Genomic DNA, 57,671 nt, shown 5'->3' with positions numbered 1-57,671 from the left:
AGAACAGTAAATATTCTGTCAGATTCAAGCATATTTTCCTTCATGATTAGTTTTGTGTTATTGAACATATCGGTAATTTTAGCTACGATATCTTTATATTTGTTTCTGTATGATGCACAGAAGGCATAATTGTCCTTGAACTTAATGCGAATATCATCGTCAAGTGATGCATTGAAAGCCTTGTTTGTGGGAAATCTTTTTATGGTGCTGAATTTCCAATCTGACTTAGCAATAGTATCTATATCGCCGCTTTCAAGAAGCTTTCTTAACCTATGAAGAAGTTCTCTGTCACTGTCGGCAGTTTCATTCATTTTGATATGTTTTATAAAAGGGATGCCTTCTATCTCTTTACGGCAGGCATATTCTTCAAAAACCTCATACATTGAAAATGCTTCTTTCAGCTTTGTTTGAGCTACACATATATTATCTTTTATAAAGCTGTCAAAAATCTTATCATCAGTAAAATTTTTATGTACCTCTGCTCTCCAACGCTTAGAAAACGGCAGCGAACGCATGAATTTATAAAGATTGTCGGTGATTTCATTGAGAGTTTTATCCGCAAAAGCGTTTTTCAGCAGTTTGTAGCTTTCATAATCTTCTTCACAAAGCTTTTCATAAGCCTGCGTGATAGCTTCCTGCAAAATAAGATTTTGCACACTGTCATCAAGTATATCAAGTCCTCCCTGAAAATCAAATTCATGTAGATTACTTTTCACAAGGTCAAGACAGAAAGAATTTATTGTAGATATCCTCGCAAGCTGGATAAGATTTTGCTGACTAAGCAACCACTTGTTTTCAGGGTCACGGCGAAGCTGTTCGTCAAAAGCACGGCTGAGTTTTTCTTTCATGCTTGAAGCGGCTTCTTTTGTGAATGTTACTGCAAGAAGTCTGTCGGCAGGTATTTTATTTTTTTCATCAGAAAGAAGTTGTATCATTCGTTCTATAAGCACTGTGGTTTTGCCGCTTCCTGCCGCCGCTGAAACTATAATGCCCTTGCCACGGTCACTAATGGCTCTTTCCTGCTCTTTGGTCCATTTTGTATCAGCCAATTATTTTTTCTCCTTTCTGTCAGTTAGTTCTTCCATAAGTTTTTCTTCATAAACGCTGTCTTTCACGTCTGTAACGTCATCTTGGTTTATCCTGCCGCAGATATCGTGAAAATCACAGTGCTTGCAGGCTTCCGCCACAGGTCTTGCCTGAATGTTTCCCTGGCAAAGCTGTTCACCAAATTGCGCCACTTTGCCTATAGCAAATTCTCTGAGCTTTGTAAAAAAACCGTCTGGAATAGTGCCTGAAATGCCGTTGGTTTTAGAATATTTAAAAGGCGCATAGGCGTAATTCTCTTCTGAGCTGAAAGCTTCAGTGACAACCTTTATATCAACGACTTTTCCTATAGGCTTGAAAGCGTTTAGCCGTGATCTGCTCTCGGCTTCTTCTATGTCAGCGTCGGCTGTCTGCTCGTATGTTTTAGGCTTGTTTCCTAGCGTGTAGTATACGATACCAGCCTGCTTCAATCCACCGTCTATATTCACTGGATTTTTGGTTTCAAGTAAAGCGGTAAGATACACGAACATCTGCAAATTAAGGCCATTGTAGAGCATTGAATATTTAAGGTCAATAGAGCCTGTTTTATAGTCGATTATCCTCACATATTTTTCACCGTTCTCGTCCTCGAAAACGTCAACTCTGTCGATAATTCCCGTAAGGATTATCTTATCTCTGCCGTTTACGTCTATGATTAGTCTGTCTTCTCCTTCGGACTTGTCTATTTTGTATTCCAAAAGCGCAGGTCTGAATTTTGAGTGAAGAAGCTCATTCTGCATAAAACGAATGATATGCAGGATATTGCTTTCCATACGCTCCTGTAAAAATACAAATGACGGAGATTTTCCGAACATTCCACCAAGGCTTTCCTTTATATATTCGGTAACGTTTTTGTGGATATACTCTTTTATCTCATCATCTGAGAGAGTAAGGAAAGCATTGTCAAAGCCTGTGCCGTCATCACCTTTACGCATTATCTTTTCAAGAAGCTGATGAATGATAAGTCCCCTGTTAAGCCCGTCGATGTCTGCCTTTCTGACAGTTTTAAGACCAAGACCATACTTGCAGAAATAATTGAACGGGCATTTATAATATGTATCAAGCTGAGTAGGCGAGACCTTTGCAGGCTGTTCTGACATGAAAAGCTTTTCTGCTGTCTTTTCGTCAAGCTTATAGTCACCGTTTTCATGAAGATTCTTTGTTCGCATAAGTTTCTCGGCATATTCCTGCGATAACCCCAACACAGACCTAATCGCAGAAACTGTAGCGTTTTTATCTCGGGAATGTTCCATATATTTATAGTAAGCTGTCCTGAAAGAAGTGCAGTAAAAATCAAGCCCCACATCCTGAGCTTTGGTATTGATTTTGCCAAACATTCCGTTAAGCTCGGAAACAAGTGCAGAGGGGTGGTGAGCTTCTCCTACAAGGTCAGATTCTGAATAAAGCACATAGAGCTTTTCGTCTGCAAGGGTAAAAGCGTTGTAGCACACAAGCTTCTCTGTCTGAAAAGATTTTCTTGCGCTGTGTGAGATATGAATATCGCTTCCCTCTAATATCATTTTTTCATTTTCTGTGATAAGTCCACCAGAGCTTAAAGTCGCAGGAAATATGCCGTCGTTCACCTCAACAAGAAAGACAGCCTTTACGCCCTCAAGCCTTGAATGGCTCGGGTCGCATATCCTTACGCAGTCAAGTTTCTGCGGAGGACGTGAAACACTCATTTGCGAAAGCATGAGCTTGAAAAGCTCATAAAACTGTCGGAGGGAGATAACTTCGTCATTCATGCAGTCATAGACGGATTTGATAGCCGAAAGAACAGAGTTCCAAAGTTGTTTCAATCCTCTTGCCATTTCAAGCTGAGTTTCGTTATCCGAAGTTCCTGCCTTTTTTACTACAGAAAAGGTCTGCTGAGAAAGCTCAATGCTGCCAAGAAGATCATAAAGCCCACGGCACAGTTCCCCTGCTGTAACGTCTTTAACAAGTTTGCTTTTAAATGCTTCAAAAGGCTCGATTATCTTTCGTCTTGAGCAGTTTATTTTTTCAAGCTGTTTTTCGCTGAGATCACCTGCAACAGTAAAATCACTGAGCCACATATCACCATCAACGCTCCAGCGTATGCAATAGTCTTCCAGATTTGATATCTCGATATTCAGCATTGGAAAAAGCGGCGATTTTATGTATTTCAAAATATTGTCCGTGGAATACTTTCTTGAAAGCAAGCACTTGAAAAGCGAGTTCATATACCTCACCAGAGATGATGAAGAAACACTGTCACTGCAGTCTGAAAAATATGGTATCTCATATCTGTCAAACGTACCCTCAAAAACGGAAGCACAATCTTTAAGGTTTCTTGCAAGCAAAGCTATGTCACTGAATTTATAGCCTTTTCCTCTGACAAGTTCCCATATCTTTCCACTGACAAATTCACTTTCTTCGTAAATATCCGTTGCTGATATAACAGAAACATTTTCGCACTTTCCGATGTATGGCTTTTTGCAGGTGTTGTAAATCTCTTTGCTGATATATTCTAGTTCAGGGGCTTTGAATGAACTGTTGTGACACTCTATGGTGTTGACCTTGTAATTATGATCAGCGGAAATATCTGTTATCTGTTGCAACGTTTTAAGAGTATCAGCAAAAGGGTGATTTGAATATCTTCTAATGCTTTCATTGTCGATACATAGAGAGAACGTTATACTCTTGCATTGTGCGATACAAGCGTCAAGCATTTTAAGTTCATCAAAAGAGAAATCGTTGAAAGCGTCAACAAAAACTGTCATTCCACGGAAATATCCGTTTTCCTTGACCTGATCCACACTTCTTGCCATTGCAGACAGTGTATCCTGCATTCCTGCCTTTTCAAGCTCATCCATGTAAAAATCATAAAGTCTTGAAATATCAAAAAGTTTCATGGCAAGAGAGCCGCTCTGCTTCTCAGCAGCAAGAGCTAGATCCTGTGGTGTTATTCCGCTTTCACGAAACTGGCTCACAAGTTCATTAAGTTCGGCTAAGAAACTGCCCTTTTCAAGACTCTTTTTATAAAAGCGGATATCCTTGGTCTGCTTAAGACGTCTGACAGCCTTATACATAAGAATAGTGCGGACGTTATCATCGGCATTTTCTTTTGCACTACCGCCATAAAGCTTCTCTGTGAACTCAGCGATACGGTTAAAGCCTGCAGTCTGTATGACGTTGAAATCTGCCGCACCAAGGTGTTCATACAGTTTTTTATCATATTCAAAAGAAAACTGATCTGGTATTATGACCATGACCTGCTCGCCGTTTTTTACAGCAGACTTGATCTTATCTATGAAAACTTTGTCACGTCCACTGTGAGAGCCACCGCTTATAACTGTTACCATTGAATGAGCCTCCGTTATGATTGATATTTATATAATAACACGGCAAGGCTCAAAAGTCAATCGTACTTTTGATACAAGTACAAATAAATGTACACTTATCTAAAAAGGCTTTTAATTATCTCGGCTATTTTAAAAGAAAACTTTATATCTTCCCTATTGCCGTCTATAACAGTTATGCCACTGCCATTTTTATCGTTTTTTTCATCTGACATAACATTGCTCAAAACGAACGCTGCCCCAAGGTTTGATGAGGAAAAAGCAGCGGCTTTGATGCCTGCAGAGCTTACTGTAACGACAAATGAAATGATGATAGCTGTAACAAACTTTTTCATTAAAAATGGCCTCCCATAAATATCTGTTGTTCAGATTATGGGAGGTCATAGTTATTTTATTCAGTTTCCGAAAAATTTTCTTGCGATATCTACCGACTCTTTTGCGTCTTTTGCATAATAGTCAGCGCCTATCTGCTCTGCATAGTCAGCCGTTACCACCGCACCGCCTACTATTATCTTGCAGTCAACATTGTTTTCACGAAGAAGCTTAACTGTATTTTCCATGCTCACAAGAGTTGTTGTCATAAGCGCAGAAAGACCGATAAGATGTACGTCATTTTCTATTGCACAATCAACTACTGTCTGATAGTCAACGTCCTTGCCAAGGTCAATAACGTCATAACCATAGTTTTCAAGAAGTACCTTTACAATGTTCTTGCCGATATCGTGGATATCACCCTTTACTGTTGCAAGGATTATCTTGCCCTTAGAAACGCTTTTTTCACCCGTTGACAGAATGTAATTTTTTATTACCTCAAAGCAAGCCTGTGCAGTGCCTGCTGTCTGGATAAGCTGCGGCAGAAAAAGCTTGCCCTTTTCAAATTCTGCACCAGCCTTATCAAGTGCCGGGATAAGCATATCATTGACAATGTTCATGGCTTCTGTTTCCTGCAAAAGCTTTGCAGTAAGGTCAGCTGCTTCTTTCTTCAGACCGTTTTCGATAGCATACGGCAAGTCTATCTCAGCTTTTGCGCCTGTTGCGGCAGGAGCAGTTTTTTTCTCGCCACCGTAGTGAGAAATAAAGTCAACAGAGTTTTTATCAATGTTTGTCAGAAGCTTGTAGGCACGAACAGTTGCCGTCATGGAATCAATATTAGGATTCATTATCGGCAGGTCAAGACCCTTTGTGAGCGCCATCATAAGAAAGTTGTGATTAACTATCTCTCTGCTAGGCAGACCAAAGCTGATATTCGATACACCGAGAACTGTTTTAAGTCCAAGCTCGTTCTTTACTCGTTCCACTGCATTTACTGTCTGCATAACATTTTCCTGCTCCGCAGAAGCGGTAAGAGTAAGACAATCTATATACACATCTTCTTTTCTAATGCCGTATTCAAGCGCCTTGTCAAGTATCTTTTTAGCAAGCTCAAATCTCTTGTCAGCACTCTTTGGTATGCCGTTTTCATCAAGAGTAAGACCTACCACAGCCGCACCATATTTCTTTACAAGAGGAAGAACATTTTCAATGGAGCTGTCCTCAGCGTTTACAGAATTGACGATAGGCTTGCCATTATAAGCCCTCAGAGCCGCTTCAAGCACCTCAGGTATAGTTGAATCCACCTGCAAAGGCACATCGACAACGCCCTGCAAAGCCTTTACAGCCTTGACCATCATACTCTTTTCGTCAATTCCCGGCAGACCAACATTTACATCAAGAATATCCGCACCTGCGTGTATCTGCTCGATAGCCTGACCAAGGATATAGTCAATATCGTTTGCAAGCAGTGCTTCTTTAAAACGCTTCTTGCCAGTAGGATTGATACGCTCACCGATTATTCTTGGCTGGTCTATAACTACAGTATGTGTCGGTGAACAGCAAGCGGCAGGGATATCATTATGCACGCTGACGTGCTTCTTGCCTTTGAGCATTTCAGCCAGCTTTTTGATATACTCAGGGTTAGTTCCGCAGCAACCTCCAAGCACCTTAACTCCCAATGGGATAAGCTTTTCTGCAAACTCCGCAAAATCTTCAGGTGAACAGTTATATTCATTTGTAACAGGGTCAGGAAGTCCTGCATTAGGCTTTACTACAACAGGGAGATTTGTCCACTTGCAAAGCTCCTCCACAACAGGATAAAGCTCCTTTGGTCCTAAAGAGCAGTTCACACCGATTGCGTCAACGCCCAGACCCTCCAAAGTCAAAGCCATGGAGCTTATGGCAACGCCCGTAAATGTACGCATATTTTCCTCAAAAGTCATTGTGCAGACTATAGGAAGATCGCTGTTTTCCTTTGCCGCAAGAACAGCCGCTTTAAGTTCATAGAGATCTGTCATTGTTTCAAAAACGATAAGGTCTGCGTCAGCTCCTGCAAGTATCTGCTCCTTATAAATATCGTAAGCTTCTTCAAAAGTGAGCGTTCCTGTTGGCTCTAGAAGCTGTCCGATAGGTCCGATATCAAGAGCAACAAAGGTATCAGTACCCTCACAGGCTTTTCTTGCATTTTTTATAGCCGCAGGGATAGCCTGCTGGACAGTATATCCGCACTTTTCAAGCTTGTGTCTGTTTGCACCGAAAGTGTTGGCGTAAACAATGTCTGAGCCTGCGTTTATATACTGGCGGTGTATGTCCACCAGCCAATCAGGCTTGTCTATGTTAAGGGCTTCAGGAGTGCCACCCATTTCAAGTCCCTTTGCCTGAAGCATCGTACCCATTGCTCCGTCAAGTATGACAAATTCTTTTGTTTTAAGTAATGTTCTAAAATCCACAATGATCTCCTCTTTTTCTGAATTGACAGACTTCCCTCATATTACAGCAGGCACAACCACGTCTGCCTTTTGATATTTCATTTTTTGACAATCCGATTACCGCCGTAACAGACTTTCTCGGCGTCAGTATATTATTTTCAGTTGCATTAAGCCCGATAAATTTCTGCGCATTGAGTACGTCAAGAAAAACTCTCTGCACGCTGATAGGCAGATCGCCATAACCAGGAGAAAACCTCCATGTCTGATTATATCCGCTGAGCTTTTCTTTCACAGTGTTGTCAACTATATCGCATACCTGCTCCACAGCCGCACTTGCAAGGCAATCCGCTATCATAGCTTTAGCCATATCCTCTGCTTCATAAGCACGAAGCTTTCTATCAACGCCCGAAGAAATAGTCGCTGCAAAAAGCACGCATTTACTGCACCCCTCAAGGTGTCTGCATATATCATTGCCGCCAAGAAACAACGGAGTACCGATGACCTCAACACCGTTCTCTTTATGAGCGACATCAAACACTCTGTACACAAATTTAGGCTCAATGACCTTCAAAAGCTCTTTTTCACATTCATCTATCAACAAAGCCGTGCGTTCGTCTGGCTTGTTATTGCCCATTCCCATATATCTCACGGCTTCTTTGACGTTTATATGTTCAAGTTTCAAATAATCACCTACCGATTATTATTATACCACATTACTATGAATTTTACAACAATAAATAATAAATGTACGTTCACAAAAAAAGTCCCCGCAATCATCAGGGACTTTGTGTTACATATTGTCAGCGTCTTTAAGATACTGTTCAGCATTTTCAAGCATAAGCTCTGTGATATTTTCACCGCCCATTATCCTTGCTATCTCATACTTTCTCTGCTCATGATCGAGAGTTCTAACAGTTGTAACTGTCCTGTCGCCCTGTATATTTTTCTCAATAAGCAAATGATTATCCGCCATAACAGCCATTTGGGCAAGGTGGGTCACACAAAGAACTTGCCTAAGGCGAGATATCTGTTTCAGCTTTATACCTATCTTCTGAGCCGCTCTGCCGCTTACTCCTGTGTCTATCTCGTCAAATATCAGCGTGCCGATACTGTCCTTTTCTGCAATTACGTTTTTCAGTGCAAGCATTATTCTTGAAAGCTCACCGCCTGAAGCGATCTTCGCAATAGGCTTTGGCTCTTCGCCCAGGTTTGCAGAAATAAGAAACTCTATGCTATCCATGCCATTTATGGTGAGCTTGCCTGTTTTCTGCTGAACCACCAGCTTGACCTTTGGCATATTGAGAAATTCAAGCTCCTCTGTTACCTGAGAAACAAACCGTTCTCCTGCTTTCTTTCTATGGTCTGAAAGTGCTTTGGCTTTCTTTGATACCTCCGCAAGAAGTCTTTCCTTTTCTTTATTAAGCTCGTCTAAGCTCTGCTCTGCTCCGCTCAGTTCATCAAGCTCATTCTGTGAATTTTCAAGAGTAGTCAGTACATCATCAAGTTCAGGTCCATATTTCTTCATGATACGCCTGAGTTCATCAGAACGCTGATTAAGGTAATCATAACGTTTCGGGTCGATATCGAGGCTGTCAAGAAGTGAGCCTATCTCCTCGGAAATATCCTCCATTTCAATAGCCGCAGAACTAAGTCTGTCATATATAGGCGATATCTCAGTCATTATATCAGTATATCCCTCAACCGATTTTGAAGCTCTCTGCGTCATCTCCACTGCACCATCTGTGTCATCATCGCCCGAAAGAAGTTGTTTTGCCATATAAAGAGCCTCAGAGATTGCAACAGCATTTTTAGAGATGTTAAGCTCTGCTTCTATCTCTTTATCCTCGCCTTCATGAATGTTGAGCGTATTTATCTCCTCGACAATATCAGCAAGCTCAGCCATGCGAAACTCTTTTTTGCTTTGCTCAGTTTTTATCTTGTTTATCTTCTTTGCAATGCTTTGAAGCTCTCTGAAAGAGCTGTGATAATCTTCTATAAGAGCTTCCGATTCGGCATAGCTGTCAAGTATCTCTATATGACGTTCAGGAGCCATGAGTATCTGATTGTCGTGCTGTCCATGGATAGTTACAAGCGTTTCTCCGATAGCTTTAAGTACGGAAACGTTCACCGCTCTCGAGTTGACTCTTGCAACGCTTCCACCATCTGAACGTATCTCACGGGTAAGGAAAAGCTGTCCGTCTTCTGCACTTATGCCAAGCTCGTCTAGTACCTGCAAAACATTGTCCCCAATGTCAGTAAACAACGCTGAAATAACAGCCTTGTCCGTGCCTGTTCTCACAATATCCTTAGTGACACGCTGACCGAGGATAGCATTTATTCCATTTATAAGTATGGACTTACCTGCTCCCGTTTCGCCTGTGAAAACATTAAGCTTATCAGAAAAATCTATAGTCGCCTTTTCTATCACGGCAAGATTTTCAATATAAAGTTCACTTAACATTTTAGATCATTCCTCTGCTGTTTAAGAAATAATAGAGGATCTCAGTTCCTCTGCCATATGGGACGCATCTTTTTCTGTCCGCATAAGTATGAATATCGTGTCGTCACCTGCAAGCGTTCCCACAACATTGTCAAGCCCTAACTTGTCAAGCTTTGCACACACCGCCTGTGCCATGCCCGTATGACATTTCACCACAACAGTGTTAAGCGCATGATCCACTGACACAACGGCGTCTGAAATTATGCCGAAAATACCATTGTTTTGCTCTGCAATATCTTTTTTGAGTGCAGGCAGGCTGTATTTATAATTGCCGTCTGAACCAATGGTCTTTACAAGGGAAAGCTCTTTTATATCCCTTGAAACTGTTGCCTGAGTGACTTTAAGACCATGCCTTTTAAGCGCTTCACGAAGTTCCTCCTGAGTGCCGATATTTTCGTCTTTGACAATCTGCATTATCAAATTCTGACGCTGATTTTTCATATGCCGTCCTCCGCTGATTCCTTCAACGGCTGCATAAGCTTTTTGTTTATTGACGAGAAAAAGCTGCCGCCGCTTATATCTATGATTTCAACAAAATACTTTGACTTTGATACTATCACAGTGTCCTCTGCCGAAAGTCTGAAAACATTATTACCGTCAACGCTGACGATTGCGTGAGAGCCACTGTTAGTGTGACACTTGACTTTCATAACGCTGTCCTCTGAAAGTATCATAGATCTTGCAAAAAGCGAGTGAGCACATATCTGTGTGAACTCTATACACTTCATTTCAGGTTCGATTATAGGTCCACCTGCTGACATTGAATAGGCTGTTGAGCCTGTGGCTGTAGAAAGTATAACACCGTCTGCACGAAGTGAAGAAATAAGTCTGCCGTTTTTTGACACCTCAAAATCGGCTATCTTACAATCGTCAGCTTTTGTTACTGCAACGTCATTAAGCGCAGTATATGACTTATTTTCACTGCCACATTCGACATTTACGTTTAACATCATTCGGCGGCTGAGGGTATATTCTCCAGAAAAAAGCTTGTCCAGCAATTCAAGCTGTAAATGTTCAAGAGAGGCCATAAAACCGAGTCTGCCACAGTTTATGCCAAGTATAGGCTTCTCAAACTCACAGCCCTTAAGAGAGCATTTGAGTATCGTTCCGTCACCACCGATCGCAATAATCATATCACACTGCTTTACACACTCGTCTTCGCTACAGAAAGTGATATCGAGCTTTCCGAAAACGTGCTTATAGCATCTATCCATAAAAAGTTTTGCACCATTTTTGTGCAGCCTTTCATATGTTGCGGTCGTATACTCAAAGCAATGAGTTTTATCAAGATTTGGATAAAGATAGATTTTCATAATATTACCACTCTTGCGTTTAGTCTTTGAAGCTATCAAAAGCTTCGTTCACAAATTCTTTTATATTGAGCTGACCAAGCTTGTCAGCCGTCATGTCAGCGTTTTTAAGTAGAATAAGATATTCAAGATTGCCGTCGCCGCCCTTAACAGGTGAAATTGTTATCTTTTCAGCCGCAAGCCCCTCTGCTCGAAAACAGCCAAGAAGCTCGGTTATCACTCTCACATGGTCTTTACGATCTTTGACGATACCCTTTTTATTGAGAGCCTGCTTGCCAGCCTCAAACTGAGGTTTTATAAGAAGAACCATTTCGCCGCCATCGCAAAGACAATCGCAAAGGGATTTTATAACAAGTTTTAGAGAAATAAACGAAAGGTCACCACTTATGAACTGCACAGGTCTGTCAAAAAAATCCGCTGTCAGATATCGTGCATTCACGCCCTCACAGTTTTTCACCCTGCTGTCATTGCACAAACTTTCATCAAGCTGTCCGTGACCCACGTCCACCGCATAGACAAATTCTGCGCCATGTTCAAGCATACACTGAGTAAATCCCCCAGTTGAAGCACCGATATCTGCACAAACTTTACCTGTTAAGTCAAGCCCGAAAACATTGCAGGCGTGTTCAAGCTTAAGTCCGCCCCTGCCGACAAACTTCATATCGTCAGGCCTACATTTCACCCCGTCGTTCTCATCAACCAATATAGAAGGCTTGACGCAGACCTTGCCGTTTACCGACACAAATCCATTTTTTATAAGCTGCTTGGCACGTTCTCGGCTTTTTACGCCGCAGTTCGTAACTATATACACATCAAGTCTTTCACTCATCTTTCAAAAAGCCCTCAACTGTATCAGCCATTTTCTCTGCTGAAAAACCAAGCTCGTCAAGTAGCACATCACATTTTCCGTGCTTCACGAAACCGTCAATAGCAAACTGAGCCACATTTGGGCAGATAGAAGCATACTTCTCTGAAATACTTCCACAGTAATAAGCTTCCTCAAAGAACAGCACAGCATCGTAGGCTGACATTATATCAACCACCTCATTGTCTATAGGGAAAATATTCACGAGCTTAATAATATCGCACTTTATATCACGATTTCTGAGTATTTCTATAGCTGTAAAAAGATCATTTGCAAGCCTGCCGTATGTAACAAGCAGAACCTTTGCGCCCTCTATATGACGATAAACGTAAGTTGAAACAGGATCAGATGTATCATACAGTGATTGATCCCTGCCCCTTGGATATCTCACAGCGCAAATGCCACTGTCGTCCTCAACAGCTTTATGCAGGCACAGCCTGAGTTCGTCATAATTAGACGGGGAGTATATCCTCATATTTGGCACAGAGGTAAGAAAAGAAACATCAAAAATTCCCTGATGTGTTTCACCATCATCACCGACTATACCTGCGCGGTCAACGCATATAACTGCATGACAACCTCCTATTGCCATATCATGGATAAGTTGGTCGTATGACCTTTGCAAAAACGATGAGTACACAGCAAAAACAGGTACATAGTTCATAGAAGCAAGCCCAGCACAGAAAGTAACTGCGTGTTCTTCGGCAATGCCTACATCAAAGAAGCGTTCAGGAAAACGCTTCGCAAAATACTGAAGCCCCGTGCCGTATTTCATTGCCGCAGTGACTGCACAAAGACGCTTATTCTTTTCTCCCATTTCACAAAGCTCTTTTCCCATTATAGAAGAAAAGCTGTCAGAAAGTACGACGTCGGGATTGCCCGTTTTTATCTCAAAGGAGCCGACCCCGTGAAACTCTCCCGGGTTAGCTTCTGCAGGAGCATATCCCTTGCCTTTTATAGTATTCACATGAACAAAAACAGGCTTGTTTACTGCCTTTGCAGCCATAAGTCCCTGTTCAAGTTCTTCAAGATTGTGTCCGTCGATAGGTCCAATATAGTGAAAGCCAAGATCTTCAAACATGGTGCTGTGAAGTATCATGTTCTTGACCGCATTTTTGGAGTTACGAACGGCATTTTTCACAGGTTTACCTATAACAGGCGTCTTATCAAGCATTCTCTCTACTCTGCCCTTTGTGCGCTGATAGCTCTCTTTTGTACGCATGGAGGAAAGATATTTTGCCATTCCGCCAACATTTTTTGAGATAGACATTTCATTGTAGTTGAGGATAACGATGATATTTGTATCACTTTTGCCTGCATTGTTAAGTCCCTCGTAAAGCTCGCCACCTGTTGAAGCACCGTCACCGACTACAGCAATAGCATGGTGAGTTTTATCACCACTCAGCTTCATTGCTGTGGCGATCCCAAGCGCAGCAGAAACAGACGTAGAGCTGTGACCGCTTATAAAAGCGTCATGCACTGACTCGTCAGGTCTGCAAAAACCCGAAATACCGTTTTCCTGTCTGAGAGTTTTAAACTCTTTGAGTCTACCCGTAAGTATTTTATGTGTATATGCCTGATGACCAACGTCCCAGACGATTTTATCTTTAGGTGATTCAAAAACTCTGTGGATAGCCATTGTAAGCTCCACAGTACCAAGATTTGACGCAAGATGACCGCCGTTTTTTGAAACCGTATCTATAAGAATTTTCCTTATATCACCGCAAAGCTCCTCACACTGCGCAGTGGAAAGCTTTTTCAGGTCGGCAGGCAAATTCATTTTATAAATATCAGGCTTTTTTATTTCCGACATTATATCTAGATCTCCAATCTTTTTATCAACTTCTTCTTGTAAGCATATCAGATGTAAGCTCTGTGAGGAAAACGCTATCCTCAAAATATTTAAGATGACCCAGTGCTTGAACTGTCAGTTGTTTTGCTATCTGTTCTGACTTGTCAAGTCCAAGAAGGGATACATATGTGTTTTTATGCTGTTCGCTGTCACTGCCGATAGGCTTGCCAAGCTCCTCAAAAGTGCCTGTTACGTCAAGGATATCGTCAACTATCTGAAATGCTCTGCCCATTGCCTGAGCATAATCTGCCGCAAATGGGATAGCCTCAAGCTTATCGCCGAGAATAACGCCCATTACACAAGCGGCTTCAATAAGTGCGCCTGTTTTGCAGGTCTGCAAAATATTCAGTGTATCAACATCTATTTCTTTATTTTCATATTTAAGGTCTATCACCTGACCGCCTATCATGCCGTCAGTGCCTACTGCTCTTGCCAGAACAGAGATAAGCATAACAGCCTTGTCGGCAGATATAACACCGTTCATGGCACTGTTGGCAATCACTTCAAAAGCAAGAGTGTTTAGTGCATCGCCTGCAAGGAGTGCGATATTTTCAGGAAAAGCTTTATGACATGAGGGCTTTCCACGTCTGTAATCATCATCGTCCATACAGGGCAGATCGTCATGTATAAGAGAAAAAGTGTGTATAAGTTCAATAGAACAAGCTATCTCTGCATACTTCTCAGGCTGACGCTCGCCGCACATACGGCAAAATTCAAGCATAAGCACAGGTCTGAGCCTTTTGCCCCCTGCCTGCAAAGAATACTCCATAGCCTCAACTACCTGACCCTGAAGCTCAGGCTTTGAGTGGGTAAGCTCCAGCAGTTTATTATCTATAAGTTCCACATAATAATCAAGTGTGGCTTTGTTCATATCATTCATCGCTATTATCTCCGTTCATAGCCTTTACGGAAAGCTTTGCACTTTCAAGGCTTTTTTTGCATTCGACCGACAGATCTATCCCCTCTTTATAAAGTTCCAAAGCTTTCTCAAGAGGAAGCTTGTCATTTTCAAGCTGACCAACTATATCATTAAGTCTTGTAAGATTTTCTTCAAAAGTCATTTTAAACAGCCTTTCATTTGACAAATGTTATTTTAGCAGATACACTGCCGTCTGACAGCTTTATGTCTACCTCGTCGCCAACGTTCAGCATTGATACACTGTCGACAACGCTTTCGTCTTTCTGAACGATAGCATATCCCCTGCCCAGAATATTGAACGGACTAAGCATATTCAGAGAAGAAACATAGCCGTCAAGCTTAACTGACAGCTTTTCAAACCTGCGTTCCATGATCTGCGACAGCCTTTTTTCAAGGTCGCACACTGCTTTTTCGCTCTGCTCTAATTTCTTTTCAGGAGAATATAATTTCAAAAGCTTATCACAGCTTTCTATCTGTGACACAGCCTTATCAAGTTTAAGCTCCATAGCCTTGTCAAGCTTTTGCCTTAAAAGCCTCACAGCATTAAGTATATCCGCCTTGTCAGGGGTAGCAATCTCAGCCGCCGCTGACGGAGTTGGCACACGCATATCTGCGGCATAGTCTGCAAGAGTGGTGTCAGTTTCGTGACCTACAGCCGATATCACAGGTGTATTGCAGGCGTAAACAGCCAACGCCACAGCCTCGTCATTGAACACCATAAGATCTTCGCTAGAGCCACCGCCACGAGCTAAAATTATGGTATCTGCACCGCTCTTATCAGCCGCCGACAAAGCTTTGCATATAGTTTGTGCCGCTGTCGCACCTTGTACCTGTGCAGGATAAACTTCGATATTGCACACAGGGTAACGCCTTTCAGCTATATGGATTATATCCTGCAAAGCCGCCGCAGTAAGCGACGTAACAACAGCTATCTTCTTTGGAACAAGGGGTATTTTCTTTTTTTTGTTCACATCAAATACGCCCATTTTTTCAAGCTTTTTCTTGGTCTGTTCGAGCTGAACGTGCATAACGCCCACACCAAGAGGTGCTATCTCCGTAGCTATTATCTGATAAACACCGTCACGCTCATAGACCTCTATATTGCCCATAACAAGCACGCTCATGCCGTCCTCAGGCACGAATTTAAGCCTTGAAACACTGCTTGAAAACATAACAGCTTTAAGTGCAGAACTGCTGTCCTTTACCGTAAAATAGGCATGACCTGATTTGTAATGTATATTAAAATTGGATATCTCGCCCTTGACAGCAATGCCTTTCAGCTTAAGGTCAGACCGAAGTTTTGAAGCAAGATATCTGTTTAGCTGAGAAACAGTGATAACTGAACTCATATTTTGATCTTCCCTTTCCTGATTGCAGCATAGACCGCAACGCCCACTGCGTTATCACTTGAAAACTCAGGCTCAGCAAAGCTGCCGTACTTTTCAAGCTTGCTTTTTATAAAGCGATTAGACATCACACCGCCTGCATATATAATAGGTATATCCTTATACTCATGGCGAAGATTAACTGTCATTTTCTCCACCGCAAGGCACACACAATCAATACAGTATGCCGCAACATCAGCCACGGAACAGCTCTCGTCTATAAGCTTCATGCACTGATTTTCTATTCCGGAAAGTGAACAATAAAGCCCATCAACTGATGCTTTTGGCTTTATTTTATGTTCGCTTTCAGACGCAAGCCTTTCAAGCTCTTTACCACATGGAAAAGACAGCCCAAGCCTTACGCCTGTTCTGTCTATGGCTTGTCCGCCTTTAAGATCACGGCTTCCGCCGATCTGAGTTATATTTATCAACTTAGCCTTGTCAGGCTCGCACAAAAGAAGATCTGTAGTGCCACCACTGACGTGAAAAGCCGCAAAAGGCTTATCAGAACTGAGCATATCCAGCTTTCCGCAGGAATAAAGTGCCGCAAGTATATGTCCCACCTGATGCGAAGTCTTTTCAAGGTCAGCTCCACAGGCAAGTGACACAGCTTGTGCAACATTTTCTCCAACAAGAAAGCAAGGCATATACGAACCCTCTGCACACCTTGGTGCATAAGAATACCCAACTGCACTTAAATCATACCTTTTATCAAAAAGCTGTTTCATAAGTTCTGGAAGCTGTTTCGTATGGTGAAACACAGCGTCGGATTGTCTTAGCCCTCGCTCTCCCTGCTTGACAGGAAGAAGTTTTTTGCATGACCTGATGCTCATATCCGCAGTATCAAGCAGTGCACATGAAGTGGTATAATTGCTTGTGTCTATTCCGAGTACAAAACTCACTGCTTTTCCTCTTGTTCCTTTGCAAATGAGCCAAGCACACCGTTTACAAATGAAACGTCAGGCTCGAGGGCATATTTTCCTGCAAGAGCCACAGCCTCGCTTATGGCAACGTTCACAGGAACGTTCTCCTCATATATTGCCTCGTAAATAGCAAGTCTGAGTATTGCAAGATTTATTTTAGGTATTCTTTCAACAGTTCTCTTGTTGCTGAACTTGCTGATTATGCTGTCGATCTCGTCCTGCTTTTCGCAAACATTTTCCACGAGCTTTTTAACTTCATCATTTACGATAATCTCGTTCACTTCCATGGCAGACATGAAAATATCGTCAAGCTCATCGTCCTGTCTAAACATTTTCTCAAATATCAGCAAAAATGCTGATTCTCTTATTTCACGCCTTTTAATTGGCACAAAAACACTTCCTTCATCTTATATTTGTCTGAATCCTATTCCTTTTCCGAAAGGTCAACTCCGCATATGGTCACATTTACCTTTGCAACTGTAAGTCCAAGCATATTCTGAACTGCACTTTTTACTTTATCCTGTATCTCCTCGGCAACGGAAACCGCCTTAGCTCCACGGCAAAGTATTATACCTATAGACACTGACAGCACATCGTCAACAAGACCTATCCTGATATTGCCGAAATTTTCCTGTCTAAACCAGAGCTGACGTGGAGTCTTCATAACAGGAGCGATACCATAAACGCCCTCTATTTCATTAACAGAGTTTGTAACGATCTGCGCTATAACGTCCTGACTTATGTGCAGGCTTTTTTCTACTTTCTTTGAAACATCATTCATATTTATCCAAGCCTCCCTTTTTAGATATAAAAAAGAAATCCTTCAATCTATACTTATAACCATTATATCATAAAAATCAATAGGTTACAAGTATTTTGAAGGACTTTTTTTATTTGCTGACAAATTTTATTCTACATCATAAATTCTGATGTTTTCATTTGCAACTGAAACTTCGCTAAGGAGGATATCTTTTATCTGTGCCGCTTCGCTTGCAACAAGCCCGTCGCTGTCGGTCTTTACAACGATATTTGCGTTGTCACCGTCAAGATAAACAACACAGTCCTCAAAGCCTGCTGCTTTCACAAGTGTCTCTACCTTGCTCTCCGACTCCATGAGCCCTGTCATGGCTGAAGCTTCTTCTTCAGCGACTTTCTTTTCTTCCTCTGTGGAATCGCCGCCGTTCATTATATTTTTTAATGTTTCTACCGCCTCGTCCCTTGAATTCATTCTGTCTATTCTTGCCTGTGCAAAATAATCTGAAGTGCTGTCATTGCTTACGAGCTGTGCGTCGCCGTAATTCACGCTTTGACTTTTCACAACGTCCGTCGCCTTTATCTTGCCGTCTGAGGTCGATACTGCATAATTTATGTATACTGCAAGACCGAGTATCAGCGTCATTCCTGCAAGGATTATCTGCTTTTTGCCTATTATCATGGTCGTTTTTTTCATCTTTATTACCTCTTTCTGTTATTTTCTGCCCTCAACGCAGATCTTACTGCTTGATATGCCTAGTACTGTCGAAACCGCTTTAAGCACACGTTCGTTTACTTTTATATCTCCACCTCCTTCGCAAACAATGACAACGCCGCATATCTGCGGTTTTATTATTTTTCTGACCAAAGCCTCCTTTTTGCCGTCATTATCAGTTATTACTATCTCGTTTTCATACCTGTCGCTTGTTCTGTCACCATTATTGTCTGTGCTTTTGGTAAGATTTTCGGCATAAACATATTCGGTAGTTCCCTCAACTGTCACCATTACCTCGCACTCGCCAACTCCCCTGACTTGAGAAAGAACATCTTTAAGCTCTTTTTCTATCTGCTTTTTGTAGCTGTCTGTATCATCAGTGGCAACGCTTTCCGTGGGAATGCTCTTGCTCTCTGCCGTATTTTTAGCAGGAAACATCTCAGAAACAAATATAAGTAATATCCCTGCAAGACCTACGGCTATCACTATCTTCGTTTTCATAGGAAGCTTTTTAAGAGCCTTTATTTTCCCCTCAACTTTACTTTTCAGCAACGTTTATTCCTCCTGCACGATAACTTGAGTATCAGGCAGATCTTCTGCAATAAGCTTTTCAACAAGCCCTCTATCGCTTATTTTAGTCAGATATACCCTTACCGCTGTTATCTCTATTTCATTATATTCATTTATATCTGTGGTTATGTCCACTCTGACGTTTTCTATGCCATTCTTATTCAGCTTATCCAAAAAATATTCTTCAAGCCTGCTTTCGGATTCGGACAGATAATAAAGTTTCGTCGCTGTTGAAACGCTGTCAAACTCAGGCAGATCTGCAAGCTCTGTATAGTCGCTTAGGGTGACTTTGAAGCCATGTCCCATTACAGGCGTTATGACCGCAAGTAAAAGTATCACAGCAAGCACTGATCTAAGTTGTTTTTTCAAAGTTCCCTCAGGTGTGGCAATATCCGTCATAGAAGTTATCACGCCTATAATGCAGGCAATAAATATCACTGCTTTAACTGTATTCATTTTAAGCTCCTATGTTCATGGCTGTCATTATTACAACTGATGTGGAAATAACGAACATTATAGAATAAGCCGCAAGGATGCTCACACCAATTGATAAAACCGAGTTTATGCTTTTAAGAAGTCCACCACTGTTGCTTATGCCAAAAATATCGTTTATGGTAGCGCCTATCCACACTGCAAGTTTTACTGCAAGAAGCGTAAGCAAAGGTTTCGCAACTATCACAGACATTATTATAACCCCTATCACGCCGACGCTTGTTCTTATTACGCCTATACTTCCCTTTACCGCTGAATAAGCTTCAGAGACCGAGCCACCTATGACAGGTATAAAGCTTGAAGCCGCAAACTTAACGGCTCTTGCGGAGAGATTATCAGCCGCCGCTCCTGCAAAGCTTTGAATAGATAACAGCCCTGTAAAAAGAGTCATCACAATGCCAAGCAACCATATGACCAGCTTTTTCACCGACTCTGCAAGACTTCCAAGGTCAAGAGATGGGTTTATTGCAGAAACAAGGGTCACTGCAAGCACTGCCGACAAAAACGGCACAAGTATCGTATCTGCCAATATACCTGCGCTTTCACATATTATCAGCATAACGCTGTAATAGCCTGCTCCTGCCGCCGCACTACCGCCTGCTGTCGCCACGCTTGAAAATATGGGTATGTAGGACATCATGAATCTGTTCATTTGTTCCATGGAAGTCTTTACAGAATAAAGACTGTCAGTGACAGTATCGCTTATAACAAGCACTGTGGTAAGAACACATATGAGCGTGAATACCTTGTCCACTGTACCCTCGGCTGACATTGACCTTACCAACACGCAGAGCATAGTGGCGGCTGTTATTTTCCCGAGCATTATAAGAGGGCTTCGCAAAGCAGCGGTAAAGCTTTCAAATATATGCTTTATCACATCAAAAGCATTTATATTTGCGGCAGAGGACGGATCTTCCAAAGTGATGTTATTATCTTCAAGTACAGTTTTTACATCTTCATCACCCTCAAAAGAAAGTCCCTCGTTTATTTCGCTTATGAGCCTGTCATAATATTCATTGTTCTGTTCCTCACTGTCTGCATATACTTCCTGTGGTGTAAACATGACCGCAAGTACTATGATGACAGTGGCAATTATTTTTTTCATATGTTAATCCTATATAAGCAATGCTTTTACTATTTCTACAAATGCTTTGAAAAGCGGCAGCGATACCGAAAGCATTGCAAGCTTTCCTGCCAAAGTGACCTGTGACGCAAGTGCGTTTTCTCCGCAGTCCTTACAATAATCAGATGCAAGCTGTACAATATAGCATATGCCAAGTGACTTGAACAGTATGGTAAGATACATATTGTCGATTCCTGACAGAGTGAAAAGGTCCTCAAAAACTGAGATAAGGTCTTTCACAAATGCTACCGAATGAAAAAGCACCAGTGCCGCCGCTGCAAGCACAGCCGCATATTTTATCTCACGGCTGTCTTTCTCAATGGCTTTGCACACTATGGTTGAGAAAATACAAAAGCACACTATTGTAAATATTTTCATTAATACAATCCAAACACTTCTTTTATCGTTTCAAATAGATTTCCGATCTGCCTTACTATCATAAGCAGAACGACAATAAGCCCTGCAAGAGTTGTCATCATTGCCTGCTCGTCACGCTCCGCTCGTTTCAGCAAGAGATTTAACACGGCAACGATAATTCCTATGGCAGCGATTTTGAAAATAAGATCTATGTCCATAAAATTTTGTTCCCTTCATTATGGTTATCCTTTGCTATGGCTATATTAGCATAATAGCGATAAAAGCCCCGCTGAGAACGCCCAAAGCCCTGCATAGCCGCACCTGTGAGGTGAAATTCTCTGAAAGTCTGCTTATCTGCTCGTCAAGTGCGGCAAGGCTCATGGAAATGTATGCAAGCTGACCATTTGTGTCTGTTGTGCCGAGTTTTTCAAAAAAATCTATGGCGGTCTGCCTGATTTCATTGTCAAAAAGCTTTGACTTATATATATCCTCGGTTATTCTTCTGCGGACATCAGGCGAAGAGGTATCTTGCGACAAAAATGTAAAGTCAGAATAATCCTTCTGCAAGCTAAGCTTTAAGATAATTTCCCCGAAAGTCATTCCACCCTCAACCATTGCCCTTGTTTCAAATATCAACCGTCTGAGAAGCTTGAGATATTTCATTTGCCGTATCTTGTCCAACGCCATTGCACAGCCCATTTGTGTGCAGGCGGATATGATCAGCACACAGCCTATTAGCTTTATCATTTCATGCTCCTGTTTTTGTAAATGATACCAGCCTGCCACACATTGTTCCTGTGCCTAATACCGCAAGTGCGTCGAAAGCCTTGTCTTTTATGAGTTTTGAGATATAACGCCGCTTTTTAAGCTCATCAAGGCTTGAAGCATGGCATGAAGCAATAAGCTTCACTCCTGAGTTGAGCGCATACTGCAAAGCTTCGTTGTCCTCAGAAGAACCTATCTCGTCGCATATGAGTATTTGCGGTGACATGACCTTGACAGCCGTCATTATGCCCTCATATTTGTTGTAGGAATTGAACACGTCCGTCATTGCACCTATAAGATTTTGCGGCTCACCTGCCACTGTTGCGGCAAACTCGTTTCGCTCGTCTATAAGCGCAACACGCCAGCGTTCGCCAAGCTTTCTTGCAAGATCACGAAGCACTGTAGTTTTTCCTCCCGAGGGCGGTGAAGCTATAAGCAGGCTCATTGGTTTGTCAGAAAAGCATTTTGCATATATCTCGTCTGAACTGCCTATCATTTCACGAGCTATCCTTATATTAAGAGAAGATATATTTTTTACCGACTCCACGGCATAACTCCTTGCAGGATCAAGGACGGCAGTTCCGCAGAAGCCTACTCTGCACCCTCCTGAAACCGTTATGTACCCTCTTGCTATCTCACGGTGAAAGCTGTGAAGAGAGTTCTGAAATGCTCGCTGATAGATAGTTTCAATATCATCTGTGGTAACTTGAACGCTATCCCCGATATTGTTCATTAGTCTGCCGTTATCATTAACGAAATACTCTTTCGAGAATATGGTAACAGACAGCCGTCTACCTCTGCGAAGCCTTATTTCCTGTATCCTGTCACGCTCTATTTCTGGCATTGACATAATTGCTCCCCTTATGCGAGGGGTGAGCAGTTCGTAAACGTATTTTATCTTGCTGACTTCTCTTATCATTTTTTCACGCTCCTTTTGACTTGTCCTATGAAATAACTATGCTGTGAGCCTGCATTTTAGTACAAGATATTTGTATTCTCCTACATACGCAGATATCCATTATTGTATTTAATTATCACGCAAAATGCTTGAAATACTGTTGTATTTGTGATATAATGTTAATGCAATATGCACAAATATTGTGAAGATAAAAGAAACATACAAAACAAAGGAGAAAATTATGAACAACAGCTTAACTGAAGAACAAGTAAAAGTACTGAATATGTCACAAAGCGTGATAAATGAGGTAAGAAAGGTCATTATCGGCAAGGACGAGATAATCATAAAAGTCCTGCTGTCCATACTTGCAGGCGGTCATATCCTTATTGAGGATATTCCAGGAGTAGGAAAGACCACTCTTGCCGTGGCTCTTTCAAAGGCGCTTTCACTTGACTATAAAAGACTACAATTCACCCCTGATGTTTTGCCAACAGACGTTACAGGTTTTACCATACTAAATAAAGAAACACACAAGTTTGAATATAAGCAGGGTGCAGCACTCACAAATCTTTTTCTTGCAGACGAGATAAACAGAACCTCAAGTAAGACGCAGTCTGCGCTTCTTGAAGTAATGGAGGAGGGCAAGGTAACTGTGGACGGTATCACACATAAAATGCCTGACCCTTATATCGTTATCGCAACGCAAAACCCGGTTGGCTCTATAGGCACGCAAATGCTCCCTGAGTCGCAAATGGACAGATTTATCGTAAGGCTCACAATGGGTTATCCTAATATTGAAAGCGAAGTCGCAATGCTAAAATCCAAGCAAAATCTCGTGCCTGTGGATAATGTAAGGCCTGTGGTGTCTGCGGAGGATATCCTTCAGGCAAGGAAAGTTGTGGAAAATATTTATGTTTCAGATCAGGTTTTCCAGTATATCGTTATGCTTGCAAATGCAACTAGAAACAATGAATATATAAAGTTAGGTCTTTCACCTAGAGGAACTATCGCACTACTCAGAATGACAAAGGCGACGGCGCTTCTTAAGGGCAGAGATTATGTTATCCCCGATGACGTTATATACAGCTTCAAGGACGTTGTTCTTCACAGACTTGTGTTCAGCTCAAAGGCAAAGATAAACGGCTTCACAGGAGAACAGATACTCAAAGGAGTTATTTCCTCAGTTCAGGTTCCTAGAGTTAGCAAGTAACGGAGGAGCAAATGCTGGTTTTATATATAATATTATTTATTGCCTCTATCTTTTTCTATATATTATATGTGGGTAGCTTCTCTTTTTATCTCTTTGCATTTTTACTTGTTATGCCTATTATCTTATTCGTTATGCTCAAAAAAATGTCAAAGAAAATAAGCGTTGGTTTTGTGAACACTCAGAAAACCGCAGGCAGATCGTCAAAGATACCTGTTGTGTTGAGATTGCAAAACCGCTCAAAGTTGCCTGTTGCCAATATGATTATAGAGATAGAATATTACAACACTCTTGACGGCGACAAAAATACAATGAAGATAAACACTCCCCTTTATCCTGATGATGTTCAGTATCTTACTTTGCACGTTTCTGCAAAGCATTATGGCACAGTGAGAATGAACATAAAACGCTGTCGCATTGTGGATATGCTGAAGCTTTTCAAGATAAGAGTAAGTACCGACGCTGCTTCCAGACTTTTTGGCGAAAGTACGTTCACTATAGTTCCTGACTATATACCCATCGAAAACAACATTGCCAATTATGCTGAAATGGGTCTTGAAACCGATGATTATTCCAAGACATCAAAGGGCGATGATCCCTCAGAGATTTTTGATATACACGAATATCATGATGGTGACAAAATAAATAGGATACATTGGAAGCTTACTGCAAAGCAGGATAAGACCATGGTCAAGGATTATTCCCTGCCTATATCAAACTCTATCGTGCTTATGGCGGATCTCCACCTTGATACAAATACAGACGATTATATGCTCGTATATGATACTCTTGTAGAGGCTATAGCGTCTATATCCTATTATCTCATAGAAAATGACACACCTCATAAGGTAGTGTGGTATGATAAAAAGAAAGATTTGAGTGAAGTAGTAAATGTTACAGACGAAGAAAGTGCAAGACTGCTTATAAGTCTGCTGTTGCAGGCTTCTGTTTATGATGAGCCTGACTTGTCTATGATAAATTACATCAATGAGCCTGAGAGATATAAATGCGGTCACTTGATGTATTTTTCTCCCGCATATAACAGCAATCTCAGCGGCGTTATGAACGATAACGATCTGGCGTTCCGCTATTCCTATATGCTTATCACAAACAAAAAGAAAGACGACGTTATAAACGATGAGTTTGCAGAGGTCGTGAACGTTACTGCAAAACACGTTGCCGAAAGCATACAGGAAATATGTCTATAAAGGTGACAACATGAAAAAGAAAAGAATAAAAAGCAAAAACAAAGATATAGGATTTATCAGCAGCAATGGTATCTGCATTGACGGAGATATCCTTATGAATTGCGAGCGTGAGCATAATTCAGGCTCATTTCTATGGTTTCAGATACTTCTGACCTTTGTGGCGACCATATGCACAGCATTTATGGCAGTATCATTCCTTGATATGGAAATATACAAGACCACGATCATATATTACTCCGCCATGCTTTCACTTGTGTTTGGTCTGATGAAATCGTCACACAAGATAATTAAGTTTTCTGCACTTGGTGTGATGATACTTCATGTAATTTACCTTGTGAGCAGGATAACTACAATAAAATACGGCTTGTTCGTTGTTATAGACAGATATCTTTCAAGGGCAAATCAACCTAACTCAACTCTTGGCGTTCAGCTTAGTGGAATTTCTACTATCGACTACCCATATCTTGCGTCAAATTTTTTCGTATTTTTTATAACTCTTGTTTGCCTTGGTGCGGCAGCATCCTGCCTTTATAGGATAGATTTTCCACTGCTGTTCATCATTACATTTCCTGTTTTCGAGCTTGGAATGTATTGGGGCTGGGAGCCGTCAATGTGGACTGTTATTGGTCTGTTTGTATGCTGGGTGACAGTGCTTGCACTGCACATAATAAACCACACAACTAACAAGGCAGGAAGAAAAAACACCTTTGCGGTGCATGAGCGAAAACGCACGTTTTATTTTACATCTGAAAAGCAAAAAGCTTGTTTCTATAACGTATTCATGAAATTCACGGCTATTTTAAGTTCGTTGGTACTTGTAGTTATAATGCTTTTCTCAGCAATAACAGGCTTTACACGTCCTGAGTCATTTGCAAAATACAGACATGATATTTCTACAGCAGTGTCAAATTTCTCTCTCACTGACCTGAGGAATGCTTTTTCAGATTATGACGGCGGATTTGATCTGTTTGGTATAAAAACAGTTGGTGGCACAAACGGAGGCGTTCTTGGCAAGACAGCAGGCATTAGCTTCAACGGCTCAACAGCACTAAAAGTGGTCACTCCAAAATTCTCTAATACACTATATCTCCGTGGATATGTAGCAGGCGTTTATAACGACAATAGCTGGACTCCTGTTGACGTGAATGGCAATGAAGACACCTTCTCTGATGATTTTGAGCAAGGCAAGATATGGGTGCAGGATCTGGATTATGACCTTATCCAACGCAAATACGCGGATCTGACCCCTGCTCAGATTTCTGTATCTGTTCTCGGCGCAAGCAAGAAATTTGTGTATGCGCCATACGCTTCTTTATATTCAAGTGATGGAAATACAGACGATAAAAAAATGCGTCCTACCACTGAGTCATATGTCAAATTAAGTTCAACAAAGTATTCTCTTTACTATTTTGACCCCTCTCTTATAGAAGAAAGACTTGAAGCTCTCCCTGAGGCTATAGCCACAGAAGTGCCTGCATTGTCTGTTAATAAGGACAGAGGTGTTGACGCTTACTCAGAGTTTGTTCACCAGAAATATATGGACGTTTCAAAGTCTGATGAGCTTGATAAGGCATATAAAGAGATACTTAGTGAATATCTTGGCGTGGATATTTACCACAAGGGTGATTGGACTTATGAAGAAATAAGCACTGCAATAAGAAACTATTTCTCTGATAACTTCACTTATACCCTTGAACCGGGTGTTACTCCAAAAGGTGAAGATTTCATAGATTATTTTTTAGGTACACAAAAGGAGGGCTATTGTTCATATTTCGCAACGGCGGGTGCAGAGCTTTTAAGAATGTTTGGCTATCCGTCAAGATATGTAGAAGGATATGTGGTGCTTAATTCACAGCTCGGTGAACCTAAAGATGATTCAACATACGAGGTAAGTGTAAAGGACAAATGTGCGCACGCATGGGCTGAGGTATTTATAGACAATGCAGGTTGGTATCCTGCAGAATTCACACCAGGTTATGATAATGATAATCCTAATCTTACGCAACAAGAGAAAGACCCTAAGGAAGTTACAACAACTAAAAGCACAGAAAGCAAGCCTACGACTACCACACAAAATGGCGGTCAGGGTGGCACAACTTCAGTGGTTACTAAAAAGCCTGCAAACAGTTCAAAAGCTTCAACAACAAAGAAAACAAATTCTGCAAGCAACGGACATGGTGCCGGAGTGATGTCAGGCGCTGGGAAAACTTCTGTTTCATCAAGAATAACAGAAAACAACAGCGACCATGGCTCATTTGTAGGAATTTTCATCACTCTGGGCGGACTTCTGCTTATAGGCTTCGGCGTTGTAGTCCATAGAGATGTTAAGGTAAAGAAAATGCGTTCGGAACTAAGTAATGGGGACAATAGATCACGCACTGTGGCGGTATATCGCTATATGCTCAAATATTTAAAGCTTATAGGCATTACCGACAGCAGAAATATTACAGACTTACAGCTTTGTGACAGGTTAACAGAAAAATGCCATGAAATGCAAATCAATGATTTCTCTCATATGATAAAATATATCGGAGAACTTGCAGTCAAAGCGGAAATGAGCAACTCAGTAATATCTGATGGGGAACTCGAAACTGCACTTTCTTATTTTGAAATCGTAAAGGACAAGATCGTCCTGCCAAAGCTTTCGGGTGCTAAGCTTCTTAATGCAAAATTTGTTTACTGTCTATATTAGAGGGAGAAAGCCACGCTCGGTGTGGCTTTTTTAACCCCAATGATATTACCAAAAAGCTGATCTGTGATTTTTTTATATGAAATATATGTTTAATGCAAATATGGATATGATATTATCAGTAGGATAACTTTTTGAATATTTTAGAAAGGAATGATCGGGTTGCGAAAAATAAAAAATACAATAATATTTATGGTTACAGTTGCTATACTTACAATGTTCTGCTCTTGCTGTAAACGCTCTGAGATAAAACTGGGATCCGGCAACGAAGGTGGTATATATTATAAATTTGCTGACACTCTCAGTGATATTGATGAAAACATCACAAATATAAGAACGGCTGGTTCTCAGGCTAACATGAGGCTTTTAAAGGACGGCTTTATCAACATGGGAATAGTCCAGAGCGATGTCCTGTCTGAAGCAGTGAATGGCACAGGAGATTTTAATGGTAACAAAATAAACAACGCCCGTGCAGTTGCGGCTCTTTACATGGAGTCTTTTCAGATAATCGTTCCGGCTGACTCAGATATTCAAACTCCTGCTGATCTGAAAGGCAAAAAGGTCTCTGTGGGCGAAGAAGATTCTGGCGTAGCAAAAAATGCTGAATACATTTTAAACTCTGTAAGTCTTGACTATAACATGATAGATGTGCGCAACATGAACTATCAGAAGTCTGCTGAGGCACTTAAAAACGGCTCTATCGATGCATTTTTCGTGGTACTTGGTGCTCCATGTGATATTATAACACAGCTTTCTGAGGAAATGGATATAAGAATATTGCCTCTTGATGACAGAACGATATCATATATGACGAATCTTTATGACGGATATTATGAAACTGTAATAAAGGCAGGAACTTATAAAGGCATTGACGAGGACGTCAAGACTGTCGGCGTAAAGGCTGTTCTTGTGGCAAGCCAAAAGATGGACAGCGACACTGTAGCAGATATCACGAAAATGCTTTTTGAGGAAAATGACCAGATAAAGAAGAGGATCTCATTTGCGAATAATGACACAAAATTTGCGACAGATAATATCCCGTGTGCTTTTCATAAAGGGGCAGTGGAATATTATAACAGCATTGGAACTGCTATAACAGAGGAGGATCAAATTTGAAAACAATAAATGTGGATATGTATCAAACTCTTGCGGTAGCAGTAGGAGTTTTGTATTTAGGTGGATTTCTCAAAAAGAAAGTCAGATTTCTTGAAACCTTCTGTATTCCCTCTCCTGTCATCGGCGGAGTTATTTTTGCTATCATATCATGTATTCTTCACGTCGCAGGAATAGTCGAATTTCAGTTTGATGAAACGCTAAAAACGGTTTGCATGGTCATGTTCTTCACTTCTGTTGGCTTTCAGGCAAACATTAAAGTTTTGAAAGCAGGAGGTAAAAGTCTTATTGTATTTTTATTATGCCTGATAGTGCTGATATTTGCGCAGAATGCGGTTGCAGTGGGACTTTCAAAGCTATTGGGAGTAAGCTCGCTGGTAGGTATGTGTACAGGATCTATCCCTATGGTAGGCGGTCACGGAACGTCAGGTGCTTTTGGCACAGTGCTTGAGGACCTTGGTCAGCAAGGAGCAACAAGCCTCTGCACAGCAGCGGCTACTTTTGGATTGATTATAGGCTCTGTAATGGGCGGACCTATCGGCAGAAAGCTTATACTCAAACACGATCTGCTGAAAACTGTTATTCCTGAGGACGACTCTATACTTGTCGAGGACGAACAAAAACATCACCGTTCTGTAAGCATGTATGCACCTGCAGCTTATCAGCTTGCGATAGCAATGGGAATAGGCACGTTTGTATCATGGGTGCTTTCATATTCAGGCATGACTTTTCCTGTGTATATCGGATCAATGATCGTTGCAGCATTTATGAGAAACATCGGTGAATACAGCGGTAAAATACACATACACATGGGTGAAATAAATGATATTGGTGGTATTTGTCTTTCGCTTTTTCTCGGAATAGCCATGATAACATTGAAACTCTGGCAGCTTGCCGAGCTTGCATTGCCTATGATAATCATGCTTGTTGCACAGGTGCTTCTTATGGCGATGTTCTCTTACTTTATCGTATATAATGTAATGGGCAGAAACTATGATGCGGCAGTGCTTGCGGCAGGAACTTGCGGCTTCGGAATGGGTGCAACGCCAAACGCTATGGCTAATATGCAGGCTTTAACAGCAAAATTTGCCCCTTCAATAAAGGCTTATATGCTTGTTCCTATTGTTGGAAGTATGTTTGCCGATTTTATAAATAGCCTTGTTATAACAGGATTTATCAACTTTATTAATTAACGGAGGAAAAGAATATGAACAAAAAGAACAAACATCTTGACTGTTATACAGATAACCTTGCTTTTCCAGAAGTTCACGTTGAAGATGTAAAAACTGAGAGTGATGAAAACGAAAATAATAGCGAATCAGGTGTAATATTCGACAACTTAGCAATACCTGAGATAAAAATAAAGTCCAAGAAAAGGAAAAGATAACAAAAAACGATTTTCTGGTTATTTTCAGAAAATCGTTTTTTTTATTTCATATTGGAGATATATTCTCTTATCTCTTTTTCCACACGGATAACGTCCTCGTGAAGCTCCTGAGCTGACATTCTGAAAGCACCGCTGCCCATGATTATGACCTGCTCCATGCCGTCAGATGTGGCGACCCTTACCTTATGTTCTCGGCTGAGCTTGTGGGCAGTGCGTTCGATATAAGTGTCAGCCGTTTCGGCTTCTTTGGTGTAAACTATACTGATATTGTGGTAATTTTCCACTACACGCTCCTGCTCTTTGACCTTGTATGCGTCAAATACGAGTATCAACTCACATTGCTTGTATCCCTGATAGTTGCAAAGCCTGTTCACAAGCATACTTCGTGCAAGGTCAAGGCTCTCGTTGGCAGCCTTTTTCAGCTCGTCCCAAGAGAAAATTATGTTATAGCCGTCAACCAGCAAATATTCCACGCCTGAGTATATCTGCTTCGGCTTTGACGCTGACTTTACAGACTTTTCAGGTCTGCGCATCGCATAGTGCTTATCACGTTCTATCTTTCCGTAAGTGCGCTCAAATATCTCCATAAGCTCTTTGTCGCTTGCTGCACGTCTTACAAAATCTTCGGCACGAGAGTATGTCTGTGGCTGAGAAACCTGCCTGCGATTGTCCTCTGGAGGTATGTGAAGCTTATCAGGAACTTCGTTCCATTTGACATTGTAACCTGCGCCATGAGAGCAAAATACAGAATCTGCCGTATTTTCGAGATCTTTGTCAGGATCGTAGCCATATTCTTCAAGCACAACTTCTGTATTATGACATTCACGGTAACCGTCAGAAGTGCATATCAGCTTTCCAACGCCCTTGGTGTAGCTTATGACCTGCGACTGATATCCACGCATTTCAGCCACTGGTGCACTTCCCTTTATAACGGAAAATTCACCCGATACCTCCGGCTGTGAGAAAACTCCGCCCATGTTCTGTATATCTGTTATAGCACGTCCCACATTCTGCTGTGGAACTTCAAGTGTGAAGCTGTAATAAGGCTCAAGAAGAACGGACTTTGCGTTTCTAAGTCCCTGTCTGACGGCACGATATGTTGCTTGACGGAAGTCGCCGCCCTCTGTGTGTTTAAGGTGCGCTCTTCCCGAAACGAGCGTTATTTTCATATCTGTAATAGGAGAGCCTGTGAGAACGCCAAGATACTTTTTCTCCTGCAAATGGGTAAGAATAAGTCTTTGCCAGTTTTTATCCAGCGTATCTTCACTGCATTCCGTTGCAAAACGCAGACCCTTGCCACGCTCCAGCGGCTCAAGTTTCAAATGCACCTCAGCATAATGCCTGAGCGGCTCATAGTGACCATAGCCGTAGACCGTTTTCTCAATAGTTTCTTTGTATGCAATGCTTCCCTCGCCAAAATCAATGTCGATATCAAAGCGCCGCTTGAAGAGGCTTTTCAGTATTTCAAGCTGCACCTCACCCATTATGCTGACATGTATTTCGCCAAGCTGTTCATTCCAATCGACGTGAAGCTGTGGATCTTCATTTTCAAGCACACGGAAATATGAAAGCAGAGTGTGCATATCCAAATCACACACAGGCTCGACACGATAGGTAAGAACAGGCTCCAACAGTGGTTTTGCAGAATCCTGCTCAAAACCAAATCCCTGCCCAGCATAAGTTTTAGTCAACCCTTCAACAGCGCAAACAACACCAGTTTCAGCGTTATCCGCATTACGATATTTTGCCCCTGAATATATTCTTATCCTGCTGACCTTTTCCGAGAAGCTTTCACCGTCAGCCGATGAATAATCTACTTGATCTCTAACCTTAAGACAGCCACCTGTTATCTTCATAAAAGTCAGGCGTGAGCCACCGTCCTCTGAAATTTTATACACTTTTGCACCAAAAGTACCGCTGTCATATACACACGGTGCAAGCTCTGCAAGGGCGTTCATAAATTTTTCTATGCCCTGTGATTTTAAAGCTGAGCCGAAAAAGCATGGAAATACTTTTCTATGAGCCACGGCATCTGACAGTATCTTGTCAGACATTGATCCCGTTTCAAGAAACTCATTCATAATATTTTCATCAAAAAGGGCGCAATCCTCAGTGACTTCTGACTTCATACGGCAGAAATCCACAAATCCACTGCCAAGACGACCCTCTAGGCTGTTCATAACAAAAGTTTTATCAGCACCGTCCAAGTCCATTTTGTTCACAAAAACAAAGGTTGGGACGTTATAACGCTTTAACAGCCTCCAAAGAGTTTGGGTATGGCTCTGCACACCGTCAGTTCCGCTTATAACAAGCACAGCAAGATCAAGCACCTGTAATGCACGCTCAGTTTCCGCTGAGAAATCGACATGACCAGGTGTGTCAAGCAAGGTGAAAGATGTGTTTTTATATTCAAATTCCGCGGGTTTTGAGAAAACAGTTATACCTCTGTTTTTTTCAATCATATCCGTGTCAAGAAAAGCGTCGCCGTGGTCTACACGTCCGATCTTTCTTATTTTGCCCGACAAATAAAGCATTGCTTCCGAAAGCGTTGTCTTGCCTGAGTCGACGTGGGCGATTATGCCTATTACTGTTTTTTTCATATTTTCTTCCTATTTGCTAAATTTCAATGTACTCCATTTCATTCTTCATTTGCACAAATCCAAACTTTTCATATAAAGGTCTGCCCATTTCTGTCGCTTCCAGAGAAATAGAAGTAATACCTCTTTTCTTTGCATCTTCTACCAGTAATGCCAGCGTCCTTATGGCGATACCATTTCTGCGATATAAAGGCTTCGTATACATATTCATAATATATGCTTTCTTACCACTTGGATTGTGATAGGTAGGCATCACCTGGTAATAACTAACCCCACCTGCACCAACAAATTTATCGTCATCAAAAACCAAATAACCTGTGTGAGAGTCATCATGAAAGGCCTGTCTATAATACTCGTAAGATTCTCTTTCTACTTCAGCCATATCAATATCTGACGTTAGATTATTAGCTGCCCGCAAAACTTCTATTCTTGTTTTAGTTAGCAGAACTATATCTTCTATCGTTGCTTTTTTATATATAATATTCAAACTAATCATCCTCTCAATTAAACAAAAACGCAGGTACATATTTCCGCGAAGGTTTAATATTAAGCATAAAATCAATATTTTTTTCGACAGTAGGCAGACAGTCTCCACATGGCTCGGTTATTCAACGAAAAACATACTCAACCCTTATTGTACGAGGAAATGGTGGAAAGCACTTTTACCCTTAAAATCTAGGGTTTCGAGTCTGTGATAACCTTGAATTATCCTATAATTTGTATAGGCAAACAGGGTAAAGCTCTGTTCCTTAAACTTCATTTTTAATGTCATCCCTACAAACTGGAATTTGTCTATTTTGAAAAATCACCTATTTTGCCAAGTGATTTTCCAATACTATGATACATTCCCGAATAAATTACAGGTTCTAATTTCGTAAGATCCACATCAAGTGTATCTCTACATTCCATCTGTTCTTCTATTTGAATATTCCTTATTCTGCAGAAAAAGGTTGTTGATTCTCCAATTTCAATTGATTGAACTACTTCACATTCATATATCCACCTACTCGCCTCCAAAACAGGAACATCCACAATCTCTCCCCTACCAACATCATATGAAATTTCATCCTTCTTCCCATCCTTTGCATGATGTGTGCCAAAATAATCCATAAGTTCGATCATGTCTGTGCTAACAAGATTAACGCTTAAAACACCAGTTCTAATTACATTCTGTTTGGTCCTTTTAGTACCAAACATACTGATAATTAATAAATAGTCATTCTCTTTCTCATTGGTTGTGCTAACCCATGTAATTGGAGCAAAGTTATGCGTTCCATCCTCATTGTTTGTACCAATAATAAAAGCAGGCTGAACACACATTGAAAAGTGTGTTCCTATTGATTTTCGCTTTATAACTTTCAATTAATCCTACCTCCTCAAATTCCGATTTATCTTTCTAATCAACTACACGCCAACTTCTTTAAAATATTAACATAATATTTAAACTCATTCAAGGAACTCAAATAAACACACAAGTGGAACACCTCAAATTAAGTTTAGAAAAAGCTGATTAATGCGAGGCATTCGTTTCGCCGTTTTGAGCAACGCTCGAAAACACGTCACTGAGAGGACTGTGAAAAAACGGCAGAAACTATTTATTCAGCGTTTCCTTTGTTTATTTGAAATTGCAATATAACTGCATAAAGAAATCAGGAAACTTATACAGTACAAAACAACCGCTCCAAAACTAAACAATACTTCTCCCAAATAAGTTAGTCCAGGCATAAATCCATATCCAGGAAGATTATTATAGTAAATCATCAGTCCTATGGATATAAGCAGCGGAATTAGTTCTGCCGAAAACAATATCCGCCAAAGTTTTTTTGTTTTCTTGCGAATGGTTATAACAAATAATATTATTTGAAATATAAAAATTACTATATATGTAATCAGTAGGAACAGTGCCATTACTATTTTCCTCCGTAAATTCCGATTTGTCAATTTCATTAAATATGAATTTTATCTTTTTCCAGTGGATACAGATATGTAATCGGATTCTGTGCCGACTGATTCAACTTCAATCTGGCTATCGACTTTCCAATGTAGAACGATTCATTCTCATCCAACGGAAATCCCTGCTCATATCTTTCATCCACAAAAAAAATAATCTATTTTCAGATTTTGGTGTAAGAACAATATCCTGTCTTGGAAGTCTGTCCTTTGCCTCTTTACATACAAACCACTCTGATGGCTTATATACTGCAACAATCAAAGAGTTGTAAACACCGAAAACATACTCAACCCCTATTGTACGAGGAAATGGTGGAACGCACCTTTTCCATTAAAATCTAGCGGTTCGGGCCTGTGATAACCTTGAATTGCTCTATAATTTGTATAGGCAAACAGGGTAAAGCTCTGTTCCTTAAACTTCATTTTTCATGTCATCCCCACAAACTGGAATTTAACTAATGGATGCCATTTTATCAGTCGGCCATGATCTCCTAAGAGCCACATAGGAGATTAAAAAGTTTGCAAGCCAGCCAACTGGTATCGCAAGCCAGACAAAGGCAATGCCGAAACGTGGTGCACAGATCAGGGCAACGGACAGACGAATCGCAAGATTCACTATGTTTGCAACGAGGAACGGTCGCATAATTCCGAGACCGCGAAGAACTCCATCGGTTGCCATCTTGATACCCATGAAGATGAAAAAGTAACCAAGCCACCTCATATAATCACCAGACACCTGATAGGCCAATGCCGTTCCGTCTTTTCCTAAGAACAGTGAGGAGATCTGCGTATGCAGCGCTTCAATGGTCACTAACGCAATGACCGCAAAGCACAGATCCAGCACCAGTGCAACATGGTAGCCTTTTTTGATACGATCAATTTTCTTTGCACCAAGATTCTGGGAAACATACGGCGAAACCGCATTGCCGATGGATACAAAGATCAATGAAAAAACATTTTCCACCCTCATCGTTGCCGCATACCCGGCGAGTGCCTGTGTACCGAAAGGATTTACTACTGCCTGCACGATCATCATACCGATAGACACTGTGGACTGCTGCAAAACCGATGGTACCGCAATGCGAAGCATGGAATACAGCTCCTGCCGGTCGAACCTGCTAAAGGAGCTCTTGTATTGCCGCATCCGAGACAGAAAGATCAAAAACGAAAACACGGCAGAAATTCCCTGTGCAATCAGGGTTGCAATAGCCGCACCGAACACACCGAGACCTAGCCCGGCTACCATCCAAAGATCCATTAAAATATTCAGTATGGACGAAAAAATCAGCAGTCCTAGCGGAATTTTGGATTCGCCGATTGAGGTGAACATGGTAGAAAGAATGTTATACATAAACAGAAACGGAAAGCCCACAAAATAGACCCGCAGATACAGTACTGCATCATCCAGTATGTCGGCAGGGGTTTGCAGTCCACTTATCATCGAGTTGGCGAAGAAAAAGCCAAAAACACCAAGGACTATACTTAAAAACAAAAAGCTAATCAAGGAGGTTGACACGATTGTTTTCATTTTGCCATACTCCCTGGCTCCGAAATAACGGCTCACAAGCACACCGGCTCCGACACCGGCTCCCAGTGCCACACAAATGAACACATTGGTCAATGCTGCACATGCACCGACAGCTGCAAGTGCGGAAGAACCAACAAACTGGCCGACAATAACAGAGTCGGCCATATTGTATATTTGCTGAAAAAAACTTCCAAGAATCATTGGCATTGCAAAAACCGTCAACGCTTTGAGGGGCGTATCGGTTATCAAATACTCATCTTTCGACATTATCATATTCCTCCATGGTATCTTGTATCGTGATATCCCATTCACTTACCTTCTCAAATTCCGATTTGTCAATTTCGTTAAATATGAATTTTATCTTTCTCCAGTGGATACAGATATGTAATCGGATTCTGTGCCGACTGATTCAACTTCAATCCGGCTATCGACTTTCCAATGTAGAACGATTCATTCTCATCCAACGGAAATCCCTGCTCATATCTTTCATCCACAAAAAAAATAATCTATTTTCAGTTTTTGGTGCAAGAACAATATCCTGTCCTGAAAGTTTTACTACCATATAAAATTACACTACTCTCAAACCGGAGTTCAACGGAAAACTGTATGCACTAAGTTTTACTACCCTATAAAATTACACTACTCTCAAACGAATGAAGTCGGGTCGGCGCTCCTTATCTTGTTTTACTACCCTATAAAATTACACTACTCTCAAACCCAATCTGCAAGGCACAACCAAAACACAAGTTTTACTACCCTATAAAATTACACTACTCTCAAACGTGGCACAGCCATTATATACTCGCCCTCAAGTTTTACTACCCTATAAAATTACACTACTCTCAAACTTGATGTTCAATTTCGCACCGTTGCCAATTGTTTTACTACCCTATAAAATTACACTACTCTCAAACACAGCGTTTTGCAGGTTATTCAGCATATCAGTTTTACTACCCTATAAAATTACACTACTCTCAAACTCAGGGCTATCACTAGCAAAAACCGCAGAAGTTTTACTACCCTATAAAATTACACTACTCTCAAACCTCAAATTTAAGATAATGACACTACTCATCAGTGCATTTTATATTAGGCAGTAATTATATTATAGCATACAAATATAAAAAGTCAACAAAATTCAGATAATGCACATATCCTTGTCTATTATCAAAGTTTTTGAATATTCAAGGTGCGTATGTTCATTATTTTCAATACAGATCACTTTAAATTTTCTTAGCAGTATGTCTTTGTATAAAAGCTCAGTTTGCCGGTCCGTCAGATAACTTCGAAGATTAACAAAGAAAAATACACGCTCTCCTTTAAATTTGTTTACAGCAGTCATATATTCTATGATCTTTTCTGAAAGTTCCATTTTTTTATCATAAAAACGTACACCAAAAGCTTTAAGTATACCGCTTATGTCCTGTGGAACATCAATTTCTATTTCATTATCAGCCGACTCAGTTATCATGTAAATATACAAAGCTATATCAGCCATAAGCTTTTGAGTATGCTGATAGAAACGTTCATTTACCGATACATTTTTTATCTCAGCATACAGCTTATTTACAAGATCGCGCTGATTTATTTCAAAAGGTATTATCTGAGTTATAAGCTCTGCACGCTTTCTTAATTCAAGCGGCTCATTATTTTCCGACAAAATCAGTCTGCCACTTTCGCCTGAACACTGATCATATATATCGGATATTACATCACTGAATATCTGCTGATTTTCAATTACTAAATTCAAAACCGTGCTTTCTTCTAGCTCACAGTATAAATTGAAAGCTGGATATGCAATAGTCATAAAATCACCAATCTTTCATCACTGTCTACTATATCGCTTTTGAAGCTGCCTGTTATAAACTCCATTTTCTCAAATTGCTTTTCAGTAACATTTAGCATCTGCACAAGTCCATCAGGCGGTTTATTGCTTTTGATATTGCTCATGACAGTGTTAGCCGCTGTCTGATTAATCACCATTTTACAATAAACAGACTCCTGCATCATGATAAAGCCATTTTTAATGAGAAATTTTCTGAAACGTGCATAGTTTCTTCTGTTCTCAGTGGTAATAACAGGCAGGTCAAAGAATATAAACATTCTCATAAATCTATAGCTCATCATTCACCTCTCTAACTATTTTAATGAATAAAAACTGATTTTCGAAACGTCATTATCGTTGAGTGCGTCAAAAACACTTCTGCAATAAAAACGCATTGCATTTGACAAATACTGCTCGCTTTCATTTATCATCACGGTTGTACTGAGCAAAGACACTATAGTATGTTTTTCCTCTTTACCAAATACAGTAGGTGTATTTTTATATACCCATCGGTCTATAATTATACGGAAAGGTTCCATGAGGTCACATGAAAGATTGAACTGATTGAACATATTACTGTGAAACAGCCCTAACTGAGTTATATAACCATGAGCTGTCACCTCTCTGTTTATACAAAAAAGTATTAAACTATATCCATAATTCAGAGCGGCATTAATTATGCAATCACGGCTACGTGTAAAATCTTTACCAAATAAAGCATTAAAGTATACCTTTGCTGCGTGACCCTCTCTGTTGGTGACATCACCAACTTCAAGTTCTTCAATATATCCATGCAACATCTCAGCTTCGTTTGATTTTCCAAGTTCTTCGAGAAACTCGGCTTGCTTGCGTATTTTTTCAGCAACTATCTCAGTCCACGCACAAGCTTTGATATCATCGCTCCACTGTATCTGCCGTTTGATCTTTGCAGACGTATCATGACTGCCATAATAAGAAACAAGTTCACATGAGGGATTTCTTTTTTCATCACAAAATATAACCTTTATCTTTTTTTCGGACATAGCCACAATAAGACAGCCTGTAATTGATACTGCACTATTCTCGATAATGAGAACGGAGATCTCATCAAGATTTATTCTCTTGACATCATCTTCCGTTCTCACCACAAGATAGCCAGTCCTCATATCAAGCTTTGATCTTTTGGAAATGACAACTGTTCTCCAACTCATAAGTCAAGCAAATTCGGTGACTTATGCTCGATAAGTCCCGTCGGTGACTGGTCGACTAAAAAAATATTTGAATAATCTTTAACTTTATACAAACAAGTATTCAATGTTTTCACTCCAGAATTTTTTCGACCTCCAACTTCCTCCAAATTTACGCCCGCTTTTCGACCAGTTTTAAACAATCTAACCATTTCAGATAAAATTAAAACTTGGTTTTCTACTGATTTCTTAATAAAATTATCCCTATTATCTGACAATTTTATACCTAAATTTTCATACATAATATTAAATGGTTTTATATTACATTTTGACACTAATACGTCATACAACTCAATATTGTCCTCGATTGAAATACCTGAAAATGCATTAATCATACATACTTTATCTTGTTTTCTTTTTTCTATAAACTTCGTTATTTTTTTGACATAGGCCATATGTTGTGAAGAAAGAATCAATGATTCATTTGAAACAAATTTGATACTGCTATTTTGCTTGGCAGCAATCATTACACGGTATCCATCTAGTTCTAAAACCGCATTTATTTTTACAACATTATAGCGATTATTTAAAGGAAAAGCAACATCATTAGGTACAATTTTCACGTTTAACTCCTTGGATAATTTATCAGCTGCATATTCTTTTGCCTCTGATATATTCTTAAGAAATTTATTAGCCGAAAGCAACTCAACAGCCAATAAAATTACACCAAAATCTTTAATGGAAACTAATGAAAAAATGAAATTGTAGCATTATCATACCCACCATATTTCTCTATAGAAAGATTATGTTTTATGCTTACCATACCCTTACCCTTTCTCAGCGGATTCTGATCAAAAAAGCCTCCATTTTGACCACTCTTTCGCATATAAGCATATCTCACATATCGTATGCTATTCTTTGACATCATTTTTCTAACGATAGCAAAAGATGTCTCAGGATCCCAAGCAACTTCTCCTCCACGCTCTACTTTGCGTGTTATAACGCCTGTTTTCTTGCCGTCTGAGTTCTTCTGAAATATTTTAATGGAATATTTCTCATTGTTCTTTACAAAATTCAGCGGATCTTTAGTAAACCTCGTGTTGTAAACATTACCCAAGACTATATTAAGATAAGCGTCCTTTGCATGGTGAAGATCATTTACTTCACGACATTTGAGCATACCCATTTCCTGCCTGAAATCAGATACAAGACCTGCTTTTACATAAACTATTTCTGTATTTGGAAACTGCTCTTTAAGTAATGTAGCAACCGCTTTTGTAGATTGTCTTGTTTCCACAAGCTGACGTGCAATAAAACCTGAAAGCTCATCATCTGTAAAAGGCGTACTTCTTGTTAGTCTTTGATACTTTTTCTCGCTGATAAGTCCTTTTTTATAAAGAGAATGCCACAACCCTGCCATACTATGCCTAATATCATCACTAATAGGATAACTGTCACTTTTCTTGCCGTTTTCATTGCTGCTGACAAGAACTTTGTTATCAAGACTGTCATCTTTTATCTTAGCCTGCGGCCATATATGGTCTATATTCCATTTATGTTCATTTTCCACTTCTTCAAATGGGATAGGTTTTTCAGTATACATACATCTGCCAAGCTGCATAAAGTAAAGAAAATACTTGTCACTTCTGAGTTTTGCGTCATCAATGGTATCAAGATGTTCCCATATGCCTGACTTTTTCAGATCATTTATATCTTTATTGTCAAGGCCATGCCAATGTTCAAGGATTTGATCCTTACGAGAATTTGTTCTTTTTCCTTTCGGTGTTTCACCTGTACCTCTTGCCATTTCTATAAAGATCTTGTCAGGATCTCTGCCTTGTATCTTTTTAAGTTCCTTTACAATATCAAACGTCCTTGTTACTGCACGGCGTACTGCAGTAGGGACATACATATCTTTCAAACGTTCACTCATGCTCTTATGATTTTCAGGTAGTGCATAATACTGCCTGTTCATATGCTCAATATTTTCTGAATATCGATATTTTGAACTTAACAACTGCATTATGTTCTCGTTGGTTTCCCACAGCATCGTTATGATATTCTTATCGCTCTCTGCCTCACCTGTCTTTGTATCAACTGGCAGCACATCTTCCAAGAAACAGCGTGACAGTCTGCCATAATCCTTATATTTAAGCTTTGTGATATACTTTACATCTTCGTCTGCAAGCATCGGAAACTGTGTTTTAAGCCATTTTTTCAAACGTATATTATCTGTTGTGACTGTGATATGTTCAATAATTTCCTCGACCTGTTGCTCTGTAAGAATACCATTAGACAACATTTTCTTAAAGTCATGATAAGATCTCAAAGCAGATTTTGCTATATCGTCAATACCTGTCACCTCATCACTATCCGCTGCATAGCCATGAGAAATAAGGCAGTCGCGTATCTTCTTTTTGCTGACTCTTGACTTGTTCCTTTCAAACAATTCTGTGTATATCTCTTGTTTTGTCTGAACGGATATAGGCTCTCCATTAAGTTTTATATTGTTTATCTCATTGAGAACGCTGAACTTGCTATAAAGCAATGAATATTTAGGCAGAACGTCCTGACCTGCAACGTATGTACATTTACAAGTCATACGACGAATAAACGCGTTTTCACTCTCATCTTCGTTTACCATGTCAGTAAAATTCCATGGAGTGATCTTACCGTCGAGTTTTCTAACAAGCCACGCATTTGGACTTTTCTTACTATCGACTAGTGGACCAACATAATAAGGCACACGGAATTTCATTATGCTCAGTATTTTATCCGCTACCGTACCATACTCATCTCTTTCATTAAGAAATGGAAGATAACCACAAGCATTTTCCAGTATCTTTTTAAGCTCTACATAATAAAGCTGATATGGTATAACTCGGTTGTCTGTAGTCACCTGTTTAGGACAAAGAGAATTTTGTTCACACTTTTCAAGGAGTTTGTCAAGGCAAGGTTTATCTTTTTCATTTGGTTTTATCTTGCTTAAAAACTTTTTAGTAAACTTACAAAAATCCTTCTGACTACACTTTTTATATTTACTATCTCTAGTTTTATCGGAAGATGCATTATAAACGTAACTTGCATAGTTCTGTTTTCCACTGACCTCTTTGAACATTTCATTGTAATCATCTTTGGTAAGATATTCTCTGAACAGATATTTTAGTGCATCGAGATCATATCCATGCTCATCATACTTATCTTTTTTAGCCTCAGATATAAGAGATTTACCCTCAAGAATATCCACCAGCAGCGACCAATCATAAAGACTTTTTACGCTTTTGAGCAAAGCAAAATCAAGCTCGTCTATCTGTCCTTCCAGCATCTCTAGAGTATCTCCAAAATCCGCATTCCTTACGCAAACGGAATCTTTCTCAAGGTCTGTGTACTCTTCATTTGCAAAGAACTTTGATAGCTTTTCCGTACCGCCACTAAGCAGCTTTATAAGTGCCGAGTAGCTGATATTTTCATTATCATAGGTCTTTACCTTACCGCCAAAAAGAAGTTTATCAAAATCTTTATTCTTTGCAGATACCGTTTTATGGCTTTTTAGTATTTCAGCAAAATCATCGGCAGATCTGTCAAACGGTGGTTCATCATCAAGCTTTTCTTCCAGAGCTTTATAAAAGCTTTCATAGAGCGGCTCAAACTCTGTTACTTTGCTTATATCGTCCTCTGATACCGGAAGAAGGAAATGTCCTCTGTGAGCAAGCAGATATACACAGGCAAGATATACAAGCCTTACATCATGAGGTTCTTTGCTTTCCATAAGCTCACAGATAAGGTGATGTATAGTTGGGTACTCTTCAAAATAATCCTTATCAGTGTAATCAGGATCGTCAAAGAAAATGTTATTTGTTCTATGTTCAGCGTCCTCAGGCAATAAGGCACTTTCCTTTAGCCTACGAAAGAAATTTTCATCCTTTTCACATACAGCCCTAACAAAAAACTCCTGCAATAGTATTATTCTTTGCTTACGGCGATCAAGCCTTCTTCTTGCCGTGCGGAATGACCTTCTTTCCGCAGACTGCTTTGCCTCATCAAAAAGATGAACACCCCACATTAAGTTGTTCTTGTATTTTTTCAGCTTATATTCACTGTTTGTCACAGCCCAGCCTACTGAATCTGTTCCTATATCAAGTCCCCAAAAAATTTTTTCGTCAACCACTTGACAAACCTCCCTTTATGTGTTAATATAGTGTCATAGGATTACTACCCTATAAAATTACACTACGAGTTCAAATAAAAATTCTTTCAAATCGTTGGTTTCATACCTTCATCACGAGTGTCGTGTTCAGATCCTTGTCTTTGACAGGGATCTTTTTTATTGTTGTTGATCTTTTTGCTCCAAAGCTGATCTTACCCATTTGTAATACTCCTCTCTTATATCTTCAGGTTCATATATCTTCATACTCCTAGGAAATTGTAGCATCCACCCCCATAGAGTCGGACTGATTTGCACAAGCACCGTGGTTTTACAGATATCCCCATTACAACGAATTATTATGTCATGCCCAAATTTATCATAGACCACCTCTATAAGTTTAGAAGAAAACTGAAACGTCACCTTTCGTATACTGCCGCCATACATCTTGAAAGACTGTAAACGATATGTGCTAACATTTTTCAGTACCTCAACAGCATTTTGACTTATTGGTTCAGAAACTATCTCAGGATCTTCTATTCTGTCAAGTCTGAATGCTTTTACCTTATTGACATATTCAGGGTCGGCACGATAACATAAAAGATAGTAGTTACCGTCCTCAAATATCAATCCCAATGGTTCTTCTTGATATATAACTCCGTCATGTGCAAAGACCTTTTCGTCATATTCATTAAGGTGAAAATATTGAAAGCGTATTCTCATCTGCTTTTCAATAGCATTTTCAACTATCTCTATATTCTGAAAAATGCTGTCATTCTTATGTTTTACAGTCATAAACTGCAAGGTATGACGCTTGAGCAGTTCCACTCTATATTTACAACTCAAGTATGCCAACTTATCGAGAAGTATTTCCGTCTTATCGGCAGGAATAAAAGCAGCACTCTGAACTGCATCCATAATTATCTTAATTTCCGAAACACTGAAACGGCGTTCATTCACATAATATGTGTTGTCATGAAATGAACGTCCTTTCAGTATCTCATAACCGTTAGAACGTAGAGTTTCTATATCACGGTATATAGACTTTCTTTCACTTGAGATATTGCACTTAGCAAGCTCATCTATCAGTTGTTGTGTCGTCATCTGATGCTCAGAGTCAGTCATCATATTCAATATTTCCCATATTTTTAAAAGTTTAAGTTTATTTGGTACATTTGACTCCATTGCTAAGTTCCTTTCATCATGAAATGTTCATAAAATAAGTATAACATATTTAAAAACTCCAAGTCAATATTTACAAGTACCAATTTTGGAACTTAAAAGAAAATTAAAAAAAATATTTTATTTTGTTAATCATCGTCGATTTATAATATAATGCCATAACAGCACCATTCACTAAAGCCTTTCAAGAATGAACGGTGCTGTTCTTTGGTACCCGTCAAACCCTCCGCATCTACCCCACCGATGTCTAAAGAAGTATAATAAACTTTGGTTTTGTCAATATTACTTGACACATTTTATTCGAACAAGAATTATGCAACGAGAAAGATATGATCATAGTAGAGCTTTCTTCGGGCTGCCGGAGGCAACCCACCGTTGGCGGTGCAGATTCTTCTGTTGGCCCAGTAACTCATATAATATCTCCAGATCATAGTCTTCAACTCTTTCATAGTGTAGTTCTCCGGCTTGTCTTCACGGTTGTAGAACAGCTCTTCTTTCATTCTTGCCCACATACTTTCACAGCGTGCATTGTGCATTATCATGACATCTTCCGTTGGTGCTGTTCATGCTTTGAATGATCCCATATTTCTTTAAAGCAGCATCCCGGCATCTTTTCTCTGTGCAATGCAAGGGTCGAAAATAAGTTTAATGCATTTAAGGAATACGCCAAGAGGTACAACCTTCATTGGGGCTTTGTGCGTGACATAGATGAGGAATTGTACATAAATAATACAATCTACACTGAAGATATGTCAGGAGATAATTGGATTTCACTGGATGATGTGATGAAATAAATTCTCAGCCTTGAATAAACGAATTAAATTAAAAATGAGCTACTGCACATGATGCAATAGCTCATTTTCGTATATTCCAAATCAACCTAATTGTTCTACAAATCTTGCAAATGCTTCTTTTCCTTGTTTATCTCTCTTAAATACTCCGGCATCTTCAAGTACCTGTTCAAAAACTCTGCCGACTTCATAACGAATGATATCCATTGCATTATCAGCGTTAAAATCAGAATATTTTTTTAGAATTTCACTTGCCCAAATTGCATGAGATGCAATTTTATCATCTGTAGCAATCTCTTTGCCGGACAGCATTGCATCTTTTAAAAGTGTCAGTTCATCTGCTAAACGCGCCGGAAGAACAGCAAGTCCCATAACTTCAATCAATCCGATGTTTTCTTTTTTGATATGATGTAAGGTAGGATTCGGATGGAACACACCTAACGGTCTTTCTTTCGTTGTAATATTGTTTCTCAATACCAAGTCGCATTCAAATCCAGAAGAAGTTGCTCTTGCAATTGGAGTAATTGTATTATGCAGAATTCCGTCTGTTTCTGCAAAAATTCCAACCACTTCATCCGTATAAGTTCTCCATTTTGATAAAATATCAGCACATGCAGCTGCCAAAGCCGTCCTGTTTTTTGAAGAAAGACGTATCACAGACATCGGCCATTTTACAATGCCGGCACTAACATTCATATAATTTTTCAAAAGAAATGTTCTTTCAATCGGTGCTTTTGCCATTGCAAAATTATAATTGCCGCCTTGAAAGTGTTCATGCGTTAGAATGGAGCCGCCTACAATAGGAAGATCTGCATTTGAACCGATAAAATAGTGTGGAAATTGCTCAACAAAATCAAACAGTTTATTGAATACCTGTGCATTAATTGTCATAGGAATATGCTGTTTATTAAAGACGATGCAGTGTTCATTATAATATCCATAAGGAGAATACTGCATGAACCAATCTTGGCTGTTGATATTCAACTTTACCGGACGAAGATTTTGTCTTGCAGGGTGTGTCTGGTGACCTGCGAATCCCATATTTTCAACACAAAGCTGACATGGAGGATAGGCTGATTTTTTTTGCAATTTAGCAGCAATATCACGAGGATCTTTCTCTGGCTTAGAACGGTTTATAGTAATGTCAAGTGTTCCATATTCTGATTCATATGTCCACTTTAAATCTTTCGCAATTCTTTCAGCACGAACATAGTTCAGGCTTTTACTAAAAGCATAATACCATTCTGTAGCTGCTGATGGCGAAGCAGAATATTTTCTTTGAAATGCGGCATTAACTTCTCTCGGCATAGGTGTGAAAACACCCATAACTCTTGTATCGAATAGATCACGTTGTACAGAAGTGTCTTCAATGATTCCTGCCTTTACTGCATAGTCGATCAGGGGTTCAAGAAGTTCTTCAATATTTCCCGTGAGTGGTTCTTTATCATTCCAGTCAGTCAGTTTTAGTATATCCATGAGCTGATTTCTAACAACGAAAATATCGTCATTTGTAATCAAATCAGCTTCTATTGCATGACGGATTAATCCGTTTATTGCCCTGTATATCATGATAACACCTCTTTTCAAAAACCATCTGGATGATTCTTATGCCAATTCCATGCGTCAGATATAATTTCTTCAAGGCTATCATGTACAGGATTCCAGCCAAGAATTTTTCTTGCCTTTTCACTGGAAGCCACCAGTCGTGCAGGATCTCCGGCACGTTTTGGCGTTTCAATTGCCGGAATCGGGTGCCCTGTCACTTTTCTTGTTTTATCAATTACTTCTTTTACGGAATAGCCGACACCATTTCCAAGATTGAAAATATTGCTTTTGTTTCCGTTTTTTAAGTACTTTACAGCGAGAATATGTGCCTGAGCCAAATCGGTAACATGGATGTAGTCTCTGATACAAGTTCCATCAGGAGTATCATAATCTGTTCCATAGATGGAGATACTTTCTCTCTTTCCGTTTGGGACTTGAAGAATCAAAGGAATCAAATGACTTTCCGGATTATGAGCCTCGCCGATTTTACCTGATTTGTCTGCTCCGCAAGCATTGAAATAGCGGAGAGAAACGTATCTTAGACCATGAGCTTTTGAAGTCCAATAGAACATCTTCTCCATAGCAAGTTTGGTTTCACCATATGTATTGGTTGGCTGTGTTCTGTCTGTTTCAAGAATCGGAATATTTTCCGGTTCACCATAAGTGGCAGCGGTTGAGGAAAATACAATTTTATCAATATGGTGTTCAACCATGGAACCCAAAAGAATTTTTGTTCCGCAGAGATTATTGTCGTAATACTTGAGTGGATTGACAACGCTTTCTCCAACAAGAGAATATGCTGCAAAGTGAATCACTGCATCTATCTGTTCGTTTTCAAAAATATTATCAAGAAACGCCTTGTCATGCAAATCACCCAGATAAAATTTCGCATCTTTCGGAACAGCTTCGATGTGTCCGGTTGCAAGATTGTCCGCAATAATAACGCTTTCTCCGGTGCGAATCAACTCTAAAGCTGTGTGAGAACCGATATATCCTGCACCGCCTAAAACAAGTATACTCATTATTCCCTCCTATTATTTGATTTCAATACCGCCAAACGGTCTGATTGTCATAATATAGCACGAATTTTGTCCAAATATTCTGTCCATTTCCGATCTATATGCATTGACCAGATCATTTGGTACAAATGCCTGAACAGTCCCTGCGAAACCACCTCCGTGAACTCTTACAGCACCATTGCCTTTTAATATTCGTTTCCCCGCCACAATTGCAAGTGGAATACCTTGTTCCGTTGGTTTTCTGCATGAGTATAAATTTTGCAGATAGTTCATGGAGGAATCTCCCGATTCGTTTACAAGCGTGAGAAAATCCTCAAATCTGTTGTTTTTGAGAGCTTCCGTTTCTGCCTTTGCACGATAATTGTCGCCAAAAAAGTGAATTGCACGCAAGACAGCTCTGTCAGAAATCTTCTTTTTAATATCAGGGAGATTATCCCAAAATTGATTTTCATCAACTTCACGAAGAACCTTTTTGCCGAAATATTCTGCAACTTCGTCCATTTCTGTACGAACGGCTACATAATCATCTGTCAAATCAGAATGATCTCCTTTGGTGTCTGTTATGATCAATGCATAGCCGGTTTTTGAAAGGTCAAAATCAATTTTTTGGATACTTGGATTTTGAATGTTTTGAAAATCAAGAAAAACAAATCCACCAACGGAGCAAACCATCTGATCCATCAATCCGCTTTTCTTGCCAAAATAAAAGTTTTCTGCATATTGTCCGATTTTTGCGATTTCTACTGCACCGATCTGATTGTTATTGTAATAGCTGTCAATTGCTGTTGCAATCAATGTTTCAAATGCAGCAGAAGAAGAAATACCGCTTCCACCAAGTACATTTGAAGTTGTATACATATCAAATCCGGAAATTTCTACACCTAAATCCTTAAAGCGAGCTGCAATCCCTCTGACAATTTCAGAAGAACCTTTTTCACCGATATGAACATCCAAATCGTCCAGTGAAACTGCAAATTCATCGTATCCCTCTGATTTAATTCTGATGATGTTTTCGTCATGAAATGCTGCAACACCGATAACATCTAAGTCAACTGCTCCTGCAATGACACAGCCATGTTGATGATCGGTATGATTACCGCCGATTTCTGTTCTACCCGGAGCAGAATAAACGTGTATATCATTTCTATTCGGATACAGTGCTGTGAATTTCTCCACAGCACTAATATATCGTGATTTCTGACTTTCTATATCCTGTGGCTTATAAATATTTGCGAAGATATTATCAAATCCACCACAAGTAACATTGTCTTGAAAATCCTGTATTTTCATTGTTTTCCTTTCTTCTTACGATCTTAAGGGCATAATTACAAATTCCAATTTCATCGGCTGATCTGCATGGATTCTGTACTCCTCATGCACCGGTGCACCCCAGGAATCATCGCCGCCGACACCCATTTGCTTTGCAGCGATTCTGACCCATGTGTAGCGAACACTTGGAAGTTCATCCAGATGCATTGCGTTTTCGAGTTCATAGGCACTGTATGGCAGTACGCTCATTTCAAACGGAGCAGATGCCTTTTGGAACGTCAGACCATGCTGCATATCATCATGGACAGAGAGCGTTCTTACACCGGTACGATTGCCGCATTCCTGCGGATTGAGATAGCCGGAAAGATTTTCTTTTGCTGTAGATTTCCACAATCCCAGTCTTGCTCCTTTGCATCGGTCGCTGTAATTTTCATCAGGGCCGAGTCCGTAATACTGAAAATTGCAAAGCTGTTTTTTCATCTTGAAGTCCAATGCAAGAACCGGCATATCGGACATACCGCTTACTCCTGCATAATTTACACTTACGCCCAGCTTTCCGTCAAAGTGTGCGGTATAGGTTACAGTAAACTCAAAAGTCGAAACACAGGCAGCCTGATATGTGAATGTGATTTTCAAAGCATCTTCCTGTTCCAGCCATGAAACGGTTTTATACTTTGCAAATTTGCCTGCGGAATACCACTGTGCAAGATTGTACGGCTCGGAAGCACCAGTGTCATTGTCCGTCATTGCTCTCCAGAAGCTGACCTTTGGTGTGCGTGTGATATATTCAAAATCATTGTATTTCAGAGAACTGATGCCACCCTCTTTTTTGTCGAACATCATGGAGAAGTTTTCTCCGTGAACACCAATGATAACATCGCCGTATACAATCGTTGGCTTTTGCAATGTGGTTTCCGGAATCTGATTATCTTTCACTTCAAACACTTCCTGTGCAAAGGCAATTTCGTGCCCTGCATCTGCCCATAGTGTCTGATCTGCGGTAACGGCGGAAACATGATAAACATATTCTCCTGTACTGTCTATTTTATGAAGCGTCAGTTTCATTGTCTTGCTTTCTCCGGCAGGAACATTCAGAGAAAATGTATCGGATTTTAGAACAACGCCGTTCTTTTCCAATCGTACAACAAAGGACAAGTTGTTTGTATCTGCAAAGAGATTTCGGTTTTCTACGGTAAGCATTCCGTTTTGAATAGACATTCTGATGTTGGAGTAAAGAGCCTTCATTTCCTGAACCTTTGGAGAGTAGGTTCTGTCAGCATAGATCACACCGTTGGTGCAGAATTCGTAATCGCTTGGTCTGTCCTCAAAATCTCCGCCATAAGCCAGAACTGTTTCCCCGTCGTCATTTTGGGTTTCGATTGCCTGATCGATGTAGTCCCAGATGAAACCACCCTGATAAGCCTCATATTTGTCCTCAAGGTCAGTGTAAAGGCTCAAACCGCCAAGAGAATTGCCCATAGCGTGCATATACTCACAACTGATATACGGTCTACCTGTATTCTGCTTCAGATATTCTTCCACTTCCTGCGGTTTTGCGTACATACGGCTTTCCATATCCGTGATGAAATCATACTGATGATTCGGAACTCTTGTAACACCCTCATAGTGCACCAGTCTTGTCGGGTCTACACTTCTGAAATATTCCGACATTGCAGCAATATCTTCTCCGCAGTAGGATTCGTTTCCACAAGACCAGATGAGAACACTTGCATGATTCTTGTCCCGTTCGTACATTGATTTTGCTCTGTCCAGTACAGCTTCTTTCCATTCTGGAAGTGAACCCGGTACATTCCAAGACGGATCTGTTGCACCAAGCTTCTGCCATGTACCGTGTGTTTCCAGATTGGTTTCATCAATCAGATAAATGCCGTATGCATCACAAAGCTGATACCAAAGAGAATTGTTCGGATAATGACAGGTACGAACTGCATTGATATTGTTTTTCTTCATGAACTGAATGTCAAACAGCATATCTTCCTTTGTGATTGCTCTGCCTGTTTTCGCATCAAATTCGTGTCGATTGATGCCCTTGAAAATGATACGTTTTCCGTTTAAACACATGATTCCGTTTTTCAGTTCAAATCGGCGGAATCCGACCTTGGTTCTGCTGACCTCGATTTCATTTCCGCTTTCGTCTGTCAGAATCACTGTAAACGTGTAGAGATTCGGTATTTCAGCACTCCAAGGCTTGCTATTTTCAATTGTCCAGTTTACGGATTCCTTTTCATTGGATTGTGCAATGACCGTTCCATTTTCATCTGTCAAGATCGATTTCACAGAACACTTGCCCGCAATATCCAGCGTTGCAGAGAAGATACCGTTTGCACCGTCATAATCTGCAATCACTCTCATATCACGAACATGGGCAGACGGTGCCGCATAAAGGAATACGTCACGGAAAATGCCGGAGAATCTCCAGAAATCCTGATCTTCCAGCCAGCTTGCAGAACTTCTTTTGAACACTGCAACAGCAAGTTTATTGTCCTTTTCACGGATATATGGTGTCAGTTCAAATTCAGACGGTGTAAAAGAATCCTCGCTGTAGCCGATAAATTCGCCGTTCAGCCAGACATACATAGCAGTTTCCACACCCTGAAAAGAAATGAATACACGCTTGTTTTTCAGAGCATCGTTCAAGTCAAAATATCTGACATAGCTGCCGACAGGGTTGTCCTTTTCAGAGATAAACGGCGGACGGAGATGCTCCTGTCCCTCCCAAGGATAAATAGTATTGACGTACTGCGGTTTGCCGTATCCCTGCAATTCCATGTGTCCCGGAACCTGAATGTTGTCAAAATTGTCAGTACTGTCGCTTTATTCATAGAACTTTTGCTGCCATTCAGACGGATTCTTTGCCCACGCAAATTTCCAGGTGCCGTTCAGATTCTGAATCAGAGAGGAATTGTCTGCATCGGCTTCCAATTGGTTTGCATAGATTCTGTGGTCGGAATGTGCTGCGATTCTGTTGACTGCAAACACTTCCGGATCGGTCAGCCAGTCGAGTGTATATTTCATATTGTTCCCTCCATTTTAGTTCTGTGATTCCATCACAACTTCATTTTCGGATATTCCAAGTTTTTCTTTGATTTCCGCATTTGCCTTTTCAACATTCATCTTAGAAAGAATAAATGTGATGATCAGATCCAGTGCAAACGGAACGATCAGATACATAATGTGAAGCATATTGATAGCAGAATCAGGCTGTACTGTCAAAGTGCCCTTGAATCCGCTAAAGTCGAGCAAAAGACCGACAATTGCTGTTCCAAGTCCACCACCAATTTTTACACCAAGTGATGTGCAGGAGTACATGATTCCATCAACGTGCTTGTGTTTGGTAAGCCAGCTATATTCAGAGCATGATGCGATGACTGCATTCATATCACCTTGCCATGGACCTTGACCGAGTGCTGCAAGTGCTGTAAATGAAAGCATCAGCGGAATGTTTCCCATGTATCCGGCAACTGCTACCAGAAGTCTGCCAACTGTTGCTACCATGTAGCTGTATTTGTTCAGCTTATACATGCCGTTCCATTTTTGTACGATGGTAGGAGTGAAGATCAAGGCGATAATCAAAGGAATATTGATAAACCACGCAAATGTGCCGAACATATTCTCATCTGCGAGAACATATTTTGCATAGTATGTTCCAACACCGATCATCGCACCATAGAACTGCTGCAAAATATAGGTTACTGTGATCATCACATAATATTTGTTGTGTACGAGAATTTTGAATGCTTCTCCAAAACTGTATTTGGTTTCTTCTATTTTTGTTTCACTGTCTGCAAGTTCCTCATCAGAAAGTTCCTTTACAGAAAGAGCGGAAATTGTATTTACAATAAGACCGATAACCGCATAAATAATTGCGACTGTTCTCCAGCCATTTGCACCACCGCCCATTGCTTCAACAAATTGGAATGTAACAGCCTGAATCAGGAGGCTTGTTCCAAATGCGAAGATAAAGCGATAAGAACCCATCTGAACTCTTTCCTTGCTGTTCTTTGTAACAAGAGCGGTCAGAGCAGAATATGCGATGTTGTTTGCCATATAAAATACACTGTTAAGAAGTGTGTAGCAGATAAAGAACCATGCGTACTGAGCAAAATTATCCATGTTCATCGGGATTGTAAATACACCAATCAAGGTAATTGCACAGCCGATAAAACCATAAAGCATCCACGGTTTTGCCTTGCCCATTTTCGTATGTGTCTTATCAATCAACGTACCAAAAATGATGTCTGTTATTCCATCAAAAATCTTCGATACAGCAATGAGAACGCCAATAACACCTGCGTTTAATCCAATCGTGTCGGTAAGATAGATCATTACGAATGATGTCAGCAATGCATAGACAACGTTCCCTGCAACATCGCCGGAACCATAACCGACTTTGTTATACCACTTTAAGTATGTTTTTTCTTTGCTCATAATAGAGCTCCTTTCATTGTTTGTATGCCCACATGGACAGAATTTTCCCATAATGAATGATACGAACTGCTTTTCATCTTGCAAAAACGAAATAATTCCATCGTCAGAATAGATGATTATTTTTTTGACTATAAAGAATTTTTACTGAATTCAACATGAAATTACAATGAAAGACGTCTTTTTTTTAATTCTTTCCTCTCATTTCTTAACTCTATTATACCACGCAAAACGGCTTAAAAAATACACAAAGTTATAAAATATATGCACAAAGTTTAGGATTTTTCTTGTAATCAGTGCTCAGGTGTGATATACTATAGTTATAGAAGCAAGGAGGTGCTTTTTATGTTTATGAATGTTGCCTATTTAAACAACTCTACATCTACTGTAGTGGATAATACGAAACCTTTAATTGTAACAAGCTGCGGAAATTATCGTGTGAAAAATCGTTCTGAAGTAGTAACACATCGTCCGAAGGGAAGAAAAGATTATCAGCTTTTATATATTGCCTCCGGAAAAGGACATTTTTTCATTCACGGAGAAGAAAAAACGGTTTCAGCCGGAAATATTATTATATATTTGCCGGATCAACCACAGGAATATGTTTATTATCGTGCAGATCAAACCGATGTTTATTGGGTGCATTTTACCGGAAATGAAGTAGAAGAAATTTTAAAGTATTACAATATCAACCTGAAAAATAATATTCTCTATATTGGAACATCTCCCGATTATCAGTGGTTATTTGGTCAGATGATTCAGGAATTGCAGCTTTGCAGACCACGGTATGATGAATTGATCTCTTTGCAGCTGCGAAATATTTTTGTTTTGATAAGCCGTGCAATCATGAGTGCAAAGAAATTCAGCAGCACCAGTGAAAAAGAAGTTGCTTTTGCGATGCACTATTTTCGTAAGAATTACAACACAGAAATCAGCATTGAGGAGTACTCCGAATCCAGAGGGCTTAGCAACTGTTGGTTTATTCAGTGCTTTAAAGAAATCACAGGTTCCAGTCCGCTGCAATATATCTTATAGCTGCGAATCTCCAACGCACAAAATTTGTTAGAAAATACGGACTACACCATTACTGAAATTGCAAATATGGTTGGATACACCAATTCGCTTTATTTCAGCAGACTGTTTCATAAATACATTGGTATGTCACCAAAAGAATATCGAAAAGTAAAACTCAAAGAAAATCTCAGGGAATAAAAAACAAAACTCGTTTGGCTAAAACTAAACCAAACGAGTTTTGTTGATTTTTGATAAGAAATAAGGAATGGCTACATTACCAAACACGTCTGAATTGCAATCTCCTCAGCCTGCAGCTCGAAGAGATTTTCAAGCAGCCAAACCTTAGCCGTATCAGCATTTTTCATCGCAAGTGCATATTCAGGATCAGTAGCACGCATTTTGTTCCAGATCTTCCATAATCAGCAGAGAAGATTTTGAAAAGGTACAGGAAAATCAGAATTAACTTCTTTGTTTTCCTAATAGTGTTTAATGTATTTAGTGATAGTATCGATTAATTCCTCCATGTTAATCGGCTTGGAAATATGGTCATTCATGCCTGAATCCAGGGATTCCTGAATATCATCTATAAAAGCATTTGCAGACAAAGCTATAATTGGAATCGTAACTGCATCGGACCGCTCTATACCCAAGGCTCGAATGGCTTTTGCTGCTTGGTGTCCATCCATGTTTGGCATCATAATATCCATCAAAATAAGATCGTATGTGCCTCGTGGATGATTTTTAAACAAATCCACAACTTCTTTTCCGTCTGATGCGCGTGTTACGGTCACACCAGCATCTTCCAGCATCATCGTAGCAAGTTCAGCATTTAGATCATTATCCTCAGCCATAAGAACATGAATACCCGTCAAATCTCTATGTAGATGTTGTTTTTGTTCTGATTGAATAACCTGTTCTGACAACTCCAGTGGGATCTCCACTGTGAATGTAGAACCTACACCTTTTTTGCTCTCAACAGCGATCGAACCGCCCATCATATCCACATATTTTTTTGTGATGGCCATACCAAGGCCGGTTCCCTTATATTGAGTTCTGGCATTAGCATCATCTTCTTGTGAAAACGGATCGAATAATTTTTTCTGGAACTCTTCGCTCATGCCAATACCGTTATCACGAACAACATAACGAGTTATGATATGTTTCTCATCCGCTCCTGGGTAACTGCTGATATCCAAAGTGATCTTTCCGCCGTCATTTGTGAATTTCACAGCATTGCCAAGAAGATTCACCAAAACTTCTCGGATACGCGCAACATCCGCAAGGACATATGGGTTCTTTGGGATTTCTCGATGTACTTCAAACTTAAGATCTCGATTATAAAGAAGTCCATTCATAATCGCCTGGACGTTATCTGTCAATTGAGTAATGTCCACCGGCTCGGGCGAAATAGTAACTTTTCCACTTTCAATGCGAGTAAAATCCAGAACGTCATTCAACAAAGAGAGAAGATGATTCGAACTTTTTTGAACTTTCTCCAAGCTATCATGAATATCTGAAACCGTGTTCTGGTGAAGCGCAATGTTTGTAAATCCAATAATGGCATTCATCGGCGTTCTGATGTCATGGCTAATACTAAGCAAAAACGCAGATTTTGCTTTGTTGGCAGCATCTGCTTCCTCAGCGGCGGTCATTAATAATTGTTTTTGTTTTTGCTCTTCTGCCTTGCTTTTCTGGTAAACATAATAGGTATATAGACAAATCAAAAGCAATACAGCCCCTGCGACTAAACCGCAGATGATGGAAATATGATTCGTCTCTTCAACCATTCCATAAGCTGATTGCATATCCATTTCAATGCAAAATGCGCCAATGATTTCTCCTGTCCCATCATGATTTGCTCTTACAGGATAGCAAGCCGTAAAAATCGGGCCCCATGTTGTATCAATGATATCCTGAGAATACACATTTTCCCCAGAAATAGCCCTATCAATATACGGAACCATTTCTTCCTCAATATAATCTCCAGGGTGTCTTACATCATCCGCATCCGAATCCAAACCGTCTACCACATAAACGAGTTTTCCTTCTTCATTTTTTGTAGCGGTATAAATATATCGAGTAGAATTCAGTGTTCTGATTTCATTAAAATATGAAGAAATATCCTTATATAATTGCTTCTTTTCATCAGATTGATCTTTGATTTGATCAAAATCTTCTTTGCCGATTTTTCCATCCACGAGTTTGTGTACTGCATCTGCACTCGCTGTGTCACGTATGATTTCTGTTTCAAGGGCGGTCTTAGTGTAAGAACTTTGCAGAATAAATGTGTACAACGCTATTACAAAAATCGTCAAAAGCCCCGCAATCACAAAGATACTGCCTGTATTCTTCAGCCTAAGGAGTTTTTTTAAATTAATTCCTTCTTTTGTTTTCTTCATGCTGCTCATTCACATCCTTTAAATCCCAATTTATCGTTCATCCCTAACCTCTATAATTTCACCTACAAAAACAATATGTGGTTGCCAGCCTCCATTGAAATCGGGATATACTTTTGGCAAAAAAATGTTAATTTTGCCTCTTTATAGGTTACTCCCTGACCGATTTCAATAGGAGTCAGTCTTGCAGGATTGGTTGTCACCCTTTTTCATTTTCCAAAAATCATCCCAAAATGCCTGACATCTAATCCACTGTCTCAAATTGTGACATCTAATCCGAGGTTACAAGCTGACACATATTTTCGCAGTAGACTGGTTCTTATTTACCTTTCCTTGACATCAACACTACCATCTCCACATGGCTCGGTTCTCCAACGAGTAACCTACTCAAGACCCACTGTACAAGGGAATGGTGGAACGCACATTTTACCTTAAAATCTAGGGTTTTGAGCCTGTATAATCTTGAATTGCCCTATAATTTGTATAGGCAAACAGGGTAAAGCTCTGTTCCTTAAACTTCATTTTTCATGTCACCCCTACAAACTGAAATTTAAGTTTTTCGTCTATTCCTTATTGAATAGATAATTGTTATAGTTAATGTACACAAAATTAAAATATGTAAAA

The 57,671-nt window shown here is 40.0% G+C and carries 49 protein-coding genes, 1 pseudogene and 1 CRISPR repeat array (1 of these 51 running past the window's edge); of the genes and pseudogenes, 8 read left to right on the top strand and 42 right to left on the bottom strand.

Annotation, left to right across the window (positions count from 1 at the left end; all coding sequences use genetic code 11):
• The 24 genes from AB5627_RS09115 to AB5627_RS09000 all read right to left on the bottom strand — a co-directional run.
• Positions 1–1,049 carry the start of a UvrD-helicase domain-containing protein gene (locus tag AB5627_RS09115; protein ID WP_022286865.1) on the bottom strand. 2,662 nt of this gene lie to the left of the window's left edge, so 1,049 of the gene's 3,711 nt are visible here — the first part of the coding sequence; it begins with the start codon at positions 1,047–1,049; its stop codon lies beyond the left edge, outside the window.
• On the bottom strand, positions 1,050–4,406 hold the full coding sequence (locus AB5627_RS09110; RefSeq protein ID WP_022286864.1) for a PD-(D/E)XK nuclease family protein: 3,357 nt from the start codon (positions 4,404–4,406) through the stop codon (positions 1,050–1,052). It abuts the gene before it with no gap.
• Positions 4,407–4,501: 95 nt separating this feature from the next.
• Complete coding sequence (locus AB5627_RS09105) at positions 4,502–4,738, bottom strand: hypothetical protein (RefSeq protein ID WP_022286863.1); 237 nt, start codon at positions 4,736–4,738, stop codon at positions 4,502–4,504.
• Positions 4,739–4,798: 60 nt separating this feature from the next.
• Positions 4,799–7,165 (bottom strand): homocysteine S-methyltransferase family protein, encoded by a 2,367-nt coding sequence (locus AB5627_RS09100; protein WP_022286862.1) that lies wholly within the window; start codon positions 7,163–7,165, stop codon positions 4,799–4,801.
• The gene (locus AB5627_RS09095; protein ID WP_022286861.1) at positions 7,155–7,826 is read right to left on the bottom strand and encodes a vitamin B12 dependent-methionine synthase activation domain-containing protein; all 672 of its coding nucleotides are present in this window, start codon (positions 7,824–7,826) and stop codon (positions 7,155–7,157) included. The genes AB5627_RS09100 and AB5627_RS09095 overlap by 11 nt, the downstream gene beginning before the upstream one ends.
• Positions 7,827–7,934: 108 nt before the next feature.
• Positions 7,935–9,605, bottom strand: a complete 1,671-nt coding sequence (gene recN, locus AB5627_RS09090; protein WP_267300379.1) for a DNA repair protein RecN — start codon at positions 9,603–9,605, stop codon at positions 7,935–7,937.
• A 21-nt stretch (positions 9,606–9,626) separates the two neighbouring features.
• Positions 9,627–10,085, bottom strand: coding sequence for an arginine repressor (gene argR, locus AB5627_RS09085; RefSeq protein WP_022286859.1), 459 nt, complete (start codon positions 10,083–10,085; stop codon positions 9,627–9,629).
• Positions 10,082–10,957 carry an NAD(+)/NADH kinase gene (locus AB5627_RS09080; protein WP_117958204.1) on the bottom strand — a complete coding sequence of 292 codons (876 nt, stop codon included), beginning with the start codon at positions 10,955–10,957 and terminating at the stop codon, positions 10,082–10,084. Before AB5627_RS09080 ends, argR begins: the two co-directional genes overlap by 4 nt.
• A 19-nt stretch (positions 10,958–10,976) precedes the next feature.
• On the bottom strand, positions 10,977–11,783 hold the full coding sequence (locus tag AB5627_RS09075) for a TlyA family RNA methyltransferase (protein WP_022286857.1): 807 nt from the start codon (positions 11,781–11,783) through the stop codon (positions 10,977–10,979).
• On the bottom strand, positions 11,776–13,632 hold the full coding sequence (dxs, locus tag AB5627_RS09070; protein ID WP_117863782.1) for a 1-deoxy-D-xylulose-5-phosphate synthase: 1,857 nt from the start codon (positions 13,630–13,632) through the stop codon (positions 11,776–11,778). Before dxs ends, AB5627_RS09075 begins: the two co-directional genes overlap by 8 nt.
• Positions 13,633–13,657: 25 nt before the next feature.
• Positions 13,658–14,551, bottom strand: a complete 894-nt coding sequence (locus AB5627_RS09065) for a polyprenyl synthetase family protein (RefSeq protein WP_022286855.1) — start codon at positions 14,549–14,551, stop codon at positions 13,658–13,660.
• On the bottom strand, positions 14,544–14,732 hold the full coding sequence (xseB, locus tag AB5627_RS09060; protein WP_022286854.1) for an exodeoxyribonuclease VII small subunit: 189 nt from the start codon (positions 14,730–14,732) through the stop codon (positions 14,544–14,546). The genes AB5627_RS09065 and xseB overlap by 8 nt, the downstream gene beginning before the upstream one ends.
• Positions 14,733–14,745: 13 nt before the next feature.
• A complete protein-coding gene (gene xseA / locus AB5627_RS09055; RefSeq protein ID WP_022286853.1) occupies positions 14,746–15,939 on the bottom strand; it encodes an exodeoxyribonuclease VII large subunit in 1,194 nt (397 codons plus the stop codon).
• Complete coding sequence (locus tag AB5627_RS09050; RefSeq protein WP_022286852.1) at positions 15,936–16,877, bottom strand: peptidase M22; 942 nt, start codon at positions 16,875–16,877, stop codon at positions 15,936–15,938. Before AB5627_RS09050 ends, xseA begins: the two co-directional genes overlap by 4 nt.
• Positions 16,874–17,287, bottom strand: a complete 414-nt coding sequence (gene nusB / locus AB5627_RS09045) for a transcription antitermination factor NusB (RefSeq protein ID WP_022286851.1) — start codon at positions 17,285–17,287, stop codon at positions 16,874–16,876. Before nusB ends, AB5627_RS09050 begins: the two co-directional genes overlap by 4 nt.
• Before the next feature lie 35 nt (positions 17,288–17,322).
• A complete protein-coding gene (locus AB5627_RS09040; protein WP_022286850.1) occupies positions 17,323–17,679 on the bottom strand; it encodes an Asp23/Gls24 family envelope stress response protein in 357 nt (118 codons plus the stop codon).
• 126 nt (positions 17,680–17,805) lie between these two features.
• The gene (locus AB5627_RS09035) at positions 17,806–18,348 is read right to left on the bottom strand and encodes a SpoIIIAH-like family protein (protein ID WP_022286849.1); all 543 of its coding nucleotides are present in this window, start codon (positions 18,346–18,348) and stop codon (positions 17,806–17,808) included.
• 18 nt (positions 18,349–18,366) lie between these two features.
• The gene (locus AB5627_RS09030) at positions 18,367–18,918 is read right to left on the bottom strand and encodes a stage III sporulation protein AG (RefSeq protein WP_022286848.1); all 552 of its coding nucleotides are present in this window, start codon (positions 18,916–18,918) and stop codon (positions 18,367–18,369) included.
• A 3-nt stretch (positions 18,919–18,921) separates the two neighbouring features.
• A complete protein-coding gene (locus AB5627_RS09025; protein ID WP_022286847.1) occupies positions 18,922–19,392 on the bottom strand; it encodes a hypothetical protein in 471 nt (156 codons plus the stop codon).
• A 1-nt stretch (position 19,393) separates the two neighbouring features.
• A complete protein-coding gene (locus AB5627_RS09020) occupies positions 19,394–20,533 on the bottom strand; it encodes a stage III sporulation protein AE (RefSeq protein WP_265290608.1) in 1,140 nt (379 codons plus the stop codon).
• Positions 20,534–20,542: 9 nt separating this feature from the next.
• A complete protein-coding gene (locus tag AB5627_RS09015; RefSeq protein WP_022286845.1) occupies positions 20,543–20,929 on the bottom strand; it encodes a stage III sporulation AC/AD family protein in 387 nt (128 codons plus the stop codon).
• Positions 20,929–21,126, bottom strand: coding sequence for a stage III sporulation protein AC (gene spoIIIAC, locus AB5627_RS09010; RefSeq protein WP_022286844.1), 198 nt, complete (start codon positions 21,124–21,126; stop codon positions 20,929–20,931). The genes AB5627_RS09015 and spoIIIAC overlap by 1 nt, the downstream gene beginning before the upstream one ends.
• A gap of 40 nt (positions 21,127–21,166) precedes the next feature.
• Positions 21,167–21,655 carry a stage III sporulation protein AB gene (locus AB5627_RS09005; RefSeq protein WP_333635079.1) on the bottom strand — a complete coding sequence of 163 codons (489 nt, stop codon included), beginning with the start codon at positions 21,653–21,655 and terminating at the stop codon, positions 21,167–21,169.
• 1 nt (position 21,656) lies between these two features.
• The gene (locus tag AB5627_RS09000) at positions 21,657–22,592 is read right to left on the bottom strand and encodes a stage III sporulation protein AA (protein WP_117891951.1); all 936 of its coding nucleotides are present in this window, start codon (positions 22,590–22,592) and stop codon (positions 21,657–21,659) included.
• 220 nt (positions 22,593–22,812) lie between these two features.
• Here AB5627_RS09000 and AB5627_RS08995 point away from each other — a divergent pair, with 220 nt between their 5' ends.
• The 6 genes from AB5627_RS08995 to AB5627_RS08970 all read left to right on the top strand — a co-directional run bounded on the left by AB5627_RS08995 (position 22,813) and on the right by AB5627_RS08970 (position 30,175).
• A complete protein-coding gene (locus tag AB5627_RS08995; protein WP_278642705.1) occupies positions 22,813–23,781 on the top strand; it encodes a MoxR family ATPase in 969 nt (322 codons plus the stop codon).
• 143 nt (positions 23,782–23,924) lie between these two features.
• Complete coding sequence (locus AB5627_RS08990; protein ID WP_243238824.1) at positions 23,925–24,986, top strand: DUF58 domain-containing protein; 1,062 nt, start codon at positions 23,925–23,927, stop codon at positions 24,984–24,986.
• A gap of 10 nt (positions 24,987–24,996) precedes the next feature.
• Positions 24,997–27,678, top strand: a complete 2,682-nt coding sequence (locus AB5627_RS08985) for a transglutaminase family protein (RefSeq protein ID WP_265290607.1) — start codon at positions 24,997–24,999, stop codon at positions 27,676–27,678.
• A 159-nt stretch (positions 27,679–27,837) separates the two neighbouring features.
• Positions 27,838–28,791, top strand: coding sequence for a TAXI family TRAP transporter solute-binding subunit (locus tag AB5627_RS08980; protein WP_265290606.1), 954 nt, complete (start codon positions 27,838–27,840; stop codon positions 28,789–28,791).
• A 17-nt stretch (positions 28,792–28,808) separates the two neighbouring features.
• Positions 28,809–29,981 carry a sodium/glutamate symporter gene (gene gltS, locus AB5627_RS08975; protein WP_117897291.1) on the top strand — a complete coding sequence of 391 codons (1,173 nt, stop codon included), beginning with the start codon at positions 28,809–28,811 and terminating at the stop codon, positions 29,979–29,981.
• 14 nt (positions 29,982–29,995) lie between these two features.
• On the top strand, positions 29,996–30,175 hold the full coding sequence (locus AB5627_RS08970; RefSeq protein WP_022286836.1) for a hypothetical protein: 180 nt from the start codon (positions 29,996–29,998) through the stop codon (positions 30,173–30,175).
• A 41-nt stretch (positions 30,176–30,216) separates the two neighbouring features.
• Here AB5627_RS08970 and AB5627_RS08965 read toward each other — a convergent pair whose 3' ends face one another.
• From AB5627_RS08965 to AB5627_RS08890, 16 genes and pseudogenes are all read right to left on the bottom strand, one after another.
• Positions 30,217–32,775 carry an NYN domain-containing protein gene (locus tag AB5627_RS08965; RefSeq protein WP_368369809.1) on the bottom strand — a complete coding sequence of 853 codons (2,559 nt, stop codon included), beginning with the start codon at positions 32,773–32,775 and terminating at the stop codon, positions 30,217–30,219.
• Positions 32,776–32,791: 16 nt separating this feature from the next.
• Complete coding sequence (locus AB5627_RS08960) at positions 32,792–33,259, bottom strand: GNAT family N-acetyltransferase (protein ID WP_022286834.1); 468 nt, start codon at positions 33,257–33,259, stop codon at positions 32,792–32,794.
• A gap of 305 nt (positions 33,260–33,564) precedes the next feature.
• A complete protein-coding gene (locus AB5627_RS08955) occupies positions 33,565–34,134 on the bottom strand; it encodes a flavin reductase family protein (RefSeq protein ID WP_022286833.1) in 570 nt (189 codons plus the stop codon).
• A 1,039-nt stretch (positions 34,135–35,173) separates the two neighbouring features.
• Positions 35,174–36,517: an MATE family efflux transporter gene (locus AB5627_RS08950; RefSeq protein ID WP_265290603.1), complete on the bottom strand. Its 1,344-nt coding sequence runs from the start codon at positions 36,515–36,517 to the stop codon at positions 35,174–35,176.
• A gap of 281 nt (positions 36,518–36,798) precedes the next feature.
• Positions 36,799–37,296: a CRISPR direct-repeat array (repeat unit 36 nt; unit sequence GTTTTACTACCCTATAAAATTACACTACTCTCAAAC).
• 92 nt (positions 37,297–37,388) lie between these two features.
• Positions 37,389–38,057: a type II-A CRISPR-associated protein Csn2 gene (csn2, locus tag AB5627_RS08945; RefSeq protein ID WP_265290602.1), complete on the bottom strand. Its 669-nt coding sequence runs from the start codon at positions 38,055–38,057 to the stop codon at positions 37,389–37,391.
• The gene (gene cas2 / locus AB5627_RS08940; RefSeq protein ID WP_265290601.1) at positions 38,054–38,374 is read right to left on the bottom strand and encodes a CRISPR-associated endonuclease Cas2; all 321 of its coding nucleotides are present in this window, start codon (positions 38,372–38,374) and stop codon (positions 38,054–38,056) included. The genes csn2 and cas2 overlap by 4 nt, the downstream gene beginning before the upstream one ends.
• A gap of 15 nt (positions 38,375–38,389) precedes the next feature.
• Complete coding sequence (gene cas1 / locus AB5627_RS08935) at positions 38,390–39,265, bottom strand: type II CRISPR-associated endonuclease Cas1 (protein ID WP_302837593.1); 876 nt, start codon at positions 39,263–39,265, stop codon at positions 38,390–38,392.
• Positions 39,262–39,957 carry a Cas9 endonuclease PAM-interacting domain-containing protein gene (locus AB5627_RS08930; protein WP_368369808.1) on the bottom strand — a complete coding sequence of 232 codons (696 nt, stop codon included), beginning with the start codon at positions 39,955–39,957 and terminating at the stop codon, positions 39,262–39,264. Before AB5627_RS08930 ends, cas1 begins: the two co-directional genes overlap by 4 nt.
• A gap of 29 nt (positions 39,958–39,986) precedes the next feature.
• The gene (gene cas9, locus AB5627_RS08925) at positions 39,987–43,409 is read right to left on the bottom strand and encodes a type II CRISPR RNA-guided endonuclease Cas9 (protein WP_368369807.1); all 3,423 of its coding nucleotides are present in this window, start codon (positions 43,407–43,409) and stop codon (positions 39,987–39,989) included.
• A gap of 156 nt (positions 43,410–43,565) precedes the next feature.
• Positions 43,566–44,513, bottom strand: a complete 948-nt coding sequence (locus AB5627_RS08920) for a helix-turn-helix transcriptional regulator (protein WP_368369806.1) — start codon at positions 44,511–44,513, stop codon at positions 43,566–43,568.
• A 365-nt stretch (positions 44,514–44,878) separates the two neighbouring features.
• Positions 44,879–45,067 carry a hypothetical protein gene (locus tag AB5627_RS08915; RefSeq protein ID WP_181984125.1) on the bottom strand — a complete coding sequence of 63 codons (189 nt, stop codon included), beginning with the start codon at positions 45,065–45,067 and terminating at the stop codon, positions 44,879–44,881.
• A gap of 375 nt (positions 45,068–45,442) precedes the next feature.
• Entirely contained in the window at positions 45,443–46,927 is a 1,485-nt protein-coding gene (locus AB5627_RS08910; RefSeq protein WP_368369805.1) for a UDP-glucose--hexose-1-phosphate uridylyltransferase, read from the bottom strand.
• A 14-nt stretch (positions 46,928–46,941) separates the two neighbouring features.
• Positions 46,942–47,925: a UDP-glucose 4-epimerase GalE gene (gene galE, locus AB5627_RS08905; protein ID WP_368369804.1), complete on the bottom strand. Its 984-nt coding sequence runs from the start codon at positions 47,923–47,925 to the stop codon at positions 46,942–46,944.
• 12 nt (positions 47,926–47,937) lie between these two features.
• Positions 47,938–49,212 (bottom strand): galactokinase, encoded by a 1,275-nt coding sequence (locus AB5627_RS08900; RefSeq protein WP_368369803.1) that lies wholly within the window; start codon positions 49,210–49,212, stop codon positions 47,938–47,940.
• Between the two features lie 15 nt (positions 49,213–49,227).
• Positions 49,228–52,227: pseudogene (locus AB5627_RS08895) on the bottom strand (glycoside hydrolase family 2 TIM barrel-domain containing protein).
• A 15-nt stretch (positions 52,228–52,242) separates the two neighbouring features.
• On the bottom strand, positions 52,243–53,640 hold the full coding sequence (locus tag AB5627_RS08890; protein ID WP_368369802.1) for an MFS transporter: 1,398 nt from the start codon (positions 53,638–53,640) through the stop codon (positions 52,243–52,245).
• 342 nt (positions 53,641–53,982) lie between these two features.
• Between AB5627_RS08890 and AB5627_RS08885 the strand changes: the two genes are divergently transcribed.
• A complete protein-coding gene (locus AB5627_RS08885) occupies positions 53,983–54,672 on the top strand; it encodes an AraC family ligand binding domain-containing protein (protein WP_368369801.1) in 690 nt (229 codons plus the stop codon).
• The gene (locus AB5627_RS08880) at positions 54,673–54,849 is read left to right on the top strand and encodes a helix-turn-helix transcriptional regulator (RefSeq protein WP_368369812.1); all 177 of its coding nucleotides are present in this window, start codon (positions 54,673–54,675) and stop codon (positions 54,847–54,849) included.
• Positions 54,850–54,920: 71 nt separating this feature from the next.
• Here the strand turns inward: AB5627_RS08880 and AB5627_RS08875 are convergent, their stop codons facing one another.
• Both AB5627_RS08875 and AB5627_RS08870 read right to left on the bottom strand, forming a co-directional pair.
• Positions 54,921–55,049: a hypothetical protein gene (locus AB5627_RS08875; protein ID WP_265290593.1), complete on the bottom strand. Its 129-nt coding sequence runs from the start codon at positions 55,047–55,049 to the stop codon at positions 54,921–54,923.
• A 78-nt stretch (positions 55,050–55,127) separates the two neighbouring features.
• Positions 55,128–57,050 carry an ATP-binding protein gene (locus AB5627_RS08870; RefSeq protein WP_265290592.1) on the bottom strand — a complete coding sequence of 641 codons (1,923 nt, stop codon included), beginning with the start codon at positions 57,048–57,050 and terminating at the stop codon, positions 55,128–55,130.
• Positions 57,051–57,671 lie beyond the last annotated feature (621 nt).

The organism is Ruminococcus sp. RTP21198st1_G1_RTP21198_201120, from assembly GCF_040924265.1.
GTDB classification, from domain to species: domain Bacteria; phylum Bacillota; class Clostridia; order Oscillospirales; family Ruminococcaceae; genus Hominimerdicola; species Hominimerdicola aceti.
The sequence above is the reverse complement of the archived record's forward strand: the minus strand, read 5'-3'. Positions and strand labels throughout refer to the sequence as shown.

What these genes read in the sequence shown, in the direction of transcription:
- AB5627_RS09110 (WP_022286864.1), bottom strand. Translation starts at nt 4,406, where the DNA reads ATGGTAACAGTTATAAGCGGTGGCTCTCACAGTGGACGTGACAAAGTT.
- AB5627_RS09105 (WP_022286863.1), bottom strand. Translation starts at nt 4,738, where the DNA reads ATGAAAAAGTTTGTTACAGCTATCATCATTTCATTTGTCGTTACAGTA.
- recN (WP_267300379.1), bottom strand. Translation starts at nt 9,605, where the DNA reads ATGTTAAGTGAACTTTATATTGAAAATCTTGCCGTGATAGAAAAGGCG.
- argR (WP_022286859.1), bottom strand. Translation starts at nt 10,085, where the DNA reads ATGAAAAATCAGCGTCAGAATTTGATAATGCAGATTGTCAAAGACGAA.
- AB5627_RS09080 (WP_117958204.1), bottom strand. Translation starts at nt 10,957, where the DNA reads ATGAAAATCTATCTTTATCCAAATCTTGATAAAACTCATTGCTTTGAG.
- AB5627_RS09075 (WP_022286857.1), bottom strand. Translation starts at nt 11,783, where the DNA reads ATGAGTGAAAGACTTGATGTGTATATAGTTACGAACTGCGGCGTAAAA.
- dxs (WP_117863782.1), bottom strand. Translation starts at nt 13,632, where the DNA reads ATGTCGGAAATAAAAAAGCCTGATATTTATAAAATGAATTTGCCTGCC.
- AB5627_RS09065 (WP_022286855.1), bottom strand. Translation starts at nt 14,551, where the DNA reads ATGAATGATATGAACAAAGCCACACTTGATTATTATGTGGAACTTATA.
- xseB (WP_022286854.1), bottom strand. Translation starts at nt 14,732, where the DNA reads ATGACTTTTGAAGAAAATCTTACAAGACTTAATGATATAGTTGGTCAG.
- xseA (WP_022286853.1), bottom strand. Translation starts at nt 15,939, where the DNA reads ATGAGTTCAGTTATCACTGTTTCTCAGCTAAACAGATATCTTGCTTCA.
- AB5627_RS09040 (WP_022286850.1), bottom strand. Translation starts at nt 17,679, where the DNA reads ATGAATGATGTTTCAAAGAAAGTAGAAAAAAGCCTGCACATAAGTCAG.
- AB5627_RS09035 (WP_022286849.1), bottom strand. Translation starts at nt 18,348, where the DNA reads ATGAAAAAAACGACCATGATAATAGGCAAAAAGCAGATAATCCTTGCA.
- AB5627_RS09025 (WP_022286847.1), bottom strand. Translation starts at nt 19,392, where the DNA reads ATGAATACAGTTAAAGCAGTGATATTTATTGCCTGCATTATAGGCGTG.
- AB5627_RS09020 (WP_265290608.1), bottom strand. Translation starts at nt 20,533, where the DNA reads ATGAAAAAAATAATTGCCACTGTCATCATAGTACTTGCGGTCATGTTT.
- AB5627_RS09015 (WP_022286845.1), bottom strand. Translation starts at nt 20,929, where the DNA reads ATGAAAATATTTACAATAGTGTGCTTTTGTATTTTCTCAACCATAGTG.
- spoIIIAC (WP_022286844.1), bottom strand. Translation starts at nt 21,126, where the DNA reads ATGGACATAGATCTTATTTTCAAAATCGCTGCCATAGGAATTATCGTT.
- AB5627_RS09005 (WP_333635079.1), bottom strand. Translation starts at nt 21,655, where the DNA reads ATGATAAAGCTAATAGGCTGTGTGCTGATCATATCCGCCTGCACACAA.
- AB5627_RS09000 (WP_117891951.1), bottom strand. Translation starts at nt 22,592, where the DNA reads ATGATAAGAGAAGTCAGCAAGATAAAATACGTTTACGAACTGCTCACC.
- AB5627_RS08995 (WP_278642705.1), top strand. Translation starts at nt 22,813, where the DNA reads ATGAACAACAGCTTAACTGAAGAACAAGTAAAAGTACTGAATATGTCA.
- AB5627_RS08990 (WP_243238824.1), top strand. Translation starts at nt 23,925, where the DNA reads ATGTCAAAGAAAATAAGCGTTGGTTTTGTGAACACTCAGAAAACCGCA.
- AB5627_RS08985 (WP_265290607.1), top strand. Translation starts at nt 24,997, where the DNA reads ATGAAAAAGAAAAGAATAAAAAGCAAAAACAAAGATATAGGATTTATC.
- gltS (WP_117897291.1), top strand. Translation starts at nt 28,809, where the DNA reads ATGTATCAAACTCTTGCGGTAGCAGTAGGAGTTTTGTATTTAGGTGGA.
- AB5627_RS08970 (WP_022286836.1), top strand. Translation starts at nt 29,996, where the DNA reads ATGAACAAAAAGAACAAACATCTTGACTGTTATACAGATAACCTTGCT.
- AB5627_RS08965 (WP_368369809.1), bottom strand. Translation starts at nt 32,775, where the DNA reads ATGAAAAAAACAGTAATAGGCATAATCGCCCACGTCGACTCAGGCAAG.
- AB5627_RS08950 (WP_265290603.1), bottom strand. Translation starts at nt 36,517, where the DNA reads ATGTCGAAAGATGAGTATTTGATAACCGATACGCCCCTCAAAGCGTTG.
- csn2 (WP_265290602.1), bottom strand. Translation starts at nt 38,057, where the DNA reads ATGACTATTGCATATCCAGCTTTCAATTTATACTGTGAGCTAGAAGAA.
- cas2 (WP_265290601.1), bottom strand. Translation starts at nt 38,374, where the DNA reads ATGAGCTATAGATTTATGAGAATGTTTATATTCTTTGACCTGCCTGTT.
- cas1 (WP_302837593.1), bottom strand. Translation starts at nt 39,265, where the DNA reads ATGAGTTGGAGAACAGTTGTCATTTCCAAAAGATCAAAGCTTGATATG.
- AB5627_RS08920 (WP_368369806.1), bottom strand. Translation starts at nt 44,513, where the DNA reads ATGATGACTGACTCTGAGCATCAGATGACGACACAACAACTGATAGAT.
- AB5627_RS08915 (WP_181984125.1), bottom strand. Translation starts at nt 45,067, where the DNA reads ATGAAAGAAGAGCTGTTCTACAACCGTGAAGACAAGCCGGAGAACTAC.
- AB5627_RS08910 (WP_368369805.1), bottom strand. Translation starts at nt 46,927, where the DNA reads ATGATATACAGGGCAATAAACGGATTAATCCGTCATGCAATAGAAGCT.
- galE (WP_368369804.1), bottom strand. Translation starts at nt 47,925, where the DNA reads ATGAGTATACTTGTTTTAGGCGGTGCAGGATATATCGGTTCTCACACA.
- AB5627_RS08900 (WP_368369803.1), bottom strand. Translation starts at nt 49,212, where the DNA reads ATGAAAATACAGGATTTTCAAGACAATGTTACTTGTGGTGGATTTGAT.
- AB5627_RS08890 (WP_368369802.1), bottom strand. Translation starts at nt 53,640, where the DNA reads ATGAGCAAAGAAAAAACATACTTAAAGTGGTATAACAAAGTCGGTTAT.
- AB5627_RS08885 (WP_368369801.1), top strand. Translation starts at nt 53,983, where the DNA reads ATGTTTATGAATGTTGCCTATTTAAACAACTCTACATCTACTGTAGTG.
- AB5627_RS08875 (WP_265290593.1), bottom strand. Translation starts at nt 55,049, where the DNA reads ATGCGTGCTACTGATCCTGAATATGCACTTGCGATGAAAAATGCTGAT.
- AB5627_RS08870 (WP_265290592.1), bottom strand. Translation starts at nt 57,050, where the DNA reads ATGAAGAAAACAAAAGAAGGAATTAATTTAAAAAAACTCCTTAGGCTG.